The 55,846-nt window shown below is 63.9% G+C and carries 54 protein-coding genes (2 of these 54 running past the window's edge); 21 read left to right on the plus strand and 33 right to left on the minus strand.

Going from position 1 to position 55,846, the window contains the following annotated elements; all coding sequences use genetic code 11:
- The 5 genes from ACK2SD_RS19025 to ACK2SD_RS19045 form a co-directional block, all read left to right on the plus strand.
- On the plus strand, positions 1-12 hold the 3' end of the coding sequence (locus ACK2SD_RS19025) for a TonB-dependent receptor (protein ID WP_412460577.1). Its footprint begins 1,995 nt before the window's first position; the window shows 12 of its 2,007 coding nt (coding positions 1,996-2,007); its start codon lies beyond the left edge, outside the window; its stop codon occupies positions 10-12.
- Between the two features lie 253 nt (positions 13-265).
- On the plus strand, positions 266-1,612 hold the full coding sequence (locus tag ACK2SD_RS19030; protein WP_412460578.1) for a carbohydrate porin: 1,347 nt from the start codon (positions 266-268) through the stop codon (positions 1,610-1,612).
- 30 nt (positions 1,613-1,642) lie between these two features.
- Positions 1,643-4,054, plus strand: coding sequence for a glucose/quinate/shikimate family membrane-bound PQQ-dependent dehydrogenase (locus tag ACK2SD_RS19035; protein WP_039575891.1), 2,412 nt, complete (start codon positions 1,643-1,645; stop codon positions 4,052-4,054).
- Positions 4,055-4,260: 206 nt separating this feature from the next.
- A complete protein-coding gene (gene lon, locus ACK2SD_RS19040) occupies positions 4,261-6,681 on the plus strand; it encodes an endopeptidase La (protein ID WP_412460579.1) in 2,421 nt (806 codons plus the stop codon).
- 79 nt (positions 6,682-6,760) lie between these two features.
- Positions 6,761-7,153, plus strand: coding sequence for a protease inhibitor I42 family protein (locus ACK2SD_RS19045; RefSeq protein ID WP_029614103.1), 393 nt, complete (start codon positions 6,761-6,763; stop codon positions 7,151-7,153).
- 6 nt (positions 7,154-7,159) lie between these two features.
- On the opposite strand, the gene ACK2SD_RS19050 is transcribed toward ACK2SD_RS19045, so the two are convergent.
- Positions 7,160-8,101: an alpha-xenorhabdolysin family binary toxin subunit B gene (locus ACK2SD_RS19050; RefSeq protein WP_412460580.1), complete on the minus strand. Its 942-nt coding sequence runs from the start codon at positions 8,099-8,101 to the stop codon at positions 7,160-7,162.
- Between the two features lie 11 nt (positions 8,102-8,112).
- Positions 8,113-9,300, minus strand: coding sequence for an alpha-xenorhabdolysin family binary toxin subunit A (locus ACK2SD_RS19055; RefSeq protein WP_412460581.1), 1,188 nt, complete (start codon positions 9,298-9,300; stop codon positions 8,113-8,115).
- A 247-nt stretch (positions 9,301-9,547) separates the two neighbouring features.
- On the opposite strand from ACK2SD_RS19055, the gene cmoA reads away from it, so the two are divergent.
- Positions 9,548-10,291, plus strand: a complete 744-nt coding sequence (cmoA, locus tag ACK2SD_RS19060) for a carboxy-S-adenosyl-L-methionine synthase CmoA (protein ID WP_029614107.1) — start codon at positions 9,548-9,550, stop codon at positions 10,289-10,291.
- Positions 10,288-11,244, plus strand: coding sequence for a tRNA 5-methoxyuridine(34)/uridine 5-oxyacetic acid(34) synthase CmoB (gene cmoB, locus ACK2SD_RS19065; protein ID WP_412460582.1), 957 nt, complete (start codon positions 10,288-10,290; stop codon positions 11,242-11,244). The genes cmoA and cmoB overlap by 4 nt, the downstream gene beginning before the upstream one ends.
- Positions 11,245-11,275: 31 nt before the next feature.
- On the opposite strand, the gene pdxJ is transcribed toward cmoB, so the two are convergent.
- From pdxJ to rpoE, 10 genes are all read right to left on the minus strand, one after another.
- Complete coding sequence (gene pdxJ / locus ACK2SD_RS19070) at positions 11,276-12,025, minus strand: pyridoxine 5'-phosphate synthase (protein ID WP_029614108.1); 750 nt, start codon at positions 12,023-12,025, stop codon at positions 11,276-11,278.
- A 43-nt stretch (positions 12,026-12,068) separates the two neighbouring features.
- A complete protein-coding gene (gene recO, locus ACK2SD_RS19075) occupies positions 12,069-12,752 on the minus strand; it encodes a DNA repair protein RecO (protein WP_295481308.1) in 684 nt (227 codons plus the stop codon).
- Positions 12,753-12,881: 129 nt separating this feature from the next.
- On the minus strand, positions 12,882-13,784 hold the full coding sequence (gene era / locus ACK2SD_RS19080; RefSeq protein ID WP_039575872.1) for a GTPase Era: 903 nt from the start codon (positions 13,782-13,784) through the stop codon (positions 12,882-12,884).
- Positions 13,777-14,466: a ribonuclease III gene (rnc, locus tag ACK2SD_RS19085; protein ID WP_039575871.1), complete on the minus strand. Its 690-nt coding sequence runs from the start codon at positions 14,464-14,466 to the stop codon at positions 13,777-13,779. Before rnc ends, era begins: the two co-directional genes overlap by 8 nt.
- A 158-nt stretch (positions 14,467-14,624) precedes the next feature.
- A complete protein-coding gene (gene lepB, locus ACK2SD_RS19090; RefSeq protein ID WP_029613915.1) occupies positions 14,625-15,479 on the minus strand; it encodes a signal peptidase I in 855 nt (284 codons plus the stop codon).
- Positions 15,480-15,484: 5 nt separating this feature from the next.
- Entirely contained in the window at positions 15,485-17,284 is a 1,800-nt protein-coding gene (gene lepA, locus ACK2SD_RS19095) for a translation elongation factor 4 (protein ID WP_029613914.1), read from the minus strand.
- A 192-nt stretch (positions 17,285-17,476) separates the two neighbouring features.
- On the minus strand, positions 17,477-18,895 hold the full coding sequence (locus ACK2SD_RS19100; RefSeq protein WP_412460583.1) for a DegQ family serine endoprotease: 1,419 nt from the start codon (positions 18,893-18,895) through the stop codon (positions 17,477-17,479).
- 186 nt (positions 18,896-19,081) lie between these two features.
- Positions 19,082-20,044 (minus strand): MucB/RseB C-terminal domain-containing protein, encoded by a 963-nt coding sequence (locus tag ACK2SD_RS19105; protein ID WP_412460584.1) that lies wholly within the window; start codon positions 20,042-20,044, stop codon positions 19,082-19,084.
- Between the two features lie 8 nt (positions 20,045-20,052).
- Positions 20,053-20,646: a sigma-E factor negative regulatory protein gene (locus ACK2SD_RS19110; RefSeq protein WP_039575867.1), complete on the minus strand. Its 594-nt coding sequence runs from the start codon at positions 20,644-20,646 to the stop codon at positions 20,053-20,055.
- 31 nt (positions 20,647-20,677) lie between these two features.
- A complete protein-coding gene (rpoE, locus tag ACK2SD_RS19115) occupies positions 20,678-21,259 on the minus strand; it encodes an RNA polymerase sigma factor RpoE (protein ID WP_003252049.1) in 582 nt (193 codons plus the stop codon).
- A 435-nt stretch (positions 21,260-21,694) separates the two neighbouring features.
- Between rpoE and nadB the strand changes: the two genes are divergently transcribed.
- Positions 21,695-23,299: an L-aspartate oxidase gene (gene nadB / locus ACK2SD_RS19120; RefSeq protein ID WP_412460585.1), complete on the plus strand. Its 1,605-nt coding sequence runs from the start codon at positions 21,695-21,697 to the stop codon at positions 23,297-23,299.
- On the opposite strand, the gene ACK2SD_RS19125 is transcribed toward nadB, so the two are convergent.
- Both ACK2SD_RS19125 and ACK2SD_RS19130 read right to left on the minus strand, forming a co-directional pair.
- Positions 23,286-23,744, minus strand: coding sequence for a protein YgfX (locus ACK2SD_RS19125; protein ID WP_412460586.1), 459 nt, complete (start codon positions 23,742-23,744; stop codon positions 23,286-23,288). The genes nadB and ACK2SD_RS19125 overlap by 14 nt on opposite strands.
- Positions 23,728-23,982 carry a succinate dehydrogenase assembly factor 2 gene (locus tag ACK2SD_RS19130; protein WP_412460587.1) on the minus strand — a complete coding sequence of 85 codons (255 nt, stop codon included), beginning with the start codon at positions 23,980-23,982 and terminating at the stop codon, positions 23,728-23,730. The genes ACK2SD_RS19125 and ACK2SD_RS19130 overlap by 17 nt, the downstream gene beginning before the upstream one ends.
- Before the next feature lie 135 nt (positions 23,983-24,117).
- On the opposite strand from ACK2SD_RS19130, the gene ACK2SD_RS19135 reads away from it, so the two are divergent.
- Positions 24,118-25,059, plus strand: a complete 942-nt coding sequence (locus ACK2SD_RS19135) for a YgfZ/GcvT domain-containing protein (RefSeq protein ID WP_412460588.1) — start codon at positions 24,118-24,120, stop codon at positions 25,057-25,059.
- Between the two features lie 54 nt (positions 25,060-25,113).
- On the plus strand, positions 25,114-25,920 hold the full coding sequence (locus ACK2SD_RS19140; RefSeq protein ID WP_412460589.1) for an HDOD domain-containing protein: 807 nt from the start codon (positions 25,114-25,116) through the stop codon (positions 25,918-25,920).
- 17 nt (positions 25,921-25,937) lie between these two features.
- On the opposite strand, the gene ACK2SD_RS19145 is transcribed toward ACK2SD_RS19140, so the two are convergent.
- On the minus strand, positions 25,938-27,317 hold the full coding sequence (locus ACK2SD_RS19145; RefSeq protein WP_116887678.1) for a sensor histidine kinase: 1,380 nt from the start codon (positions 27,315-27,317) through the stop codon (positions 25,938-25,940).
- Positions 27,310-27,981: a response regulator gene (locus ACK2SD_RS19150; RefSeq protein ID WP_039575847.1), complete on the minus strand. Its 672-nt coding sequence runs from the start codon at positions 27,979-27,981 to the stop codon at positions 27,310-27,312. Before ACK2SD_RS19150 ends, ACK2SD_RS19145 begins: the two co-directional genes overlap by 8 nt.
- A gap of 396 nt (positions 27,982-28,377) precedes the next feature.
- Between ACK2SD_RS19150 and ACK2SD_RS19155 the strand changes: the two genes are divergently transcribed.
- From ACK2SD_RS19155 to ACK2SD_RS19170, 4 genes are all read left to right on the plus strand, one after another.
- The gene (locus ACK2SD_RS19155; RefSeq protein ID WP_039575844.1) at positions 28,378-29,358 is read left to right on the plus strand and encodes a Bug family tripartite tricarboxylate transporter substrate binding protein; all 981 of its coding nucleotides are present in this window, start codon (positions 28,378-28,380) and stop codon (positions 29,356-29,358) included.
- 84 nt (positions 29,359-29,442) lie between these two features.
- Positions 29,443-29,901, plus strand: coding sequence for a tripartite tricarboxylate transporter TctB family protein (locus ACK2SD_RS19160; RefSeq protein ID WP_029613905.1), 459 nt, complete (start codon positions 29,443-29,445; stop codon positions 29,899-29,901).
- Positions 29,902-29,904: 3 nt separating this feature from the next.
- A complete protein-coding gene (locus ACK2SD_RS19165; RefSeq protein WP_412460590.1) occupies positions 29,905-31,419 on the plus strand; it encodes a tripartite tricarboxylate transporter permease in 1,515 nt (504 codons plus the stop codon).
- The gene (locus ACK2SD_RS19170) at positions 31,412-32,443 is read left to right on the plus strand and encodes an AbrB family transcriptional regulator (RefSeq protein ID WP_412460591.1); all 1,032 of its coding nucleotides are present in this window, start codon (positions 31,412-31,414) and stop codon (positions 32,441-32,443) included. The genes ACK2SD_RS19165 and ACK2SD_RS19170 overlap by 8 nt, the downstream gene beginning before the upstream one ends.
- Before the next feature lie 12 nt (positions 32,444-32,455).
- Here the strand turns inward: ACK2SD_RS19170 and ung are convergent, their stop codons facing one another.
- Entirely contained in the window at positions 32,456-33,148 is a 693-nt protein-coding gene (gene ung / locus ACK2SD_RS19175; RefSeq protein ID WP_029613490.1) for a uracil-DNA glycosylase, read from the minus strand.
- 128 nt (positions 33,149-33,276) lie between these two features.
- Here ung and ACK2SD_RS19180 point away from each other — a divergent pair, with 128 nt between their 5' ends.
- The 3 genes from ACK2SD_RS19180 (at position 33,277) to ACK2SD_RS19190 (ending at position 35,418) form a co-directional block, all read left to right on the plus strand.
- Complete coding sequence (locus ACK2SD_RS19180; RefSeq protein WP_412460592.1) at positions 33,277-34,398, plus strand: enoyl-CoA hydratase/isomerase family protein; 1,122 nt, start codon at positions 33,277-33,279, stop codon at positions 34,396-34,398.
- 96 nt (positions 34,399-34,494) lie between these two features.
- A complete protein-coding gene (locus ACK2SD_RS19185) occupies positions 34,495-34,716 on the plus strand; it encodes a cysteine-rich CWC family protein (RefSeq protein WP_039575835.1) in 222 nt (73 codons plus the stop codon).
- A gap of 9 nt (positions 34,717-34,725) precedes the next feature.
- Positions 34,726-35,418 carry a pseudouridine synthase gene (locus ACK2SD_RS19190; RefSeq protein ID WP_412460593.1) on the plus strand — a complete coding sequence of 231 codons (693 nt, stop codon included), beginning with the start codon at positions 34,726-34,728 and terminating at the stop codon, positions 35,416-35,418.
- A 36-nt stretch (positions 35,419-35,454) separates the two neighbouring features.
- Here the strand turns inward: ACK2SD_RS19190 and ACK2SD_RS19195 are convergent, their stop codons facing one another.
- Complete coding sequence (locus tag ACK2SD_RS19195) at positions 35,455-38,517, minus strand: efflux RND transporter permease subunit (RefSeq protein ID WP_412460594.1); 3,063 nt, start codon at positions 38,515-38,517, stop codon at positions 35,455-35,457.
- Between the two features lie 6 nt (positions 38,518-38,523).
- The gene (locus tag ACK2SD_RS19200; RefSeq protein WP_317871253.1) at positions 38,524-39,621 is read right to left on the minus strand and encodes an efflux RND transporter periplasmic adaptor subunit; all 1,098 of its coding nucleotides are present in this window, start codon (positions 39,619-39,621) and stop codon (positions 38,524-38,526) included.
- A gap of 158 nt (positions 39,622-39,779) precedes the next feature.
- On the opposite strand from ACK2SD_RS19200, the gene ACK2SD_RS19205 reads away from it, so the two are divergent.
- Positions 39,780-40,415 carry a TetR/AcrR family transcriptional regulator gene (locus tag ACK2SD_RS19205; protein ID WP_116887671.1) on the plus strand — a complete coding sequence of 212 codons (636 nt, stop codon included), beginning with the start codon at positions 39,780-39,782 and terminating at the stop codon, positions 40,413-40,415.
- Between the two features lie 28 nt (positions 40,416-40,443).
- On the opposite strand, the gene ACK2SD_RS19210 is transcribed toward ACK2SD_RS19205, so the two are convergent.
- Positions 40,444-41,232: a class I SAM-dependent methyltransferase gene (locus ACK2SD_RS19210; protein WP_412460595.1), complete on the minus strand. Its 789-nt coding sequence runs from the start codon at positions 41,230-41,232 to the stop codon at positions 40,444-40,446.
- Positions 41,233-41,326: 94 nt separating this feature from the next.
- Between ACK2SD_RS19210 and ACK2SD_RS19215 the strand changes: the two genes are divergently transcribed.
- Complete coding sequence (locus tag ACK2SD_RS19215) at positions 41,327-41,950, plus strand: energy transducer TonB (RefSeq protein ID WP_317871256.1); 624 nt, start codon at positions 41,327-41,329, stop codon at positions 41,948-41,950.
- Between the two features lies 1 nt (position 41,951).
- On the opposite strand, the gene ACK2SD_RS19220 is transcribed toward ACK2SD_RS19215, so the two are convergent.
- The 7 genes from ACK2SD_RS19220 to ppc all read right to left on the minus strand — a co-directional run bounded on the left by ACK2SD_RS19220 (position 41,952) and on the right by ppc (position 49,097).
- Positions 41,952-42,641: an extensin family protein gene (locus ACK2SD_RS19220; RefSeq protein WP_412460596.1), complete on the minus strand. Its 690-nt coding sequence runs from the start codon at positions 42,639-42,641 to the stop codon at positions 41,952-41,954.
- 5 nt (positions 42,642-42,646) lie between these two features.
- Positions 42,647-43,477 (minus strand): isocitrate lyase/PEP mutase family protein, encoded by an 831-nt coding sequence (locus ACK2SD_RS19225; protein WP_412460597.1) that lies wholly within the window; start codon positions 43,475-43,477, stop codon positions 42,647-42,649.
- A gap of 31 nt (positions 43,478-43,508) precedes the next feature.
- Positions 43,509-44,378 carry a DUF72 domain-containing protein gene (locus ACK2SD_RS19230; RefSeq protein ID WP_039575817.1) on the minus strand — a complete coding sequence of 290 codons (870 nt, stop codon included), beginning with the start codon at positions 44,376-44,378 and terminating at the stop codon, positions 43,509-43,511.
- A gap of 3 nt (positions 44,379-44,381) precedes the next feature.
- Entirely contained in the window at positions 44,382-44,672 is a 291-nt protein-coding gene (locus ACK2SD_RS19235; protein WP_029613483.1) for a hypothetical protein, read from the minus strand.
- 129 nt (positions 44,673-44,801) lie between these two features.
- Entirely contained in the window at positions 44,802-45,470 is a 669-nt protein-coding gene (tsaB, locus tag ACK2SD_RS19240) for a tRNA (adenosine(37)-N6)-threonylcarbamoyltransferase complex dimerization subunit type 1 TsaB (protein ID WP_295481292.1), read from the minus strand.
- 89 nt (positions 45,471-45,559) lie between these two features.
- On the minus strand, positions 45,560-46,210 hold the full coding sequence (gene adk, locus ACK2SD_RS19245; protein WP_039575810.1) for an adenylate kinase: 651 nt from the start codon (positions 46,208-46,210) through the stop codon (positions 45,560-45,562).
- Positions 46,211-46,469: 259 nt separating this feature from the next.
- Positions 46,470-49,097: a phosphoenolpyruvate carboxylase gene (gene ppc / locus ACK2SD_RS19250; protein ID WP_412460598.1), complete on the minus strand. Its 2,628-nt coding sequence runs from the start codon at positions 49,095-49,097 to the stop codon at positions 46,470-46,472.
- A 374-nt stretch (positions 49,098-49,471) separates the two neighbouring features.
- Here ppc and ACK2SD_RS19255 point away from each other — a divergent pair, with 374 nt between their 5' ends.
- Positions 49,472-49,885, plus strand: a complete 414-nt coding sequence (locus ACK2SD_RS19255; RefSeq protein WP_317871261.1) for a DUF4398 domain-containing protein — start codon at positions 49,472-49,474, stop codon at positions 49,883-49,885.
- Positions 49,886-49,936: 51 nt separating this feature from the next.
- Positions 49,937-50,719 (plus strand): OmpA family protein, encoded by a 783-nt coding sequence (locus ACK2SD_RS19260; RefSeq protein ID WP_412460599.1) that lies wholly within the window; start codon positions 49,937-49,939, stop codon positions 50,717-50,719.
- 64 nt (positions 50,720-50,783) lie between these two features.
- Here the strand turns inward: ACK2SD_RS19260 and ACK2SD_RS19265 are convergent, their stop codons facing one another.
- The 6 genes from ACK2SD_RS19265 to lysS all read right to left on the minus strand — a co-directional run.
- A complete protein-coding gene (locus ACK2SD_RS19265) occupies positions 50,784-51,110 on the minus strand; it encodes a hypothetical protein (protein ID WP_412460600.1) in 327 nt (108 codons plus the stop codon).
- The gene (locus ACK2SD_RS19270) at positions 51,107-52,030 is read right to left on the minus strand and encodes an alpha/beta hydrolase (protein WP_412460601.1); all 924 of its coding nucleotides are present in this window, start codon (positions 52,028-52,030) and stop codon (positions 51,107-51,109) included. Before ACK2SD_RS19270 ends, ACK2SD_RS19265 begins: the two co-directional genes overlap by 4 nt.
- Positions 52,002-53,279: a flavohemoglobin expression-modulating QEGLA motif protein gene (locus tag ACK2SD_RS19275; protein WP_039575801.1), complete on the minus strand. Its 1,278-nt coding sequence runs from the start codon at positions 53,277-53,279 to the stop codon at positions 52,002-52,004. The genes ACK2SD_RS19270 and ACK2SD_RS19275 overlap by 29 nt, the downstream gene beginning before the upstream one ends.
- A gap of 90 nt (positions 53,280-53,369) precedes the next feature.
- The gene (locus tag ACK2SD_RS19280; protein ID WP_342649545.1) at positions 53,370-53,918 is read right to left on the minus strand and encodes a hypothetical protein; all 549 of its coding nucleotides are present in this window, start codon (positions 53,916-53,918) and stop codon (positions 53,370-53,372) included.
- A gap of 30 nt (positions 53,919-53,948) precedes the next feature.
- Complete coding sequence (locus tag ACK2SD_RS19285) at positions 53,949-54,665, minus strand: TetR/AcrR family transcriptional regulator (RefSeq protein WP_412460602.1); 717 nt, start codon at positions 54,663-54,665, stop codon at positions 53,949-53,951.
- Between the two features lie 60 nt (positions 54,666-54,725).
- Positions 54,726-55,846 carry the 3' portion of a lysine--tRNA ligase gene (gene lysS, locus ACK2SD_RS19290; protein ID WP_039575795.1) on the minus strand. Its footprint extends 382 nt past the window's final position, so only the last 1,121 of its 1,503 coding nucleotides appear in the window; its start codon lies off the right edge, out of view; its stop codon occupies positions 54,726-54,728.

Genomic DNA, 55,846 nt, shown 5'->3' on the forward strand with positions numbered 1-55,846 from the left:
ACACGTTTCTGAGACCCTGGCATTCGGCACGCCAATCCCTGTTCCTGCCCCGTGGCGGGAACAGGTCCCCCTTTCAGTCGACTGTTAACCGCATCACAACAATCCCCTGCGACATTTTGTCTTTTTTTCCGCTCGCTTCCTCTATATCCTCCCCGCCGCACGCTGAAACGCTTCACTCACCATTCCTTGCAGCCATCAACATCGAAGAGAGCAACTCTTTGATGCGCTTGCGTATTTTCGATAATCAATAAGACAGCGCTATCTCATGCTCCAACTGCCGAAATACCGACTCCCCGGCACCGCCCTGGCGGTCCTGCTGACCAGCTTCGCCACGCCTGCCAGCGCCCAGGCGCCGTTCTCCGCCGACTCGCCCTGGATGCTCGGCGACTGGGGCGGCGCGCGCCAACGACTGCAGCAACAAGGCTACGACTTCACCCTCGGCTACACCGGCGAGATGGGCAGCAACCTGCATGGCGGTTTCGACCATGACCGCACCGCGCGCTACAGCGACCAATTCACCCTGGGCACCCACTTCGATCTGCAGAAACTGCTCGGCTGGCAAGCCAGCGAGTTCCAGCTCACCGTCACCGAGCGCAGTGGTCGCAACATCAGCAACGACCGCATCAACGACCCGCGCGTCGGCGGCTTCACCTCCGCCCAGGAAGTCTGGGGCCGTGGCCAGACCTGGCGGCTGACGCAGATGTGGTTCAAGCAGAAGTACTTCGACGGTGCGCTGGACATCAAGGTCGGCCGCTTCGGCGAAGGCGAGGACTTCAACAGCTTCCCCTGCGACTTCCAGAACCTGGCCTTCTGCGGCTCGCAGGTGGGCAACTGGGTCGGTGGCATCTGGTACAACTGGCCGGTCAGTCAATGGGCCTTGCGTGTCAGATACAACCTACACGATGACCTCTACGCCCAAGTCGGCGTGTTCGAGCAGAACCCCTCCAACCTGGATACCGGCAACGGCTTCAAGCTCAGCGGCAGCGGTACGCAAGGCGCGCTGATGCCGATAGAACTGGTGTGGAGCCCGCAGGTCAATGGCTTGAAAGGGGAATATCGCGCCGGCTACTACTACAGTAATGCCAAGGCACAGGATGTTTACCGAGACCGCAACGGCCAGCCCGCTGCCCTCAGTGGCCAGGCCTACCGCAGCAGCGCCAGCAAGCATGGCCTGTGGCTCGGAGCCCAACAGCAGGTGACCTCGCTCGCCTCCGACGCCTCGCGCGGCCTGAGCCTGTTCGCCAACGCGACGATGCACGACAAGAAGACCAATGTCATCGACAACTATGTTCAGGCGGGTGTGGTGTACAAGGGACCGTTCGACGTCCGTGCCAAGGACGACATCGGCTTCGCCCTGGCGCGCGTGCACGTCAACCCCGCCTACCGCAAAAACGCCCGCCTGGCCAACCAGGCCAACGCCGTGAACGACTATGACAATCCCGGCTTCCTGCCTGTCCAGGACACCGAATACAGCGCCGAACTCTACTACGGCATCCATCTGGCCGACTGGCTCACCGTGCGCCCGAACCTGCAGTACATCCGCCATCCGGGCGGGGTGTCGCGGGTCGACGATGCACTGGTCGGCGGCGTGAAGATCCAAAGCAGTTTCTGAACCTCACCTTGAATGAACGGAGAAGCTACGATGAGCACTGACGGTGCTACCTCTGGAACCCGCTGGCTACCGCGCCTGATCGGCGTATTGCTGCTGTTGATGGGCCTCGCCCTGATCGCCGGTGGCGTCAAGCTCAGCCAGTTGGGCGGATCGCTGTATTACCTGATCGGCGGTATCGGCTTCGCCCTCTCGGGCGTGTTGCTGATCGCCCTGCGTCGCATCGGCCTGGGCCTGTACGGCGCCGTGCTGCTGGCCAGTACGGCCTGGGCACTGTGGGAAGTGGGCCTGGACTGGTGGCAACTGGTGCCGCGTCTGGCGCTGTGGTTCGCCTTGGGCGTTATTCTGCTGCTGCCATGGGCACGTCGTCCCCTGCGCGGCCCGGCGTCGACAGTCAACGGCGCCTTGCTCAGCGTGGCGGTGGTCGCCGCCGGCGCCAGCGCCCTGGCCAGCCAATTCACCCATCCCGGGGAAATTGCCGGGGAACTGGGGCGCGACAGCAGCGAAATGGCCAGTGCCGCGCCGTCGATGCCCGATGGCGACTGGCAGGCCTACGGTCGCACCGAGTTCGGCGACCGCTACTCGCCGCTGCGCCAGATCACCGCGCAGAACGTCAATCGCCTGGAGGAAGCCTGGCGCATCCGCACCGGTGATCTGCCCAGCGACAACGACCCGGTCGAGCTGACCAACGAAAACACCCCGCTCAAGGTCAACGGCATGCTCTATGCCTGTACCGCGCACAGCAAGGTGTTGGCCCTGGACCCGGACACCGGTGCCGAAATCTGGCGCTTCGATCCGCAGATCAAGAGCTCGGTGGGCACCTTCAAGGGCTTCGCCCATATGACCTGCCGCGGCGTGTCGTATTACGACGAAAACCGCTACGTCAGCCGTGACGGCAGCCCCGTGCCGGCCATTTCCGCCGCCGGCCAGGCCGTGGCGCAAGCCTGCCCGCGCCGCCTGTACCTGCCCACTGCCGACGCCCGCCTGATCGCCATCAACGCCGACAACGGCAAAGTCTGCGAAGGCTTCGCCAACCAGGGCGCCATCGACCTGACCCAAGGCATCGGTCCGTTCACCGCCGGCGGCTACTATTCCACCTCGCCGGTGGCCGTGACCCGCGACCTGGTGATCATCGGCGGTCATGTCACCGACAACGAGTCGACCAACGAGCCGTCCGGGGTGATTCGCGCCTACGACGTGCACGACGGTCACCTGGTGTGGAACTGGGACAGCAACAACCCCGACGACACCCAACCGCTGGCGCCTGGAAAGACCTACAGCCGCAACTCGGCCAACATGTGGTCGCTGGCCAGCGTCGACGAAGAGCTGGGCATGGTCTACCTGCCGCTGGGCAACCAGATGCCTGACCAGTACGGTGCCGACCGCACGCCAGGCGCCGAGAAATACAGCGCGGGTATCGTCGCCCTCGACCTGGCCACCGGCAAGGCCCGCTGGAACTACCAGTTCACTCACCACGACCTGTGGGACATGGATGTCGGCAGCCAGCCGACCCTGGTCCACCTGAAGACCGACGACGGCGTCAAGCCGGCCGTGATCGTGCCGACCAAACAGGGCAGCCTGTACGTGCTCGACCGCCGCAACGGTACGCCGATCGTGCCGATCCGCGAGATTCCGGTGCCGCAGGGTGCCGTCAAAGGCGACTTCACCGCGCCGACCCAGGCCCGTTCCGACCTCAACCTGCTCGGCCCTGAACTGACCGAGCAGGCCATGTGGGGCGCCACGCCGTTCGACCAGATGCTGTGCCGCATCCAGTTCCGCGAGCTGCGCTACGAGGGTCAGTACACCCCGCCGTCCGAGCAGGGCACGCTGGTGTATCCGGGCAACGTGGGAGTGTTCAACTGGGGCGGCGTGTCGGTCGATCCGGTGCGCCAACTGCTGTTCACCTCGCCGAACTACATGGCGTTCGTGTCGAAGATGATCCCGCGCGACCAGGTCGCCGCCGACAGCAAGCGTGAAAGCGAAACCAGCGGTATCCAGCCGAACACGGGTGCGCCTTACGCGGTGACCATGCATCCGTTCATGTCGCCGCTGGGCGTACCGTGCCAGGCTCCGGCCTGGGGCTATGTGGCCGCCATCGACCTGTTCACCCACAAGGTGGTGTGGAAGCACAAGAACGGCACCACCCGTGACAGCACCCCGGTGCCGATCGGCCTGCCGGTGGGCGTGCCGAGCATGGGCGGTTCGATCGTCACTGCTGGGGGCGTGGGCTTCCTCAGCGGCACGCTGGACCAGTACCTGCGCGCCTATGACGTGAACGACGGCAAGCAGTTGTGGAGCGCCCGCCTGCCGGCCGGCGGCCAGGCGACACCGATGACCTACACCGGCAAGGATGGCGAGCAGTATGTGCTGATCGTCGCCGGCGGCCACGGCTCGCTGGGCACGCGGATGGGCGACTACATCATCGCTTACAAGCTCGCGCGCTAGCGCGCGGGCTTGTAAGCGAGCGGCAAGCTGCAAGCTGGATAGCAAAAGCGGGGCCTGCGCGGTCCCGCTTTTTCTTGCCGCTTGAAGCTTGCAGCTTGAAGCTCGCAGCGAGCTGCGAGCGGCTCGGTGCGCGCCAAGCGCGCACCGCTTGAAACCCAGAGCCATTCGCCCCATCTAAGCACCATAGCCATTCACGCAGGTGCCCCATGAGCGACCAGCAGGATTTTCCTGATCACCCCGACGAGCACGACGAAGTCGAGCATATCGACGCCAAGTCCAGTACCAGCCATGCCCTCGCCCTGCCCGGCCAGCAATTGCCGGACAAAGTCTATGTGATCCCCATTCACAATCGCCCGTTCTTCCCCGCGCAGGTGCTGCCGGTGATCGTCAACGAAGAGCCCTGGGCGGAAACCCTCGACCTCGTCGCCAAGACCGATCATCACACCCTCGCGCTGTTCTTCATGGACACCCCAGCCGAAGACCACCGGCACTTCGACACCAAGGCGCTGCCCGAGTACGGCACCCTGGTGAAGGTCCACCACGCCAGTCGCGAGGGCGGCAAGCTGCAGTTCGTCGCTCAAGGACTGACCCGTGTGCGCATTCGCACCTGGCTCAAGCATCATCGCCCGCCCTATCTCGTGGAAGTCGAGTACCCGCGTCAGCCCACCGAGCCCAACGACGAAGTCAAGGCCTACGGCATGGCGCTGATCAACGCCATCAAGGAACTGCTGCCGCTCAATCCGCTGTACAGCGAAGAGCTGAAGAACTACCTCAACCGCTTCAGCCCCAACGACCCTTCGCCGTTGACCGACTTCGCCGCGGCCCTCACCTCGGCCACCGGCAATCAGTTGCAGGAAGTGCTCGATTGCGTGCCCATGCTCAAACGCATGGAAAAAGTCCTGCCGATGCTGCGCAAGGAAGTGGAGGTCGCGCGCCTGCAGAACGAAATTTCCGCCGAGGTAAACCGGCAGATCGGCGAGCACCAGCGCGAGTTCTTCCTCAAAGAGCAGCTCAAGGTCATCCAGCAGGAACTGGGGCTGACCAAGGACGACCGCAGCGCCGACCTCGAACAGTTCGAGCAGCGCCTGGAAGGCAAGACCCTGCCCGATCAGGCGAAAAAACGCATCGACGAGGAAATGGGCAAGCTGGCCATTCTCGAGACGGGCTCGCCTGAGTATGCCGTCACCCGCAATTACCTGGACTGGGCCACCGCGTTGCCGTGGGGCCTCTATGGCCAAGACAAGCTCGACCTCAAGCACGCGCGCAAAGTGCTCGACCAACACCACGCCGGTCTGGACGACATCAAGGAGCGCATTCTCGAGTTCCTCGCCGTCGGCGCCTGGAAAGGTGAAATCAGCGGTTCCATCGTGCTGCTGGTCGGCCCACCCGGCGTGGGCAAGACCAGCATTGGCAAGTCCATTGCCGAATCTTTGGGCCGGCCGTTCTACCGCTTCAGCGTCGGCGGTATGCGCGACGAGGCCGAGATCAAGGGCCACCGCCGCACCTACATCGGCGCCCAGCCCGGCAAACTGGTGCAGGCGCTGAAGGACGTCGAAGTGATGAACCCGGTCATCATGCTCGACGAGATCGACAAGATGGGCCAGAGCTACCAGGGCGACCCCGCCTCGGCGCTGCTGGAAACCCTCGATCCAGAGCAGAACGTCGACTTCCTCGACCATTACCTGGACCTGCGCCTGGACCTGTCCAAGGTGCTGTTCGTCTGCACCGCCAACACCCTCGACTCGATCCCCGGCCCGCTGCTCGACCGCATGGAAGTGATCCGCCTCTCCGGTTACATCACCGAAGAGAAGGTGGCCATCGCCAAGCGCCACCTGTGGCCCAAGCAACTGAACAAAGCGGGTGTGGCCAAGACCAGCCTGAGCATCTCCGACAGCGCACTGCGCCTGGTGATCGAGGGCTATGCCCGCGAGGCCGGCGTGCGTCAGTTGGAAAAACAGCTAGGTAAACTGGTGCGCAAGTCCGTGGTCAAGTTGCTGGACAATCCCGACGCCAAACTCAAGATCGGTCCCAAGGAACTGGAACCGGCACTGGGCATGCCGGTGTTTCGCAGCGAACAGGTGCTGTCGGGCAAAGGCGTGATCACAGGCTTGGCCTGGACCAGCATGGGCGGGGCTACGCTGCCGATCGAGGCGACGCGCGTGCACACCCTCAATCGCGGCTTCAAGCTCACCGGCAAGCTGGGAGATGTGATGAAAGAGTCCGCCGAAATCGCCTATAGCTATGTCAGCTCCAACCTCAAGCAATACGGTGGCGATTCGGGCTTCTTCAATGAGGCCTTCATTCACCTGCACGTACCCGAGGGGGCTACGCCGAAAGATGGGCCGAGCGCAGGCGTGACCATGGCCAGTGCACTGCTGTCGCTGGCCCGCGATCAGGCGCCGAAAAAGGGCGTGGCCATGACCGGCGAGCTGACCCTCACCGGCCAGGTGCTGCCCATCGGCGGCGTGCGCGAGAAAGTGATCGCTGCACGGCGGCAGAAAATCCACGAGTTGATCCTGCCCGAGGCCAACCGGGGCGACTTCGAGGAACTGCCGGCGTACCTGCGCGAAGGTTTGACGGTGCATTTCGCCAAACGCTTCGCCGACGTGGCGAAAGTGCTGTTCTGATCGGCCGGGGGCCGCGCGCCGGCCCCACAGGTTCACCCGCTTCGGTTATCCTCAGGCCATCGTCGCCTGAGGAGACACCATGACCCTCCCCCGCCTATTGCTTCCCATGAGCCTTGCATTGCTGACCGCCTGCGCCCAGCAGTCCCGGCAGACCGTCGAACTGGACGCCGAGAGCGAATGCCCCAAGCGCTTGGCGCCAGGCCAGAACCTGACCCTCACCCTGACCAGCAATCCGACTACCGGATACCGCTGGCAGGTCAAGGATCCCGCTTCGAGCGTGCTGCGCAGCCTCGGTCCAGAGGTGTACAGCAGCCCTGAAGAAAGCGGTCTGGTCGGTGTTGCCGGGACATCCACCTGGCGTTTCCAGGCCAGCGCGCCGGGAGATGGCAACCTGGTATTGGTCTATCAGCAACCGTGGGCGCCTGAAGTGCAACCGGTGCAGACATTCGAGTGCGCGATCAGGGTCAGATGACCCGCATCAAACCGCCTCAATGCGTCTGCGCACGGTCAGCAGGTAGTCGCGCGCGGCTTGCAAGGCAACTAACAGAGGCCCCGCTTCTACCTTGCTGTTCAGGACGGAATCCACGGCACTCCACCCATCCACGAACAGTGATCCCTGCACCAACCACCGCCGGCGGAGCTCGAGCAGTTCGCCGGCCCTGCCGTATTGGGTGATCACTTCGTTATTCTGCGCCAGCTGCGCTTTGAGACCAGCCAGGTTCTGCTGCTCCTGCTTGAGTTTGTCCGCCATCTGTGCTCTGACCGCAAGTACTTTGGCGTATTCACGGCCCTGCTCCAGTAGATCCAGATGCGTGTTCAGCTTGCCAACGGCAGCCTTGATCAGATCCGGGGATATACCAGGCGTCTGCATTTGACCCAGAATGACATCGATGTCCTTGTCGTCGGGAATCAGGTTCCTCAGCGCTTGACGGACCGTCGGCGTATTGAGCGTGGCAAGGCTATCGTCTATCTCCGCCAACTTGGCTTCGCGCGTATTGACCGTGCTCTGGACCTGCTTGAACGTCTTGTCGTTCTCCTGCAGGTCTTGTATCGCCGTTCGCTGCAGTTCAGTGAGCTCAGGTGCCGAGTACGTGCGCACAGCCTCTACGCTGGCCAGCACCTGCCGGATAGTCGTCTGCACGTCGGCGCGCAGGGTCACGAGTTCGTCCTCATCGAGCTCGGCGGTAGCGACACTGCCAAGCGGGTCCAAGTCGAGATTGAGATCGATCAGGCCCTGCGTGACATTCCCACAAAAACGCGCATTGGCCTTTTTGATGGTTTCGGCGATGTCCTGCAAGCGTTCGCGTACAGCGGGAATGAGCAATTCGATCCCATGGTGGGAAATCTGAAACGCCTGTCGCTCGATGTTGAGCATCGCTTTGGCATCGGGCAACGGTGTTTCGACATTCGCACTCTTCATATTATTCATCCTTAAAGGGCGTCGCCCAGTGCTTCGTTGAAGATCGCCGAGAGCTGCTTGGAGATATTCAAAATATTGGTCCAAGGCGAGAGGACGCGTTCAAACTGCACAATAAACTTTTTCAGTTCCACGTTACTGGAAACGGCGGTGGCTTTTTTAATCGAAGCGGACATGTAGGACTCCAACAGCACCCAGACATCTTCCAAGTTCTTGGTGGCTGCACGAACTTCCACCAACCTGAAGTTAATGTCCGTGACCATCCTCTTCAAGGCCACGAAATTTTCGATTTCGGCCAACAGTTCACGTTGCTGCGTAGCCAACATATCGCGCTCTTCGATCAATGCATTCTTATCCTTACGCACCACTTCCGCTTGCGCACCGTAAATACCTCCGGTCACGATCAAACCGATCGGACCGAACGCAATCCCGAAAAACGCCGTGCCGACCAATTTGTCATATTGAGCCACCTTTTTTTCAATCTCAGTGTCGAGCGCGATCAACTGCTCGCCGATCGTAGCAATCTTCTTGTCGACACTTTCTTTCTTCAAACATGCCAAGAGACCAGAGCCCTTGGGATGCAAGACCTTGTCGATCTGCTCACCGAAATGATCGACCAGCGCCTTGACGTGGCGAATGGTGGCGAGCATTTCCGTAATTTCATCTTGGATGGTCGGCAAGTAGAGATCGATCGCCGACTTCAGTGATGTGATGTCCGCTGTCGAGAGCGCGGCCCTCGGAATCTTGTCGGCCGGAATCGCTGGCAACAGCGTGTCCATTGCCTGCGTGTTCTTCAGTTCGGCAATAAACTTCACACCTTCAGTGATAAAGTTTTCGGAAAAGACCTGTAAATCGCCACCCATTGTTTTACAGGCATCTTCTACGCCGTCCCACGCATCCACATGCTGATGCAGATTCTCATGGAAGGACCAGAAGTCATCTGCACTGATTGCCAAGGCAGTAAAGTTTACGTTCGCCTCCATCTCTCGCCGCTCTCTGGGCAGCAGTCGTACCGCCCTCTGGTAGCGTTTGATGGTGCGCAGGTTGTCTTGACTGAATAGAAAAGCCGGCTCTTTCTTTTTGAAATCGAAAATTTGCTGAGGGATGAACTCGACCCGTTCATCCACTGTGAGCTTATCGAAAGGCAGACTCGCTTTTGAAGCAGAATTCTCCGCCCGCTGCTCAGTTACATCAGTCGCCATGATTATTCCCCTCTACTCACACTCTTCTGCAGTTGAGAGCGCGTTACTGAGGAACCAATCTAACGGTCTACGGCCGCTCACGAAGTCAGGACGGTGCTCAGCCTGTGGAAGGAAAACACACTGCTCTCTGCCAGATCATTGATCATTGGACAAACTGACAAATGCCCCGAGACTGCTCTGCCACGCAGACGGCGTTCCCTGATTTTCGCTAGAATGTGCCTCCTTCAACCCACTGCACGAGCCCGCTGTGAGCCACCCCTCAGACCGCCTATTCGCCCAGCCTCTGGAACAGGTACCCGACTTCGTCTTCAACGAAGACGTCGTGCGCGTGTTCCCGGACATGATCAAGCGCTCGGTGCCCGGCTATCCGACCATCGTCGAGAACATCGGTGTGCTGGGTGCGCGCTTTGCCCAACCGCATAGCGTCTTGTATGACCTGGGCGCTTCGCTGGGCGCCGTGACTCAATCGCTGCGTCGTCATGTGCGCGCTGACGGCTGCCGGGTCATGGCGGTGGACAACTCGGCAGCGATGGTCGAGCGCTGCCGCCAGTACCTCACCGCCCAGGACTCCATGTTCCAGGAACTGCTGCCGGTGCAGGTACTGGAGGCCGACATCCTGGCGCTGTCGCTGGAGCCGGCGTCGTTCGTCGCAATGAACTTCACCCTGCAATTCATCGCCCCAGACGAACGCCTCGACCTGCTGGCCCGCATCCGCCAGGCGCTGCTACCCGGTGGCGCACTGGTGCTCTCGGAAAAGCTGCGCTTCGACGACGCGCAGACCCACGACCTGCTCAACGAACTGCACCTGGACTTCAAGCGTGCCAATGGCTACAGCGAACTGGAAATTGCCCAGAAACGCAGCGCCATCGAGCACGTCATGAAGCCTGACACTCTGGAGACCCACGAGCAGCGCCTGCGCGCCGCCGGTTTCTCCAAGGTGGTGCCCTGGTTCCAATGCCTCAACTTCGCCTCGCTGATAGCCCTGCCATGATCGATCTGTCTCCCCTCGTCCGCCGTCTGGCGGGCACCCCACTGGCTCGCTGGTCCCAAGGCCTGCAAGCGCAATTGGATGCCAAGCTGGAAAAAGGCCACGGCGACCTGGAACGCTGGCGTGGCGCGCTGGACGCGCTGCCCGCCTTGACGCCGAGCACCCTCGACCTGGTCGACGGCCTGCGCCTGGACAGCGACTGCGATGCCGCCAGCCGTGCGCAGATGCATCAGGCGCTGATGGGGCTGTCGCCCTGGCGCAAGGGGCCGTTCGAGCTGTTCGGCGTGCATGTGGACACCGAATGGCGCTCGGACTGGAAGTGGTCGCGGGTCAGCCCGCACCTGAACCTCAGCGGCAAACGCGTGCTGGATGTCGGCTGCGGCAACGGCTACTACCAGTGGCGCATGCTCGGCGCCGGCGCCGACCTGGTGGTCGGGGTAGACCCGAACTGGCTGTTCTTCTGCCAGTTCCAGGCTGTCAGTAAATACCTCCCGCACCTCCCGGCCTGGCACCTGCCGTTCGCCCTGGAAGAACTGCCGGCCAATCTGGAAGGGTTCGACACAGTGTTCTCGATGGGCGTGTTCTACCACCGTCGCTCGCCAATCGAGCACCTGCTGGCGCTGAAGGACTGCCTGGTCAAAGGCGGCGAACTGGTGCTGGAAACGCTGGTGATCGAAGGTGACGCGCAACAAATGCTGGTGCCCGAAGACCGTTACGCGCAGATGCGCAACGTCTGGTTCCTGCCGTCGGTGCCGGCCCTGGAGCGCCTGCTGCGCCGGGCAGGTTTCAGCGATGTGCGCTGCGTGGATGTCAGCGTCACCAGCGTCGAGGAACAGCGCAGCACCGATTGGATGCGCTACCAGTCGCTCAGCGACTTCCTCGACCCTGCCGACCACAGCAAGACCATCGAAGGCCTGCCAGCGCCGCGCCGAGCCACGTTGCTGGCGCGCAAATAGAGAGCCGCAAGTGCCCCAAGGGGCACTGCATTCAGTTGCGGCGCGGCGCCGCAGCGAGCATCAGCGCTTTCATCTCGGCAACGGCGGCCGGGAAACCGACGAACAGTGCGTGCGCCACCAGCGCATGGCCGATGTTCAGCTCATTGATGCCTTCAATGGCCGCCACGGCTTCGACGTTGTGGTAATGCAGGCCATGGCCGGCATTGACGATCAGACCCTGAGCCAAACCGAAAGCGACGCCCTGAACGATACGTTCGAGCTCTTCGGCCACCTCCTTAGGGGTCTGGGCATCGGCGTAGCGCCCGGTGTGCAGTTCGATGGCCGGCGCACCGACCCGGCGCGACGCCTCGATCTGACGCTCATCGGCATCGATGAACAAGGACACTTCGGCGCCGGTGCGCGACAAGCGCTCCACAGCGGCCTTGATCCGCTGCTCTTGGCCGGCCACGTCCAGCCCGCCCTCGGTGGTCAGTTCCTGGCGCGTTTCAGGCACCAGGCAAATGTGCGCCGGGCGAATCTTCTCGGCAAAGGCCATCATCTCTTCAGTGACGCCCATTTCGAAGTTCATGCGTGTCTGCAAGACATCCTTGAGCAGCAGCACGTCGCGCTCCTGGATATGCCGACGGTCTTCGCGCAGGTGCACGGTGATACCGTCGGCCCCCGCCTGCTCGGCGTCCAGCGCTGCCTTGACCGGGTCCGGATAGCGAGTGCCGCGGGCCTGGCGCAAGGTCGCCACATGGTCGATATTGACGCCGAGAAGGATGCGGTTGCTCTGAGTCACGAAAGGCTCTCCTGAAGATTGAGCCCCACAGCATACGTCGTGCTCAGCGCTTGCGAAACAGTTCGCGGCTGACCAGTGGCTTGGCCCCCAGGTGGACCGCCAATGCCTGGCGCATCAGGCGCTTGGCGGCCAGCAAGGCGCCCGGCGCTTCCCACTCGGCCTCGGACAGCGCCAGCAACTGCGCGCCATTGAACAGTCCGGGCTGGAACAGCTCGACACGCTCAAGCCCGGCATCCACCTGCAGCCGGTACAGTCCTTCGGCAACCACTGGGGCCTGGTCGACATCTTCGGTCAGGGAAAACGCGTAGCCCAACTCATCGAGCAGGCGCCACTCGAACGCACGCAGCAGCGGCTCGAGGGGGCGACCCGCCGCCAGCGCTTGCAGGGTAAGACCGTAGTGTTCGAACAAGGCGGGATAAGGGGCTTCGGCAGGAAGCAGGCGCATCAGCAACTCATTGAGGTACAAGCCGCTGAACAACGCGTCGCCGTTGAGCCAACCGGCGAGGCCGACGGTGTCCATGCGCCCCACATTCTTCAGCTCGCCGCGCCCGCGCAGTTCCAGCTCCAGCGGCACGAACGGCCGCATGGAACTGCCGCCCTTGCCCCGCGCCCGGCGCAAGACGGCACGCACACGGCCCTGGGGCGTGAAAAAATCCACCAGCGCACTGGTTTCCTTGTAGGCGCGGCTGTGCAGGACGTAGGCGAGTTGTGGTGTGGGTTGGTCCATGGCGATCTCACGCAGCGAAGATACCGGGAGGCGCGGGTGACCCCATGGAAGCGGCGACAGCGCCGCTTTCCCAGGTCAATCGCAGCGCCTGCCTACGCACTCATAGAAAGCCGCGCCGTCGCGAGCCGTTTAGAGGTCGCCGTAACCCAGCGAGCGCAGCGCCCGCTCGTCATCGGACCAGCCGCCCTTGACCTTGACCCAGAGGTTGAGCATGACCTTGGCGTCGAACAGCACCTCCATGTCCTTGCGCGCATCGGAGCCGATGCGTTTGATGCGCTCGCCCTTGTCGCCAATGATGATCTTCTTCTGGCCGTCACGCTCGACCAGGATCAGGGCGTGAATGTGCAGCACATGCCCCTGCTGCTTGAACTCTTCGATTTCCACGGTGATCTGGTACGGCAGCTCGGCACCGAGCTGACGCATGATCTTTTCACGGACCAGTTCGGCGGCGAGGAAACGGCTGCTGCGGTCGGTGATCTGGTCTTCCGGGAAGAAATGCTCGTTCTCGGGCAGGTGCTTGGCGATCAGTGCCTCGAGAGACTCCAGGTTATGCCCCTGCTGCGCCGAGATCGGCACGATTTCGGCCTTCGGCAGTTGCGCCTGAAGCCATTGCAGGTGTGGGATCAACTCGGCTTTCTCGTCCATGCGGTCGGTCTTGTTGACCGCCAGGATCAGCGGGCCTTCCACGTACTGGACACGCTCGAGCACCAGTTGGTCCTCATCGGTCCAACGGGTACGGTCGACCACGAAGATCACCACATCGACGTCTTTCAAGGCCGCCGATGCGTTACGGTTCATGTAGCGGTTCAGGGCCTTGTCGTTGGCCTTGTGCATGCCGGGGGTGTCGACGTAGATCGCCTGCACATCGCCCTCGGTCTTGATGCCGAGCATGTTGTGGCGCGTGGTCTGCGGCTTGCGCGACGTAATCGCCAGCTTCTGCCCGAGAATATGGTTGAGCAGCGTGGACTTGCCCACGTTGGGACGGCCGACGATGGCCACATAGCCGCAACGGGTCGGGGTGTTCTCAGTCATTGCCATTCTCCACGCCCAGGGCGATCAGTGCGGCGGCGGCAGCGACTTGCTCGGCGATACGCCGGCTAACGCCCTGTCCACGGCTCTTGTTGTTCAGCAGCACCACTTCGCATTCGACGAAGAACGTACGGCAGTGCGGTTCGCCCTGGATGTCCACCACTTCGTAGCGCGGCAACTCGCAGGCACGCGATTGCAGGAACTCCTGCAGGCGGGTCTTGGGATCTTTGTTGGTATCGACCAGGGTCAGGCCATCGAACTCGCCCGCCAGCCAGGCGAGGATGCGCTCGCGGGCGGTCTGCATGTCGGCGTCCAGGTAGATGGCGCCGATCAGGGCTTCGAGGGCGTCGGCCAGGATCGACTCACGCCGGAAGCCGCCGCTCTTGAGCTCGCCCGAACCCAGGCGCAGGTACTCGCCCAGGTCGAAGCCGCGTGCCAGACGGGCCAGTGTTTCACCCTTGACCAGGCGAGCGCGCAGACGCGAAAGCTGGCCTTCTCGCGCTTGGGGGAAACGCTCGAACAGCGCTTCACCAGCCACGAAGTTGAGAATGGCATCGCCAAGAAACTCCAGGCGCTCGTTGTTGCGCCCGGCATAGCTGCGGTGCGTCAGCGCCAGGAGCATCTGCTCCCGGTCCCTGAAGGTGTAGCCGAGCTTGCGCTCGAGGCGCTCGAGGGAAGCGCTCATGCGGCCACCCCATCGTTGTTAAACGCGTTCAAATCAACATCCTGAAAGACTGTTTGGCCGTGTCGCACCACAACGTGGCGCTGGATTGATTCATCCCTGAGAACACAGCCTATGTCAGAAATGCATTCGGCGCCGTCCGTGGACAGCGCCGAGGGGTATCAATGGATCAGACCCACCCGCGACAGGTTCGGCAAGTGGCTGAGCTTGGGCTCTGGCCAGCTCATCCACACCGCGAAGGCCTTGCCGACGATGTTGCGGTCCGGGACCATGCCATGCAGCTCGCGAGGGATGTTCGGGTCGTCCCAGAAGCGGCTGTCATTGGAGTTGTCGCGGTTATCGCCCATCATGAAGTAGTGCCCGGCCGGTACGGTCCATTGCTGGTCCGGCGGCATGCGGTAGCGGCTCATTTCCTTGCGGATCAGATGCTCGGTTTCGCCGAGTTTTTCCTTGTACAGCTCGGCGCTACCCAGCGAGCCAGCTTCGCTGCCGACCAACTGCTCGGCGACCAACTGGTCGTTGACGTACAGGCGCTTGTCGTTGGTGTAGCGGATCCGGTCGCCCGGCAGGCCGACCACACGCTTGATGTAGTTGACGTTCGGATCGCTCGGATAGCGGAACACCATGACGTCCCCGCGCTGCGGATCACCCACCTCGATGACCTTCTTGTCGATCACGGGTAGACGGATACCGTAGGAGAACTTGTTCACCAGGATGAAGTCGCCCACTTCCAGGGTCGGTTTCATCGACCCCGAAGGAATCTGGAAGGGCTCGACCAGAAACGAGCGCAACACCAGCACGATGAACAGCACCGGGAAGAAGGACTTGCCGTATTCGACCAGCAACGGCTCCTTGTTCAGGCGCTCGACGACGGCCACTTCGGGCTGGCTGACGCTGCCCTGGTAGTTGGCGATCGCCGCTCGCCGGCGCGGCGCCAGGAACAGCAGATCGATCAGACCCAACAGACCGCAGACGGCTACGGCGATGACGAGCAACAGCGGGAAATTTAGCGACATAGGACCTAGCTATCCAACCTGAGCACAGCAAGGAAGGCTTCCTGTGGAATCTCCACGTTGCCCACCTGCTTCATGCGTTTCTTACCGGCCTTCTGCTTCTCCAGCAGTTTTTTCTTACGGCTCACATCGCCGCCGTAACACTTGGCCAGTACGTTCTTTCTGAGCGCCTTGACAGTGGTCCGCGCAATGATCTGACCGCCGATGGCTGCCTGGATCGCCACATCGAACATCTGCCGAGGAATCAGTTCCTTCATCTTCTCGGTCAACGCACGGCCTTTATAGGCCGCGTTGTCGCGGTGCACGATCAATGCCAGGGCATCGACCTTGTCGCCGTTGATCAGCACGTCCAGCTTGACCAGGTTGGCCGATTGGTAGCGATCGAAATGATAGTCCAGCGAGGCGTAACCACGGCTGGTGGATTTGAGGCGGTCGAAGAAGTCCAGCACCACCTCGTTCATCGGCATGTCGTAGCGCACCTGCACCTGGCTGCCGAGGAACTGCATGTCGCGCTGCACGCCACGCTTCTCGATGCACAGGGTGATCACGTTGCCCAAGTGTTCCTGGGGAACGAGGATGGTTGCGGTGACGATCGGTTCGCGGAAGTCGGTAACCGCCGAGACGTCCGGAAGCTTGGAGGGGTTGTCGACGACAATGGTTTCACCCGTCTTCAACTCCAGCTCGTAGATCACGCTTGGCGCGGTGGTGATCAGGTCCAGGTCGTATTCGCGCTCCAGGCGCTCCTGAATGATCTCCATGTGCAGCATGCCGAGGAAGCCGCAACGGAAGCCGAAGCCCAGGGCGTCGGAGCTTTCCGGCATGTATTGCAGCGACGAGTCGTTGAGCGTCAGCTTCTGCAGGGCATCGCGGAAGTCCTCGAAGTCGTCGGAGCTGACCGGGAACAGACCTGCGTAGACCTGCGGCTGAATCTTCTTGAAGCCTGGCAGCACCTGAACTTCAGGCGTCGAGGAGAGGGTCAGGGTGTCACCCACCGGGGCCCCGTGAATGTCCTTGATGCTGGCAATGATGAAGCCCACCTCGCCAGCCTTCAGGTCAGCGGTGGCCGTGTGTTTCGGGGTGAAGACACCGACGCTGTCGACCAGGTGCACCTTGCCGGTGGACTTGACCAGGATCTTGTCGCCCTTCTTGACGCGACCCTGGCGCACACGCACCAGCGAGACGACACCCAGGTAGTTGTCGAACCAGGAATCGATGATCAGCGCCTGCAACGGCGCCTCGATGTCGCCCACCGGCGCCGGGATGGTCTGCACCAGGCGCTCGAGCACCTCGTCCACGCCCATGCCGCTCTTGGCGCTGCACGCCACGGCGTCGGTGGCGTCGATGCCGATGATCTTCTCGATCTCGTCCTTGACGCGGTCCGGATCCGCCTGGGGCAGGTCCATCTTGTTCAGCACCGGCATCACTTCCAGGCCCTGCTCGATGGCGGTGTAGCAGTTGGCGACCGACTGTGCCTCGACGCCCTGACCCGCATCGACCACCAGCAGCGCGCCTTCGCACGCCGCCAGCGAACGCGAAACTTCATAGGTGAAGTCGACGTGACCGGGGGTGTCGATGAAGTTCAACTGGTAGGTTTTGCCGTCCTGCGCCTTGTAGTGCAGGGTAACGCTGTGGGCTTTGATGGTGATACCGCGTTCACGCTCAAGGTCCATGGAGTCGAGGACCTGTGCTTCCATTTCGCGCGAGGTCAGGCCGCCGCACATCTGGATGAAACGGTCGGCCAGCGTCGACTTGCCATGGTCGATGTGGGCGATGATGGAGAAATTGCGGATATGACTCAAATCACTCACAGATCAACACTCGATAAGGCTGCGAGCCGGACGCCCGCCGAAAAATAGCCGGGCATTGTAACGCAAGCCGACGGGATATGGGAGGTTCCTGTATCGCCGCTGACCCGCTCGGTGCATTGGGGTTTTCAGGTCAAACCAGGTCCACTCGTGAAAAAGGGCAGCCGCAGCTGCCCTTCTCTCAGACTGAATCGATCACTCGGCCAGTTTGAAGGTGATAAAGCTGGCACGCCCTTGACGCAGTACGCGCATGGACACCGAGCGATTCTTCGGCAGTTCCTTGGCAATTTCAGTGAACTGCTTGGCCGAGCCGATCGCCTGGTTGTTCAGGTGGCTGATGACATCGCCTGGGCGCAGGCCGATCAGCGCCGCCGGACCGTCCTGCACTTCCTTGATGACCACCCCGCCCTTGAGTTCGAGCGACTTCTTCTGCTCATCGCTCAGGTCGGCCACCGATACACCGAGACGGTTGCTGTTGCGCTCGGCGCCGGCCTGGCCACCCGTGCCGATGTCGGCATCGTCCTCGGGCAACGCACCGATGGTCACGTCCAGGGTCTGGCGCTTGCCTTCGCGAATGATATCCAGCTTGGCTTTCTGACCGTCCTTCAGACCTCCGACCAGATGCGGCAAGTCGGCGGACATGACGATCGGCTGGCCGTTCATGCTCAGGATGACGTCACCCACCTGCAGACCGCCCTTGGCCGCCGGACCGTTTTCCAGCACCTGCGCCACCAGCGCACCGGCCGGTTTGTCCAGGCCGAACGACTCAGCCAGGTCCTTGTTGACCTCCTGAATAACCACACCCAGCCAGCCACGGCTGACCTTGCCGTCTTTCTTCAACTGGTTGGAGACATCCAGCGCCACATCGATCGGGATGGCGAACGACAGGCCCATGAAACCACCGGAACGGGTAAAGATCTGCGAGTTGATACCCACCACCTCGCCCTTCATGTTGAACAGGGGGCCGCCGGAGTTGCCTGGGTTGATGGCCACATCGGTCTGGATGAACGGCACGTAGGTGTCGTTGGGCAGGGTACGCCCCTTGGCGCTGACGATACCTTTGGTCACCGAATGGTCGAAGCCGAACGGCGAGCCGATGGCCAGCACCCACTCACCGACCTTGAGCTTTTCCGAGTCGCCCAGCTTCACGGTCGGCAGATTCTTGCCATCGACCTTGAGCAGCGCCACGTCGGTACGCGGATCGGTGCCCACCAGCTTGGCCTGCAGCTCACTGCGATCGGAGAGACGCACGATGATCTCGTCGGCATCGGCGACCACATGGTTGTTGGTCAACACATAACCATCCGGGGAAATGATGAAGCCCGAGCCCAGCGACTGCGCCTCGCGCTGACGATCACCGCGCGGCGAGCGCGGCTGCTGGGGCATGTTGCGCTCGAAGAACTCGCGGAACATCGGCGGCAGACCTTCCAGATCCGGCATCTGACCGGCAGCCACACGACGATCGGGCAGCTTTTGCTTGGTACTGATGTTGACCACCGCTGGCGAGGCTTGCTCGACCAATGTGGTGAAGTCCGGCAGGGCCTCCTCCGCCTGGGCGGTGAGCACCTGGCCGAGCATCAGCACGGCGGCGAACATCGATAGGTAGGATTTCATGCGTGGTATTGACATACGGCTCCCGTCACAACGAGCGTAATTAGCAGAACGGCCTCTGCAGATACAGGAAAGGCCAGACCCCGGAGAGTCTGACCTATAGAAAATTTACCGGTCGATTGCAAATGACAATGCCTTAATTTGATGTCAGACGCACGCTGGACTAGCCGTACGAAACGTCCTCGCCAATCATTGCCGTGCCTGGATGTCCTGTGGCCGCATCGACAATGCCACACGCTCGGCAGTACCGAGGGGAATTTCACCGACCACCGTTACCATGACCTTGCCCGAAGGCGTGTTGAGGTGTCGCGAAACGGCTGCCGTTGGGCCGAGCTGCACACGCGTGTCGGTGCCCTTGTCGTCGATAGGTTCGAGAAACACCGAGAAGCGGGTGAGCCCGTCATCGTACATGAGGCTGCTGATCGAGCGCTTATCCGCAGAGTCGGTGCGCACTGCGCTGTTGATCAGCTCGAAGCCCGGGGGCAGCCAGTCGGAGCGCCAGCCAGCGACCGACTCGGACTTGGCTCCCGGCTCCGGCGCCACCGGTTTGCAGTCGGCACTGGGTTGCAGGTCGCGGTCACTGGGCAGGTTCGCGGTGTCCAGTCGAGTCATCTGGAATCGTTCCAGCAATTGACCCTTGTCGTTGAGCATCAACGAGCGCAGGGGCAAGCCGGTTTCACGGTCCAGATGCAATTCGAAGGCATAGCGATGTTGATCGCGAGGCGTCAAGGTGACGATCACGGCATCTCGACCGGCCACGCGGGACGTGCCCGCCATGCTCAGGTCGTACCAGCTCATCAGCTTGAGCGGATCGAGGACACGCGCAGTCGCGTCGGGTGGTGCCCCGACACCGTCGGCGAGTGCACCGCTGACGCACTGCACCTTGCCGTCGACGCGCACAATTTCCTGGGAAGCGCCATCGAGCTGCAGTAGCCGCTCGCTGACCTTGCCCGACTGGACGCGATGCCAGATATCGTGGGAAGAAAAACTGCCGTTACGCTCGTAGACGAAGGCGCCCTGGTAGCTCTGCTTCTGCTCGGCCTGTGCCAGCTTGGACAGCCATTCACCCGCCTCTGGCGAGGAATTGGCCGCCAACACCGGCACCGACATGCATCCGCCGAACAGCAGCGCCAGGAGAGGTAGCGCGCGCATGATCCTCCTTACTTGGCAGGTTCCAGGCTAGCGGCGCGAGCGTAAGGAAGAGCGTTTTCAGCGCCCTTCAGCGCAGACTCCTGAGCGTGCTGGCGCAGGTAACCTGGCAGACGCTGATCCCAACCGGCTTGATTCTGCAACACGCCGTTGGCCATCGGGCCGGTCGGCTGGTCGCTGCTCTCGGTGTAGCCCGCCAGTACGGCCGGACCTTGCACCTGTGGCACGCTGACACCCTGCTGTACAGGCTGCTGCGAGGCAAGCTGGGCACCGGTGATCTCGTCTTGGTTGTAGAGGCGCACACCGGCCAGCACGGCAACGGTCACCGAGGCAGCTACGGCCAGACGACCGACACTGCGCCATGCTCCACGCTTGGCCTGCACCGGCGCAGCTTCGTCAGCCAGCGCGGCCGACACGGCCGAAGCGATGTCGAGGTTGGGCAGCAGCAGCTCCTTGTGCATGGCTGCGCGAGCCACTTGGTAACGCGACCAGGTGGCACGGGTTTCGGCATCGTCGGCGGCGTTCAGCACGCGACGTAATTCCAGTTGGTCCGCTTCGTTATCCATTACCGCGGACAGCGATTCCTGCAAAGCTTCACGACTCATGGCGGTTCCTCTCTTGGCTGTCGCCGCTGTCTCAGGTTTCCTGCAACAGGGGCTGCAGGGCTTTGTCAATGGCCTCCCGAGCGCGGAAAATTCGAGAGCGCACGGTACCCACCGGACATTGCATGACACTGGCAATGTCTTCATAACTCAGGCCATCGAACTCACGCAGGGTCAATGCCGTACGCAAGTCTTCCGGTAGTTGCTGGATGGTGCGATGGACAGTGCCCTCGATTTCATCCCGCAACAACGAGCGCTCTGGTGACTCGAGATCCTTGAGGCCATGATCGCCGTCGTAGAACTCCGCATCCTCGGAGCTGACATCACTGTCTGGCGGCCGTCTTCCACGGGACACCAGGTAGTTCTTCGCCGTGTTGATGGCGATGCGGTACAGCCACGTGTAGAACGCACTGTCACCGCGGAAATTGCCTAGCGCTCTGTAGGCCTTGATGAAGGCTTCCTGCGCCACGTCTTGCGCTTCATGGGTGTCGTGAACAAAACGCACGATCAACCCGAGAATCTTGTGCTGATACTTCAGCACCAACAGATCGAACGCTCGCCTGTCACCACGCTGCACGCGCTCGACAAGCTGCTGATCCTCTTCCTGGGTTAGCATGAACACTCCTCAGTGAACTCAAAGGAGCGTTGCGAAAGCCATCGTTCAGGCTTGCAACCATAGACTCGGCCTTTGCGCAAAAGTTCTCCCCTCCAAGCAAGTTTCCTGCGGCCTCTGGTCGGCTCGCACGAAAAAGGCACAGCGCGGTCGCAGCCGGCTGCGTCGATAATCGGTGTTTCAGATACACAGGTGCCAGCCTGGATAGCGCCGCCGTCCTGCATCGCTTTGGCATTGGTGAAAGACGGGCAGCCTGCTTAAGATTTCCCGTGGTGCCGGAAAGTTCCCACAGCCGGGCTGGACATGCAGTCCCGCCATTGGAAATCTGGCGCTGGAGACTGCTATAAAGACAGCCCGACCGGATTCACGATAGTTTCACAATGCCATACGCGCATGACTATTGTGCCGCCCCCCATCCCCAGTTACTAGTGTCCCGACATGAGCCAACAATTCCAACATGATGTCCTGGTGATCGGCAGCGGCGCCGCCGGTCTCAGCCTGGCACTGAACCTCCCGGCTCATCTGCGCATCGCCGTGCTGAGCAAGGGCGAGCTGGCCAACGGCTCGACCTACTGGGCACAAGGCGGGGTCGCCGCCGTGCTCGATGACAGCGATACCGTGCAGTCTCACGTTGAAGACACCCTCGACGCCGGCGGCGGCCTGTGCCACGAAGCCGCGGTGCGCTTCACTGTGGAGCACAGCCGCGAGGCCATCGAGTGGCTCATCGAGCAGGGCGTGCCCTTTACCCGTGACGAGCAGCATGGCGTGGATGATGGCGGTTTCGAGTTCCATCTCACCCGCGAAGGCGGACACAGCCACCGCCGCATCATCCATGCCGCCGACGCCACTGGGGCAGCGATCTTCACGACGCTGCTGGCGCAGGCGCGGCAACGTCCGAACATCGAGTTGCTCGAACAACGCGTGGCCGTCGACCTGATCACCGAGCGGCGCCTGGGCCTGAGCGGCGACCGTTGCCTGGGTGCCTATGTGCTGAACCGCCACAGTGGCGAAGTGGACACCTTCGGCGCACGCTTCACCGTGCTGGCCACCGGCGGCGCCGCCAAGGTCTACCTCTACACCAGCAACCCCGATGGCGCCTGTGGCGATGGCATCGCCATGGCCTGGCGCGCCGGTTGCCGGGTGGCCAATCTGGAGTTCAACCAGTTTCACCCCACCTGCCTCTATCACCCCCAAGCCAAGAGTTTCCTCATTACCGAAGCCCTGCGCGGTGAGGGCGCGCTGTTGCGCCTGCCCAACGGGGAGCGTTTCATGCCGCGCTTCGACCGCCGCGAAGAACTGGCGCCACGGGACATCGTCGCGCGCGCCATCGACCATGAAATGAAACGCCTGGGCGTGGATTGCGTGTATCTGGACATCACCCACAAACCTGCCGACTTCATCAAGAGTCACTTCCCCACCGTCTACGAGCGCTGCCTGACCTTCGGCATCGACATCACCCGCCAGCCCATACCCGTGGTACCCGCGGCGCACTACACCTGTGGCGGCGTGGTGGTCGACGAGCGCGGTCGCGCCGACGTCCCGGGCCTGTATGCCATCGGCGAAACCAGCTTCACCGGTCTGCACGGCGCCAACCGCATGGCCAGCAACTCGCTGCTCGAATGCTTCGTCTATGGCCGCGCAGCGGCTGCGCACATCCAGGCGCACCTGGAGCAGGTGCCGTCCCCGACCGCCCTGCCCTGCTGGGATGCCAGCCAGGTCACCGACTCGGACGAGGACGTGATCATCGCGCACAACTGGGACGAGCTGCGACGCTTCATGTGGGACTACGTGGGGATCGTGCGTACCAGCAAGCGCCTGCAACGCGCCGAACATCGCGTGCGGCTGCTGCTCGATGAGATCGATGAGTTCTACAGCAATTACAAGGTCAGCCGTGACCTGATCGAGTTGCGCAACCTGGCGCAGGTGGCCGAACTGATGATCCGCTGCGCCATGCAGCGCAAGGAAAGTCGCGGCTTGCACTACACCCTCGACTACCCCGCACTGCTGGAAACCGCCAAGGACACCGTGCTCAGCCCGCGCTGAGCCGAGCCCAGCGCCGCCGACTGAATTTCAGGCGCACCCGCAGCCGGCGATGCTCCTCGCCGGGCAGCGCATCGAAAGGAATGCATTGGCTTTCGCTCAGGCGGCGGCCCTGACGAACGAAGCGCAGGACGATCACCGCAGGCAGCGCCAGGCTATCGCGGCGCAACTCGACCCGCTGCCAGCCATGGGCACGGCTGAACAACTGCCAGCCGCTCGCGTCGCGACGCAGGCCGCTCATGGCATCGGGATGGGTCAACAGGATACGCCGAGGGATCGTCCAGTAGGCGTGAGCCATGCAGAGGGAGTGCAGGCTGATGGACAACCACCAGGGCAGTGCACTCCACCACAAGGTGAGGAACACGAGCCCCTGGGCTGCAAGATAGGCCGTCAGCAGCAGGCGCGAGCCTTGCCAACGGCACTCGAACCGCTCACTTGGGCTGGACACGGTCCAGAATGATGCGAACCATGCGCTGCAGCTCCGCATCTTCCGACTCGGTGCGCTCCATGAACCAACCGAATATGTCCTGATCTTCGCAGGTCAACAGGCGGCGATACAGTTCGCGATCCGCTTCGCTCAGGCTCGGGTAGACCTCTTGAGTGAAGGGAACGAGCAGTACATCCAGCTCCAGCATGCCACGCCGGCTATGCCAGAAAAGCCGATTGAGTTCAGTTTGTTCGACCATGGGGCCCTCCTCGAATGGTCGCGCAGTATAGCGCGCCGCAACCGCAGCGGCACGGGGCATTGATCTGCTCACCTACCTATTTTGTTACTGCCGTTCTATGATGGCCGCCAGTCTTTCTAGCGACCGCGATGACCCATGGCCGACTCCGCTTTTTTCTGCCCCCTGTCCCACGAGGGCATTCTCGCCGTACGCGGCTCCGACGCCGGTAAGTTCCTGCAAGGCCAACTGACCTGCAACCTCGACTATCTCAGCCTTGAGCATGCCAGCCTGGGGGCTCGGTGCATGGTCAAAGGCCGCATGCAATCGAGTTTCCGCATCCTGCCCGAAGGCGACGGTTTCCTGCTGGCCATGACCCGCGAACTGCTCGAACCGCAATTGGCAGACCTGAAGAAATACGCAGTCTTCTCCAAGGCCAAGCTGACCGACGAAAGCGACGCCTGGGCCCGCTTCGGCCTGCAGCACGCGGGCACTGCGCTGCAGGCACTGGGGCTGGAGGAGCCTCAGGGCGCCGGCACCACCCTGCGCAACGAGGGATTGATGGTCATTGCCGTCTCGCCAGGACGCGCAGAACTCTGGGTGCCCGCCGAGCGCGCCGCCCAGGTGAGCGCGACGCTCGCCGAGGCCGTGCCCGAAGCGCCGTTGGCGGCCTGGTTGCTCGGCCAGATCCGTGCGGGCATCGGCCAGGTGATGGAGCAGACCCGTGAGCTGTTCATCCCGCAGATGATCAACCTGCAGGCCGTCGATGGCGTGAGCTTCAAAAAAGGCTGCTACACCGGCCAGGAAATCGTCGCGCGCATGCAGTACCTGGGCAAGCTCAAACGTCGCCAGTATCGGCTAGCCCTGGACGAGGAACAGGCCCCTGTTCCTGGCAGCGAAATCTTCTCCCCTACCCATGGTTCATCGGTCGGCGAAGTGGTGATCGCCGCACCTGCCGAACATGGCGTGGAACTGCTGGCGGTGCTTACTGCCGAAGCAGTGGCGGACGACAACCTGCACCTGGGCAGTCTCGAAGGCCCGCGCCTGAGGGTGCTGGACCTGCCTTACGAACTGGACCGCGACCGGGAAATTCAGCGCTGACCAGCCGGCCCCGCCGCCGTGCGGGGCAGCCCCACCACTGCGGTAGAGATGTTCATGAACAAGCTGGCCAAGATGGTTCAAGCGCAATTACTGGCGGCCATCGAGAACGACGACCTGGTGCTGCCCACACTGCCTGAAGTGGCCCTGAGCATCCGTGAGGCGGCTGAAGACAGCGAGATCAGCGTGGCCGCCCTGAGCCGCGTGATCGGACGCGACGCTGCGCTGTCGGCGCGCCTGATCAAGGTAGTCAACAGCCCGCTGTTGCGGGCGCTGGTCGAGGTCACCGACCTGCATACCGCAATCACCCGCCTGGGCGTCAACTACAGCTGCAACCTGGCCATCGGCCTGGTGATCGAGCAGATCTTCCACGCGCGCGCCCCTGCCGTGGAGCAAACCCTGCGCACTATCTGGGAGACCAGCCTGGAAGTGGCCGGGGTGAGTTACGAGATCTGCCGCCGTCACACCCATCTCAAGCCGGATCAGGCCGCACTCGGCGGCCTGGTGCACCAGATCGGCGCCCTGCCCGTGCTGATCTATGCCCAAGAGCACAACGAACTGCTGTCCGACCCGGTGTGCCTGCAGTTCGTCATCGAGCAGATCCAGCCCGTGCTGGGCGACAAGATTCTCAGCGCCTGGGACTTTCCCGAGCAACTGGTGCGCCTGCCCAGCCAGGTCCAGGACCTGACGCGTCAGAGCGACAAGATCGACTACATCGGTATCGTGCAGATCGCCCGCGCCCTGTGCCTGCGCGATCAGGACCAGGCACCGCAAGCGCTGGCCGCCTACCGTCACCTGCGCTTGCCTGAAGGCAAGGACCTGGACCTGAGCGAGCTGCTCGACGCCCGTGACATGCTGCGCTAAGCGCCCAGCCGCCCTTTTCAGTCGGCGATGAAGCTCACCCGCACTTTAAGACCGCCGTTGTCGCCATCATGCAGACTGATCTGCGCCAGGTGCGCCCGGCAAATCTCGCCGACAATGGCCAGCCCCAACCCACTGCCCTGCGCGCTGCGCCGATAGAAGCGCTCGAACACCCGCTCGCGGTCATCCTCAGGGATACCCGGACCATCGTCCTCCACCTCCAGCACCGCAGGCGCCAGTACCCGCAAGATCACATTGCCGCCGGAGGGTGTGTGGGCCAGGGCATTGTCCACCAGATTGCTCAGCAGTTCGTTGAGCAAGGTGGGCTCGCCCTTGAGCCACACCGGCGCTTCAGCTTCCAACGCCAGAGCGACCCCGTGTGCATGGGCCAGCGGCGCCATGGCCATGCCCAGTTCACGCGCCAACTGACTGAGATCCAGGCGCTGAGCGCCCCCCTCGGCGATGGCCCGAGCACCGTTTTCCACCCGCGCAAGCGACAGCAACTGATTGGCCAGGTGGGTCAGGCGATCGGTGCCCTGCGCCGCCGCCTCCAGCGTCTGGTGCCACTGCTGCGGCTCTCGCGAACGCAACCCCAGTTCGACACGCGCCTTGAGCGCCGCCAAGGGCGTGCGTAACTCGTGGGCAGCGTCGGCGATGAATTGCGCCTGGCGCTGGAACTGACCGCGCAAGCGCTCGGTGAAATGATTCAAGGCGCCCACCAGCGGCATCAGCTCATGCTGCACCTGCACCACCGGCAGGGCACGCAAATCGTCGGGCTGACGTTCCTCCACCGCCGTGCGCAGCCGCTCCAGCGGGCGCAAGGCGGCACTGACCGCGAACCACACCAGCACCAGCGCACCCAGCGCCAGCATGCCCAGACGCAGCAGGGTATCGGCCATCAGGCTGCGCGCCATGCTGACCCGCGCCTCCTCGGTCTCGGCCACGCGAATCTCGGCCATGCCGTTCATGTTCGGCTCGCTGACAGCCTTGAGCAGGCTGACCACGCGCACGTCCTGGCCCAGATAAGTGGCGTTGTAGAAGCGGGCCAGCGCCGGGTAATCGTCGGTGCGCGGCGTACCCGGCGGCGGCGGCGGCAGCTTTTCATAGCCGGAGATCAGCTTCTGGTCGATGTCCAGGACCTGGTAGTAAATGCGCCCGGCACTGTCGTAGGCGAAGGTGTCCAGTGCCACGTAGGGTACGTCGGCGCTGAGCGTGCCGTCGCGCTGCGAAAGCCCGGCAGCGATGGTCCGCGCCGACGCCAGCAAGGTCCGGTCGTAGGCCGTGTCGGCCGCTTCGCGGCCATTCCAGTAGGCGCTCAGACCACTGGCCAGCATCAACACCACCAGCAGCAGCGCAAGATTGCCCAGCAAGCGCCCACGCAAGCTGCCGGCGTCACGCATCGCGGTGCTCGAGCAGGTAGCCCAGCCCACGGAACGTCACGATGGCTACCGAATGGCCGTCGAGTTTCTTGCGCAATCGGTGGATATAGATCTCGATGGCGTCGGGACTGGCCTCCTCGTCCAGACCGAACACTTGGGCGGCCAGTTGCTCCTTGCTCATCACCCGTCCGGGACGAGCGATCAACGCTTCGAGCACGCTCTGCTCGCGAGAGGTCAGGGTCAGCGCGTCGTCACCCAGGGTAAAGCGTCGAGTGTCGAGGTCGTAGACCAGCGGCCCACAACGCTGCTGACGCTCGCCGCCAAGCACGCTGCGCCGCAGCAAGGCTTTGACCCGCGCTTCGAGCTCGGTCAGTTCGAACGGTTTGGCCAGGTAATCGTCGGCCCCCAGGTTCAAGCCATGGACCCGATCCTTGACATCGCTGCGTGCGGTCAGCATCAACACCGGCAGGGTCTTGCCACGGGCGCGCAGGCGCGCCAGCACCTCGAAGCCGTCCAGGCGCGGCAGGCCGACATCGAGTACGGCCACGGCGTAATCCTCGCTGGCCAGGGCCAGGTCGGCCGCCACGCCGTCATGCAGCACGTCCACGGTCAGGCCGTGACTCTTGAGCGCCTGGGCCACGCTGTCGGCCAGCGGCAGGTGATCTTCGACCAGCAGCACACGCATCGGTTTATTCCTGCTCGGATTGGACAGTGGCCCGGAGTGTACCGCTGTCGCCGGGCCTGTGAAGCCCCTGGGTTACAAACCTTTCACGCTGAAAGGTTGGCGAAAGGTTCGTTACCTAGCATCGCCCCAAGGTCGCTCCACGCGCCCAATAAAGCACCAGCAAGGTGCAACGAATAAGAACAATAAACGGAGTCAGACAACGATGCCGTCTCTGCATCCCAACCGGTTCCTGTCCGGTCGCACCCCGAGGCTCGCCCAGCGCGCCCGCTCGAACACAGCCCTCAGCACTCCCCTGCAAGTACCGCGACCTGACCGTTGGCGATGAAGTGCGCCTGCCGATCAGCACACGCCTGACCCTGTGACACCCCATAACAACAACGTTCACGGAGACCTATCATGACCCCTTCACTGCGCCGACTCGTCCTGGCCACCGGTTGCCTGCTGCTGGCGGGCAACGCCCTGGCCGCCGAACCCAAACGCCCGGAATGCATCGCCCCGGCCTCGCCCGGTGGCGGCTTCGACCTGACCTGCAAACTGGCGCAGAGCGCTCTGGTGCAGGAGAAGATCCTCAGTAAGCCCATGCGCGTGACCTACATGCCCGGCGGCGTCGGCGCAGTGGCCTACAACGCCGTGGTCGCCCAGCGCCCGGCGGATGCCGGCACCCTGGTGGCCTGGTCCAGTGGCTCGTTGTTGAACCTGGCCCAGGGCAAGTTCGGCCGCTTCGACGAGAACGCCGTGAAATGGCTGGCCGCCGTCGGCACCAGCTACGGCGCCATCGCGGTCAAGAGCGACTCGCCCTACAAGACCTTGGATGACCTGGTCAAAGCACTGAAGAAGGACCCAGGCAGCGTGGTGATCGGCTCCGGTGGCACGGTCGGTAGCCAGGACTGGATGCAGACCGCGCTGATCGCCAAGGCTGCCGGCATCAACCCGCGCGACCTGCGTTACGTAGCCCTGGAAGGCGGCGGCGAGATCGCCACCGCCCTGCTCGGCGGCCATATCCAGGTCGGTTCCACCGATATTTCCGACTCCATGCCGCACATCCAGAGCGGCAACATGCGCATCCTCGCGGTGTTCTCGGAAAACCGCCTGGACGAGCCGGAGATGAAGGACATTCCGACCGCCCGTGAACAGGGCTACGACATCGTCTGGCCGGTGGTGCGCGGCTTCTACCTCGGGCCGAAGGTGACCGATGAAGAATACGACTGGTGGAAAGCGTCGTTCGACAAGCTGCTGGCCTCGGAAGACTTCGCCAAGCTGCGTGACCAGCGCGAACTGTTCCCCTTCGCCATGACCGGCGAAGAGCTGGACGCCTACGTCAAGAAGCAAGTGGCCGACTACAAGACCCTGGCCAAGGAATTCGGCCTGATCCAGTAAGCCACCACGACCTTTCAGCGCTTCCTGTGGCCGCGGCGATCCTTCGCTGCGGCCACAGGCTCCGCGTTCACTGAGGACTCAGCAATGATCCTGCAACGCCTCTTCGCCCTGGCCATGCTCGCGGTCTGCGCGGCCCTGGCCGTGATGGCCTGGCCCTATCAGGCCGCTTTCTCCTACGAACCTGTCGGCCCACGGGCCTACCCGCTGCTGATGCTCGGTCTGATGGGGCTTGGCCTGTTGTACCTGGCCATCCGCCCCACGCCCATCGTGCGCAAGGACGATGAACCGGCCCTGGATCGCGAAACCCTGACCAAGATCGTCGCCTGCATCGGCCTGCTGATCCTGTTCGCCGCAACCTTCGAATCGCTCGGCTTCATCCTCAGCGCCGTGCTCGTCGGCGTGCCCATGGCGCGCCTGTACGGCGGCAGTTGGCTGCACAGCGCCGTGGTGGTGGTCGCCATGAGCCTGCTGCTGTACTGGCTGTTCGACCGGATGATGGACGTGCCCCTGCCCCTGGGTCTGCTGAGCGTACTGGAGAACTGACACATGGATACTTTGAGCTACCTGGGCCAGGGCTTCGGCGTCGCGCTGAGCCCGTACAATCTGGTCACGGCCTTGTGCGGCACGCTGATCGGTACCGTGGTCGGCCTGCTGCCGGGCCTGGGCCCGATCAACGGCGTGGCCCTGCTGATCCCCATCGCCTTCGCCCTCGGTCTGCCGCCGGAATCGGCTCTGATCCTGCTGGCGGCGGTATACCTGGGCTGCGAATACGGTGGACGGATCAGCTCGATCCTGCTGAACATCCCCGGCGAAGCCTCGACCGTGATGACCACCCTCGACGGCTACCCCATGGCACGCCAGGGCCTGGCCGGTGTGGCCTTGTCGCTGTCGGCCTGGAGTTCGTTCATCGGCGCCTTCATCGCCACCTGCGGCATGGTGCTGTTCGCACCGCTGCTGGCGAAATGGGCGATCGCCTTCGGACCGGCGGAGTACTTCGTGCTGATGGTGTTCGCCATCGTCTGCCTGGGCGGGATGGCCGGTGACAAGCCGTTGAAGACCTTCATCGCCGCGTTGATCGGCCTGTTCCTGTCAGCGGTCGGCATCGATGCCAACAGTGGTGTGTACCGCTTCACCGGCGACAGCGTGCACCTGGCCGATGGCATCCAGTTCGTGGTGCTGGTGCTGGGCCTGTTCTCCATCAGCGAAATTCTTCTGCTGCTGGAAAAGACCCACCATGGCCACGAAGCGGTCAAGGCCACCGGACGCATGCTGTTCAACATGAAGGAAGCGGCCTCCGTGTTCGTGGTGAACATTCGCTGTGGTCTGCTGGGCTTCATCATGGGCGTGTTGCCCGGCGCGGGCGCGACCCTGGCCAGTGCCGTGGCCTACATGACCGAGAAACGCATCGCTGGCACCAGCGGCAAATTCGGCAAAGGCGACGCCCGTGGCCTGGCCGCACCCGAAACCGCCATCGGCGCCTCGTGCTGCGGCGCGCTGGTGCCCATGCTGACCCTCGGCGTGCCAGGCTCGGGCACTACTGCCGTGATGATCGGTGCGCTGACCCTGTACAACATCACGCCAGGTCCGATGCTGTTCGAGCAGCAGCCGGACATCGTCTGGGGCCTGATTGCCTCGCTGTTCATCGCCAACATCATGCTGGTGATCCTGAACATCCCGATGATCCGCATCTTCACCCGTATCCTCGCCGTGCCGAACTGGGCGCTGGTGCCGTTGATCGCGATCATCACCGCGATTGGCGTGTACGCCGTGCATGCCACCACCTTCGACCTGTTCCTGATGGTCGGCATCGGCATCATGGGCTACATCCTGCGCAAGCTCGATTTCCCACTGTCGCCGATCCTGTTGGGCTTCATCCTCGGCGGCTTGATGGAGCAGAACCTGCGCCGGGCGCTGTCGATCTCCAACGGTGAACTGGGCATTCTCTGGTCGAGCCCGATCAGCCTGGGCGTGTGGGCATTGACCCTGTGCATGATGAGCCTGCCGCTGCTGCGTATCTGGCGCCGCCGCAGCCTGCAACGCCGAGCCATGGCCGATGCCTGATCGGTCGTTGCCGCTGTTCTGGGCAACCGGGCTGGTCGGCCTGACGGGCGGTTTCATCGCCAGTCAGGTCGGCTGGCCTTTGCCGTGGATGGTCGGCTCGCTACTGGCGATCATCGCCGTGCGCTGCCTGACACCCTGGCAACTGTCGGAAATTCCCAACGGCCGCAAATGCGGACAATGGGTCATTGGTATCGGCATCGGCCTGCACTTCACCCCTGAGGTGATCGAGCAGGTCGCTGGCCATTTTGGCCTGATCTTTTTCGGCGCCCTGCTGACCACCCTGTCCAGCGTGTTCGGCGTCTGGCTGCTGCGCCGAGCCGGCGAAGACCGCGCCACGGCATTCTTCGCCAGCATGCCCGGCGGCTCGGGCGAGATGGTCAACCTCGGTGCGCGCAATGGCGCGCTGCTCAGCCAGGTGGCCGCCGCCCAGAGCCTGCGGGTGCTGGCCGTGGTGCTGTGCGTGCCGGCACTGTTCAAGCTGCTGCTGGGTAACGGTGTGGCGCTCGATCACGCCGGCAGCGTCAGTTGGGGCTGGTTGGCGCTGATCGCGCCGCTGAGCATCGGCGTGGCGTTGCTCTGGCAACGTCTGCGCCAGCCCAACCCCTGGTTGTTCGGCCCGTTGCTGGTGGCCGCCAGCATCAGCCTGGCGGGCGATCTGCGCATCGGTCTGCCCAATGGGGCCAGTCAGATCGGCCAGTGGCTGATCGGCAGCGGCCTGGCCTGCCATTTCAACCGGGCCTTCTTCCGTCGCGCCCCGGCCTTTCTTGTCCGCACCCTCGTGGCCACGGCCTTGTGCATGCTGATCGCCGGTGGCGCGGCCTGGGTGCTGAGCCTGTTCAGCCACTTGGACCTGCGTTCGCTGACCTTGGGCATGATGCCCGGCGGCATCGCCGAGATGAGCCTGACCGCAGAGACCTTGCAGTTGTCGGTGCCGCTGGTGACTGCACTGCAGGTGATGCGTTTGCTGTTCGTCCTGTTCCTGGCGGAGCCGATGTTCCGTTACTGGGTGCGCAGACGCGGGTGAGCCCCGCGCGCCTCACAGCGGCGGCAAGGCCCAGTCAATGGGCGTCAGCCCGCGCTGCTCGAGGAAGCTGTTGGCGCGGCTGAAATGCCCGCAGCCGAAGAAGCCGCGGTACGCCGACAGCGGCGAAGGGTGCACCGACTTGAGCACCAGGTGACGGGTGCCGTCGATCAGCTTCTGCTTGCTCTGCGCGTGCGAGCCCCAGAGCAGGAACACCACGCTTTCGCACTGCTCACTAACCACCTCGATGATGCGGTCGGTAAAGTGCTCCCAGCCCTTCTTGGCGTGCGAGGCAGCGTTGGCGCGCTCGACGGTCATGGTGGTGTTGAGCAGCAGCACGCCCTGTTCGGCCCAGCTCTGCAGGTAGCCATGCGTGGGGATCGGCAGATTCAGGTCGCGTTGCAGTTCCTTGTAGATGTTCACCAGCGACGGCGGCGTCGGCACCCCGGGCTGGACCGAGAAGCACAGGCCATGGGCCTGGCCGGGACCGTGATAAGGGTCCTGGCCGAGGATCACCACCTTGACCTGCTCCAGCGGCGTGCTGTTTAGGGCATTGAAGATCAGCGGACCGGGCGGATAGATCTGCTTGCCGGCAGCGTATTCGCCGCGCAGAAATTCGCGCAACTGATGCATGTAGGGCTTGTCGAACTCGGCGCGCAGCGCAGCCTTCCAGCTGGGTTCGAGCTTGATGCGATCGTCGTCGGTCATGGTGCCATCCTGAATCGGTGAGGCGCGACACTAGGAAAGCCGTGCCGGCTTGTCAATCGCGCCGACCGATGACCGGCAGGATCGGCAAGGCGAGCCATACTTGAGCGACGATTCGCGCGAGGTGGTTCATGTCGATTCACTGCGAGCTACTCACCGGCGCCGATGGCGCCCGTCTCGGCATCGCCACACTGGATGCCGCCAAGACCCTCAACGCCCTCACCCTGCCCATGATCGAGGCGCTCGACACGCGCCTGCGCGAGTGGGCGAACGATCCGGGGGTGGTCTGCGTGCTACTGCGCGGCAACGGTGCCAAGGCCTTCTGTGCCGGCGGCGACGTCCGCGCCCTGGCCCAGGCCTGCCGCGAATCGCCCGGCGGCGTGCCGTCGCTGGCCGCGACCTTCTTTGAACGCGAGTACCGTCTCGATCATCTGCTGCACACCTACCCCAAGCCGCTGCTGTGCTGGGGACACGGCCATGTGCTGGGGGGCGGCATGGGCCTGTTGCAGGGCGCCAACTTGCGCATCGTCACGCCCAGTACGCGCCTGGCGATGCCGGAGGTGAGCATTGGCCTGTACCCGGATGTCGGGGCCAGTGGGTTCCTCAGTCGACTGCCGGGCAAGCTGGGACTGTTTCTGGGCCTGACCGGCTCGCCGATCAACGCCCGCGACGCCCTCGACCTGGGCCTGGCCGACCGCTTTCTCGGCGAAGGGCAGCAGGACGCGCTGATCGACGAGCTGCTGCAACTGAACTGGCAGGAACAGACCGAACTGCAGCTGTGCAGCCTGCTGCGGGCCGAGCAGCACCGGGCCCGCGCCGAGCTGCCCGAGCCGCAATGGTTGCCGCGTCGGGCGCAGATCGACGCCTTGCTCGATGTCTGCGATCCGGTGGCGGCCTGGCGTGCAGTGTGCGGCTTGCAAGGCCACGCCGATCCGCTGCTGGCTGCCGCGGGCGAACGCGTGCAGCAGGGCTGCCCGTTGACCGGCCATCTGCTCTGGGAGCAACTGCGGCGCGCCCGCACCTTGTCGCTGGCCCAGGTGTTCCAGATGGAGTACGCCATGAGCCTGAACTGCTGCCGGCACCCGGAATTCAGCGAAGGCGTGCGCGCGCGCTTGATCGACAAGGACCAGCAGCCGCGCTGGCATTGGCCGGACGTCGGCCAGGTGCCGGGGGCGGTCGTCCAGGCGCACTTCAGTCCCGTGTGGGAGGGCGCACATCCGCTGGCCGACCTGGAGCAACCGTCCGGCCTGTGAGCCAATCCCTGAAGCATGACGCCACTGCGAGGCACGGCCTGTAGCCGCTATACTGCGCGCCTGCCTGCCCCCAGACATGACTTTGCGGACCCGCTCATGCACGACCCTCAACGCTGCCCCGCCTGTGGCGCCGCCAACCAGTGCGCACTGGCCGACCCCCGCAGCGCCACCCAGGCCTGCTGGTGCTACAGCGTCAGCATCGATCCTGCGCTGCTCCAAGCCTTGCCCGCCGAGCTGCGCAACCGATCCTGCCTGTGCCCGCGCTGCGCCGCGGTGGATGAGCAACTCAAGGCCGCGGCCACGCGGCAACACGACTGAGCGCCCGCCATGCGCGTGGACCGGTTTCTGGCCAACTTTCCCCAGTACAACCGCCAACAGGTGCGTATCCTGCTGGCGCAACGCAGCGTGCGCGTGGACGGTCTGACGGTCACCGATCCGCGCCATGAAGTGCGCGAGTTCAGCCAGGTCGAAGTGGCCGAGCAGGTCTTGCAGGCGGGACGCGCAGCGCGTTACCTGATGCTCAACAAGCCCGCCGGGTGCGTCAGCGCCACACGCGATCCGCAACACCCCACCGTACTGGAGTTACTGCCCCCGCAACTGCGTGACGACCTGCACATCGCCGGGCGCCTGGACTACAACACCACCGGCCTGATGCTGTTGACCAACGACGGGCAGTGGTCGCGACGCCTGACCCAACCGCAGACCAAGCTGCCCAAGGTCTACCACGTGCAGACCGAAGACGAGATCGGCGCGCACTACATCGAGACTTTCCGCGCCGGCCTGTACTTCGCGTTCGAAGACCTCACCACCCTGCCCGCCCAGCTCGAGATCCTCGGCCCGCGCAACGCACGACTGGCGATCGTCGAAGGGCGCTATCACCAGGTCAAGCGCATGTTCGGGCACTTCGACAACAAGGTGATCGCCCTGCACCGAGAGCGCATGGGCCCGATCACGCTGGACCCGGACCTGGCGCCTGGTGCTTTCAGACTGCTGACCGCCGATGAGATCGCGGCGGTGTGAGCCGACTGCATCGATCCCATTCAAGGGGCATCATGCTCAGTCGCCTTTCTTGACCCTGAACCACGCGGCATACAACGCCGGCAGGAACAGCAACGTCAGCGCCGTGGCGACGATCAGCCCGCCCATGATCGCCACGGCCATCGGCCCGTAGAACACGCTGCGCGACAGCGGGATCATCGCCAGCACTGCGGCCAGCGCCGTCAGCACGATGGGCCGGAACCGACGTACGGTGGCTTCGATGATCGCCTGCCAGCGGTCCAGGCCGGCGGCGATGTCCTGCTCGATCTGGTCCACCAGGATCACCGAGTTGCGCATGATCATGCCGGCCAGCGCGATGGTGCCGAGCATCGCCACGAAGCCGAACGGCTGGCGGAACACCAGCAGGAACAGGGTCACGCCGATCAGCCCCAAGGGCGCGGTGAGGAACACCATCAGCGTACGCGAGAAACTGCGCAGCTGGACCATCAGCAGGGTCAGCACCACCACGATGAACAACGGCATGCCGGCATTCACCGAACGCTGGCCACGCTCGGCGTCCTCGACCGTGCCGCCGACCTCCAGCAGGTAGCCGTCCGGCAGGTGCTCACGTACTGACTGCAAGGTCGGCAGAATCTGCCGGACCAGGCTGTCGGGCTGCTCCTTACCATAGATATCACCGCGCACGGTGACCGTCGGCAGGCGATTGCGGTGCCAGATCACGCCCTCTTCGAAGCCATACTCCAAAGTGGCGATCTGTGACAGCGCCACGCTGCGGCCGTTGTCGGTAGGCACCGCGAGGCTGGACAGGCTGCCCAGGTCGCGACGCGTCTCGGCGGTGCCGCGCACCAAGATCTCGATCAGTTCGTTGTCTTCGCGGTACTGGCTCACCGTGCTGCCGCTCAAGGCGCTCTGCAGGAAGCTGGACAACTGCGCGGTGCTCACGCCCAGGGCGCGGGCGCGGTCCTGGTCGATCGCCAGGAACACCGCTTTGCTCGGCTCCTCCCAGTCCAGATGCACGTTGACCAGGTGCGGGTTGTCGCGCACCTTGACCGCCACTTCGCGGGCCAGGGCGCGCACCTGGTCGATGTGCTCGCCGGTCACCCGGAACTGCACCGGGTAGCCCACCGGCGGGCCGTTCTCCAACCGTGTGACGCGCCAGCGCAACTGCGGGAACTCGTCGTCGAGTGTGGCGATGGCCCAGCGGCGCAGAACCTCGCGGTCCTCCAGCGACTTGGCCAGCACCACGAACTGGGCAAAGCTGGTGGCCGGCAATTGCTGGTCCAGCGGCAGGTAGTAGCGCGGCGAGCCGGTACCGACGTAGGCCACGTAGTTGTCGATGCCCGGCTGCTGCTTGAGCAGTGCCTCCAGGCGCTCGACCTGTTCGGTGGTGTTGGCCAGCGAAGCGCCTTCGGCCAGCTTCAGGTCGATCATCAGCTCCGGGCGCGCGGAGGCCGGGAAGAACTGCTGCGGCACGAAGCGGAACAACAGCAGGCTGCCGACGAACGCCGCCAGGGTCAGCAGGATCACCGTCTTGCGCCGGCGTACGCACCACTGCACCACCGCCCGTACGCGCCGATAGAACGGTGTGGCGTAGGGATCGGGACCGTGCTGAGCGCCCTGCGCGGCATGCCGCTTGGCCAGGTCCGGCAGCAGCCGGTCACCCAGGTAGGGCACGAACAGCACGGCGACGATCCATGAAGTCAGCAGTGCGATGGTCACGACCTGAAAGATCGAACGGGTGTACTCCCCGGTGCTCGAGGCTGCGGTGGCGATGGGCAAGAACCCCGCTGCGGTGATCAGGGTGCCGGTGAGCATCGGGAAGGCCGTGCTGGACCACGCGTAGCTGGCCGCCTTGAGCCGGTCGAAGCCCTGCTCCATCTTGATCGCCATCATTTCCACCGCGATGATCGCGTCGTCCACCAGCAAGCCCAAGGCCAGCACCAGCGCGCCCAGGGATATCTTGTGCAAGCCGATGCCGAGGTAGTGCATGGTGGCGAAGGTCATCGCCAGCACCAGCGGAATGGCCAGTGCCACCACCAGGCCGGTGCGCAGGCCCAGGGAGAAGAAGCTGACCAGCAGGACGATGACCAATGCCTCGACCAGCACTTGGACGAATTCGCCGACCCCGGCCTTGACCGCTGCGGGCTGGTCCGAGACCTTGCGCAACTCCATGCCCAGCGGCAGGTTCTGCGCCAGCCGGGTGAACTCGGCCTGCAACGCCTTGCCCAGCACCAAAATGTCGCCGCCGTCCTTCATCGACACCGCCAGGCCGATGGCATTCTCGCCCATGAAGCGCATGCGCGGTGCGGGCGGGTCGTTGAACCCCCGGTGCACGTCGGCCACGTCGCCGATGCGCAGCGTGCGCTCGCCCACCCGCAGGGGGAACTGGCGGATCTGCTCGACACTGTCGAAGCGCCCGCTGACCCGCAGTTGCAGGCGCTCGCTGGGCGTTTCGAAGAAGCCTGCGGTGCTCACCGCGTTCTGCTCCTGAAGTGCCTGTTGCACGGCAGCCAGCGACAGGCCCAGAGTGGCCAGCTTGGTGTTGGACAGTTCGATCCAGATCTTTTCGTCCTGCAAGCCGAGCAATTCGACCTTGCCCACGTCCCTGACCCGCTGCAACTGGATCTGGATGCGATCGGCATAGTCCTTGAGCACGGCGTAGTCGAAGCCCTCGCCACTGAGCGCATAGATGTTGCCGAAGGTGGTACCGAACTCGTCGTTGAAGAACGGTCCCTGAACCTCGGGCGGCAAGGTGTGGCGGATGTCCGCGATCTTCTTGCGGACCTGATACCACAGCGCCGGGATGTCGGCCGAATGCAGCGAGTCACGGGCCATGAAGGTGACCTGGGATTCGCCGGGGCGCGAGGACGAGATGATTTTGTCGTACTCGCCGGTCTCCATCAGCTTCTTCTCGATGCGCTCGGTGACCTGTCGGGCCACTTCTTCGGCGGTAGCGCCCGGCCAGAGGGTACGAATGACCATGGCCTTGAAGGTGAAGGGCGGATCCTCGCTCTGTCCCAGCTTGGTGTAGGACACAGCACCGATGGCTGCGAGCAGAATCATCAGGAACAGGACGATCTGGCGATTGCGCAACGCCCAGGCGGAGAGATTGAACCCCATCGCGACTTACTCCTTGGCCGCCAGGTCTACCCCTCGGTTGCTGCGATCCACCGGCCTCACCTCCTGGCCCTCGCGCAACACATGACCGCCAGCGGCAACCACCCAGTCACCCGCGTCGAGCCCGGCCAGCACCGGCACGCTCTCGGCGCCATAAGGCCCGATGCGCACCGGAGCGCGTTGCACCCGATGGTCGCGACCGACCCGCCAGACATAAGCCTGTCCCTGCTCGGCAGTGACGGCCGAGAGCGGCACCGACAGCGGCGAGCGTTCGGCGCCGGCGATGTACACCTTGGCGCTCTGCCCCAACTGCGCGGGGATCGAGGTGGAGGCGAACGCCACCCGCGCGGCGAAAGTACGCGAGCGTGGATCGGCCGCTGGCGACAGCTCGCGAATGCGGCCAACGAAGCGTTGGCCGGGCTGCGACCACAGCTCGACGCTGACCGGCTGGCCGACGGCGAAACGGGCGAACTGCTGCTCCGGCAAGCCGATGGCCACTTCCCGCTCGCCATCGGCAGCCAGGGTGAAGACCGTCTGCCCCGGCGCCACCACCTGGCCGACCTCGACCAGACGCTGGGCGATCACCCCGTCCTGCGGCGCACGCAGCACTGCGTAGGCGGCCTGGTTACCGGCCACATCGACCTCGGCCTTGGCCTGCTTCAGGCGAGCGAGCCCGGCCCGGTAGAGGTTCTCGGCGTTGTCGTACTGGGAGCGGCTGACCATCTGCCGGTCGATCAGGCGCTGATAGCGATCGCGCTCGGCACGGACCAGCGCCAGGTTGGCCTCGGCCGCTGCCAACTGGGCACGGCTCGCATCCAGTTGCAGGCGCACGTCTTGCGGGTCCAACTCAGCCAGTGGCTGGTCGGCCTTGACCCGCTGCCCCTCCTCCACCAGGCGCTTGCTCACCTTGCCGGCAATGCGAAACGCCAGCGCCGGTTCGAAGCGGGCGCGCACTTCTCCGGGGTAGCTGTCGGCAGCGGCGACGGCAGGCTGGGGCTGAATCACCAGGGCCGGACGCGGAGCGACGGGCGTCGCGACCTCCGCGCCACAGGCAGTGAGCAGCAGGACACAAGCGAGCGACAACAGAGGCGAGGCGTGACGCAACATGATGACGGACCTTCCTGGCAGGGGACGCTTCTAATAATTGAACTGGCGGGTATATTAAGTCAGGGAACCGAACCGGGGAAGCCGTTGCCCTAGAGAAAAATCGTATTGACCGCATGACCCGGTAAGATGAGCGCCACCTCGGACAAACAAGGACTGCAATGCCCATCGACGCACCCACAGGCCCTGGCCGGCCCAAGGATCTCGCCAAGCGCGACGCCATCCTCGAAGCCGCCAAGTCGCTGTTCCTCAGCCTTGGCTACGCCAACACCAGCATGGATGCGGTCGCTGCGGCGGCAGGTGTTTCAAAACTCACGGTCTACAGCCACTTCAACGACAAACAGACGCTGTTCGGCACGGCGGTCATGGCGACTTGCCAGACGCAACTGCCTGACCTGATCTTCGAGCTGCCTGAGGGCGCCTCCCTCGAAGACGTCCTGCTGAGCATAGCCCGTGGTTTCCAGGCGCTGATCAGTAATGACGAGTCGGTCAAGCTGACACGGCTGATCATGGCCTTGGGTAATCAAGACCCTCGGCTGGGGCAGTTTTTCTACGAGGCAGGGCCCAGGCGGGTACTGGCTGGCATGGAAGGGTTGCTGCGGGAGGTCGATGCACGGTCGATGCTGGCCATCGACCGTCCCGACAGGGCGGCGGAGCACTTCTTCTGCCTGGTCAAGGGGGCGCCGGATTACCGCTTGCTGCTCGGTTGCGCGCCGCCATTGGCCGGCGAAGAGGCCGAGGTGCATCTGCGCGAGGTGGTGGCGCTGTTCATGCGTGCGTATCGGCGCGAGTCCTGAACGGGTCGCGCCCTGCTTCACGGTCGAATCAAGCCTGGGGCTTGAGCGCCTTCTTGGGGTAGATGTCATAGCGGCTGGACTTGCCTTCCAGGCTGTGACTCGGCTTGGGTCCGTCGATGATCGGCGCCTTGCGCGGACGCTTGACCACCACGCGATGGCTCGCCAGTGCAAGGGCCGCTTCGAGCAGCGCCGGAGCGTCCAGGTCGTCGCCGACCAAGGGACGGAACACGCGCATTTCCTTCTTCACCAAGGCGCTCTTGTCGCGATGAGGGAACATCGGGTCGAGGTAGATCACCTGCGGCGCCTCACCCTGCCATCCGCCCATGTGCGCGATGGCGTTACCCGTCAGCAGGTGCATGCGTTCGATGATCGACGCCACTTCAGCGTCCGAACGCCCTCGCGCCAGACCATCTTCGAGCAATGCTGCGATCAGCGGCTGGCGCTCGATCAGGGTCATCTGGCAGCCCAGGCTGGCCAGCACGAAGGCATCCTTGCCCAAACCGGCCGTGGCATCCAGCACCCGCGGCCGCACACCCTGAGCGATGCCCACCGCCTTGGCGATCATCTGCCCGCTGCCACCGCCGAACAGCCGGCGGTGGGCTGCCTGACCTTCGACAAAGTCCACGCGCACCGCGCCCGGTGCCTGCGGCCCTAATTGCTGCAACTGCAGCCCCTCGGCACCGACCTGCAGGGCGAACGCCGCCGCGTCATCCACCAACGGCAGGCCCAGGCGCTGCGACCACGCCTGCGCCTGACTGTGAAACGGCGCCGACATTGCCTCGACCCTGATACCTGCGCCCTGCGCTTGCTCTGCCATGCCACCTGCACTCGAAAAAATTAATGAAACCCCGGCCACGGCCGATAGAAGCTCTATCCGCTATTCTGCCAGAGCACAACGCGCGCGACTTGCCATGTCAGAAACTCTTCCCATCGGTTTGACCTACTTGTCGCCTGTCGGCAACTACGGTCGGCAGAATTCCCAAGCCCTGGGCGGCGTCAGCCACCTGTGGCAGGACTTCTTCGCCCGCGCCATGGCCGAGCGCTCCGAGGAAGAGCAGGACAGCTTCAGCCAGGCGCTGACCCGCCAGTACGATCACGATAGCGGCGAACCCCTGGGCGGTGCCAAGGCGCTGGCCTTGATCGAAATCCAGCGTGCGCTGCCCGTGCAGGACCACGAAGTGCGTCCGCCCGAGCCGCTGTTCCTGCCCAAGGCGGAGCTGGAGGCCAACCTGCTGCCGCCTGCGCCGGAGCCGTTCAGCGCCAGCGAACTGATCGAGCAGCAGCGCCAGCTCGACCTCGACGGCAGTTGGCTGCGGCCACGGGTGATGAGCCAGGGCCATCCCCTTCCCGCCCCAGGCCCTGCGCCCTCACCGCGCCCGCTGCACCTGCCGATCGCCGAGCTGGAGCCGCAGTTGCTCGAGCCCGCAGCAGAACCCTTCGACGCGTCCACCCTGGCCCAACAGCAGAACGCGCTGGAATTCGATACCCACTGGGCGCGACCGGTGGTGCTGAACAACGTGCGCGCCTACGCCTGAATCAGCGACAGACCTGCCAGCGTCCCATGTCCACATGGAAGTGATTGGCGTGGGCGGCGTTGTAGTCCGGCCCTAGTACGCCACTGAAACTGGCGCACGCCGCATCGCGCACCTCGCGCAGAAACTGCGCCTTGGCTCCGCCCGCTTGCCAGTCGCGCGCCAGCACGATGCGCTGGCCATCTTTCAAACGAAAGCCGCTGATGTCCAGGGCGTTTGCCGTGGCGTGCTGACTGAGCCTGCCTTGTGCCCGGTGGTACACATTGCGGCAAGCGAAACTGCCCAGGTGGTCCACCTGCGTGACCGGCTGCCCGAACACCCGCTGCGCGGCCGGCTGCAGACCGTGGATCTCGAACAGCGCATAGGCCACTGCCAGCGGGCAACTGGCGATGAAACTGCTGCTCAAGCGTGCCTCACCGCTTTCCACACGCCAGACATTGCGCAAAGGACAACCGGCTGAGGCCGGGCTGTCGGCCTGCGCCCGATAACGCAGCGCAGAGGTTTCCAGCGCTTGACGGCAAAGCGCCGGGTCATCGCGCAGGCGCGAGAGTTTCCAGGCGGTCAGCAGGTTCGGCGGCTGCCGCACATCCAGCGGCGCCCAGGGATTCCACGGCGCAGGTGGTCGCCAGCCCAGATACCAAGCCTGCGCGCCGACCAGCAACAGGGCGCCGAGCAGCAGCGCGATCAGACGCACGCGAGTCAGCGGCGCAGCAAGTCGTTGAGCGCGTCGAACGGCATCGCCTGTTCGGCGTAGCTGAACGTGCCCTGATCACGAATCTCCAGCGCTGCCCGCTGGAAGGCGCCCAGCGCCGCACGCGCCAGCGACGAACCGACGCTGATGCGACGCACGCCGAGGTCCTGTAACTGATTGACGCACAGCGGTACTCCCGCCAGCCCCATGAGTACGTTCACCGGCGTCGGCGCCACTGCCTGCACCACCGCACGGATTTCCTCGACGCTGCGCAGTCCCGGTGCGTACACCACATCGGCCCCGGCCTCGGCGTACGCCTGCAGACGGCCAATGGTGTCATCGAGGTCCATGCGCCCGTGCAGCAGGTTCTCGGCGCGGGCACATAGCGTGAAAGCAAACGGCAAGCTGCGCGCGGCCTGGACCGCCGCGCGCACCCGTTCCAACGACAGAGCGAACTCGTAGATCGGCGCATCGGCCCGGCCGCTGGCGTCTTCGATCGAAGCGCCCACCAGGCCCACTTCAGCGGCGCGCAGAATGGCGTTGGCGCAGTCCTGCGGCGCGTCGCCGAAGCCGTTCTCCAGGTCGGCGGAGACGGGCAGCGCGGTGGCGTCGACGATACCCCTGGCGTTGTCGAGCACTTCGTCCAAGCCTAGGGCACCTTCGGCATCCGGCCGTCCCAGGCTGAAGGCCAGCCCCGCACTGGTGGTGGCCAGGGCCTCGAAGCCGAGCGACGCCAGCATCCGTGCCGAGCCCGCATCCCAGGGATTGGCGATGACGAAAGCGCCATCGCGCGCGTGGAGCGCCTTGAAGGCTTCGGCTCGCAGGGTTTGCACATCCATGATCACGTCTCCGGGAGGGTCAAAGGGGGTGTCAGAGCAGTCCCAGTTGTTCGACCTCAGGCGCACGAGGCAATTCCGGTAACGCGGCCAGGCCCGGCAAGCGCGTCATCAAACGCTGGTGAAAACGCTGCGCCAGGGCGGCGGCCAGGCGGTTGTCGGCAGTGTGCAGGAACATGTACGGGCAGCGCCCTTGCTCGATCCATTCGGCGATCTTGTCCACCCAAGGCGTGAGGAATGGATCGTTGGCGTCCAGTTCGGGATGGCCAATGAAGCGCACCTGCGGATGCTGACTGAACGCTGCGGGCCGAGGCGGCACCTTGGGTTTCTTCGACTGCGCGTGCAGCACCTCGGGCGAGCGCGACGTGCAACTGAACAATGCCCGCGAATCCAGGCAGATACGCTCCACCCCGCGCGCGTGCAACAGCCGGTTAAGCAACCGTTCTTCGTCGCCTCGGGCGAAAAACGCATCGTTGCGCACCTCCACCGCCACGGGCACGCCGATGTCGTCGAGGAACTGGCTCAGTTCGGCCAGACGTCCCGGCCCGAAGGATGCCGGCAGTTGCAGCCAGTAAGGCGATACCCGTTCGCCCAGCGGCGCCAACAGGCGAGTGAAGTCGGCGGCCGAGTCCAGTTGCTGACGCAGATCGTCGCAGTGGCTGACCTCGCGGGGAAACTTGGCGGTGAAGCGGAAGCCTGCAGGCATCGACTGCGCCCAACGCTCGACCGTGGCGGGTGCAGGGCGGGCATAGAAGGTGGTGTTACCCTCGACAGCGTTGAACACCTGGCAGTACAGCCCGAGAAACTGCGGGGATCGCGAATCGACGGGGTAGAGGTACTCGCGCCAGGCGTTTTCGCTCCAGGACGGGCATCCGAGGTGGTAAGGCAGTGGCGATGGGCTCATCGCTCAAATGTACAGGTCGAGCCCCAGCACTTCCATCTCCCAGTCGCTGAAGCCGGCGGTGCTCAGGTAGCTGGCCAAGGCGGTCGCCGTGCGACGATCACGCGCCCGAGGGAAGATCATGTCCTGCTGGCGGGCCGGCAGGCCAGCGCTGCGGCGCTGGGCGCGGGCGACCTGCACCGCTTCATCGTCGTCCTCGACGAGCTGCGCGTCTTCGATCGACTCGTCGCGCACCGGCCCCTTGCGCGGGGGGCGCTTGACCGGGTACGGCTGTGAGGAGAATCCGTCGATGCGCATGAGGGCATACTCAGAAACAGTAATGGCAATCTAGCAGCATCCGGCATCCATCACCAACGCGGCCGTGATAACTGGACCACAGTTTTTGCCAAATGTTTATCTCGAACCGCAATAGCCGACGAACTGCACTCAGCGCGCCTTTGGTGTGGCCACGTTGTCGCGCAGATACACCGGCTGCGCCTGGTCGGCGGCCACCGCTTCGCCGCGCGCCCAGGCATGCGCGGCGAGGCTGAGGATGTCCTGGGCATGGGGCAAGGCCTGGGCGTCGTGGCTGGCCACCTGAACCGCCAGTCGCTCGCCGTAGCCCCAGCCGGTGCCGGCGCCAAACCACTGACCGCCCTGAGGCAACACCACCTGTTCAGGGGCAATCACGCGTTCCGGTGCCAGCAGACGCATTTCGTCGCCCTGGGCCTGATAGCAGCCCCAGTACACCTCGTCCATACGCGCATCGATGGCCGCCGCCACCTGCTGCACGCCGTGCTGACGCAACGCGCCCTGGGCCAGCGCCGCCAGGTTGGACACCGGCAGCACCGGACGCTGCAGGGCGAATGCCAGGCCTTGGACCACGCCAATGGCGATGCGCACGCCGGTGAAGGCGCCCGGCCCGCGGCCGAAGGCGATGGCGTCCACCGCGTTCAGGGCCACCCCGGCGTCAGCCAACAATTGCTTGATCATCGGCAGCAGCTTCTGCGCATGCTGGCGCGGAATCACCTCGTAGTGGCTGGTCACCTGGCCGTCATGCAGCAGGGCGACGGAACAGGCTTCGGTGGCGGTATCCAGGGCCAGCAGGGTGGTCATCGAACGTGTATCCAAAGGCGAAAGGGAAAAGGCCGGCAGTATAAACGACTACGGCCCGCAAGCGGGCCGTGGTGCACTGCAAGGGACGATCAGCTCAGGGCTTGCAGTACCTTGGCGGTGATCGACTCGACCGAGCCGACACCTGCGATATGGGCGTACTTGGGCTTGCCGTCATTCGCGGCAGACAGCTTCTGATAGAAGTCCACCAGCGGTTTGGTCTGGGTGTGATAGACCGACAGGCGATGACGCACGGTCTCTTCCTTGTCGTCGTCGCGCTGGATCAGCTCCTCGCCAGTGACGTCGTCCTTGCCCTCGACCTTCGGCGGGTTGTACTGGATGTGGTAGGTGCGACCCGAAGCCAGGTGAACGCGGCGACCGGCCATGCGCCCGACGATCTCTTCGTCGTCCACGGCGATTTCCACCACGGCATCGATGTCCACGCCTGCCGCGACCATGGCTTCAGCCTGCGGGATGGTCCGTGGGAAGCCATCGAACAGGCAGCCATTTTTGCAATCTGGCTGAGCGATGCGCTCCTTGACCAGACCGATGATGAGTTCGTCGGAGACCAGTTGACCGGCATCCATGACTTTCTTCAACTCCAGGCCCAGCGGGGTACCGGCCTTGACCGCGGCACGCAGCATGTCGCCCGTGGAGATTTGCGGAATACCGAACTTTTCGGTGATGAACTTTGCCTGAGTACCTTTACCGGCCCCGGGAGCTCCCAGCAGAATTACGCGCATCTTGTGCTCCTCATATTTTTTTATAGCAAAACAGTGGATTCGGCGGTTCAGGGCCAAGTCCGGAAAATCGGATAGACCGGAAAATCGGTCAAAAGGCTGCTCAAGATACACAGCGCCCGTCAGCCAGACAAGCGTGCGAAAGTGGCACGGACCGGCGTGCCACGCCCCTTTTCAGTGCGGGTTGCGCCCCTCGCAACCGCACCCCGCACCGCCCTGCGAGACACCGTCGCTTGCGCGCATTCGACGGTGTCTCGGCACCTCAGCCGGTGTTGCGCAAACCCGCCGCAATGCCGGCCACGGTGACCAGCAGGGCCTGCTCCAATGGGCTATCCAGAGCGGCTTCGCGCACCCGCGAGCGGGCCAGCAGTTCGGCCTGCAGGCGATGCAGCGGGTCCAGGTAGGTGTTGCGCAGGCTGATGAATTCCAGGGTCTCGGGACTGTGGGCCAGTAGCACCGGCTGGCCGGTCAGGCTCAGCACCACCTGGCACGACTGCGACAATAGGTCGCGCAGATGCGCCCCCAACGCCAGCAGTTGCGGTTGCACCAGACGTTCGTCGTAGGCTTTGGCGATTTCCGCATCGGCCTTGGCCAAGACCATCTCCAGCATGTCGATACGCGTACGGAAGAACGGCCACTGCGCACGCATCTGCGTCAGCAGATCACCCTGCCCCCGGGCCAGTGCGTTGCTCAATGCGGTTTCCCAGCCCAGCCAGGCCGGCAGCATCAGCCGTGTCTGGGTCCAGCCGAAGATCCACGGGATCGCCCGCAGACTCTCGATGCCCCCGGCGCGGCGCTTGGCAGGCCGGCTACCCAACGGCAGACGTCCCAGTTCCTGCTCGGGCGTGGACTGCCGGAAATACTCGACGAAATCCGGGTTCTCGCGCACCACCGCGCGGTAGGCCTGGACGCCGTCGGCGGCCATCTGGTCCATCACCTCGCGCCAGGCGGGCTCGGGCGGCGGAGGCGGGAGCAAGGTCGCCTCCAGCACCGCCGCCAGATACAGGTTGAGGTTCTGTTCGGCGATGCCCGGCAGGCCGAACTTGAAGCGGATCATTTCGCCCTGCTCGGTGGTCCGGAAGCGTCCGGCCACCGAGCCCGGGGGCTGCGACAGGATCGCCGCGTGGGCAGGACCACCGCCACGCCCGACGGTGCCGCCGCGGCCATGGAACAGCAGCAATTCGACCTCATGTTCACGACAGATCCGCACCAGGTTTTCCTGTGCGCGGTACTGCGCCCAGGCCGCCGCCGTGGTGCCGGCGTCCTTGGCCGAGTCGGAATAGCCGATCATCACTTCCTGTGGACCGTGCAGCGTGTCGCGATAACCGGGCAAACCGAGCAGGCGCTCCATCACCGGGCCGGCGTTGTCCAGATCGGCCAGGGTCTCGAACAGCGGCACCACGCGCATCGGCCGGGTCAGCCCGGCTTCCTTCAACAGCAATTGCACCGCCAGCACATCGGAGGCCGCGCCGGCCATGGAAATCACGTAGGAGCCCAGCGAGGCGGCGGGCGCCGCCGCGATCTCGCGACAGGTCGCCAGCACCTCGGCGGTGTCCGCCTCGGGCTGGAAATAGCCAGGCAGCAGGGGTCGACGATTGGCCAGTTCGGCTTGCAGGAAGGCGATGCGCTGCTCTTCGTCCCAGTCGGCGTAGCGTCCCAGCCCCAGGTAGTCGGTGATTTCCGACAGTGCATCGCGGTGCCGGGCTGCGTCCTGGCGCACGTCCAGGCGCACCAGGAACAGGCCAAAGGTCACCGCCCGGCGCAGACAGTCGAGCAGCGGGCCGTCGGCGATCACGCCCATGCCGCAGTCATGCAGCGACTGATGGCATCGCTCGAGGGGCTCGATCAGCTCGCGATTGTTGACCAGCACCTGCGCCGAAGCAGGCTGTGGCCCGGCCAAGGAGGCATGGGCCCAGGCGCGGGTGGCGCGCAGGCGATCGCGCAGTTGCTTGAGCACCGCGCGATAGGGCTCGGCGCTGTCACCGACCACTTCACGCAGCGCGGCGCTGGCCTGCTGCATGGACAAATCCGCCGCCAGCGCATCGATGTCGCGCAGGAACAGGTCAGCCGCCATCCAGCGCGCCAACAGCAGTACCTCACGGGTTACAGGCGCGGTGACGTTGGGGTTGCCGTCGCGGTCACCGCCCATCCATGAGGCGAAGCGGATCGGCGCGGCGCTTAGCGGCAGTCGCTGGCCGGTGGCGTCGAACAAGGCCTGGTCGACCTTGCGCAGGTGATTGGGAATGGCCTGCCACAGCGAGTGCTCGATCACTGCAAAGCCCCACTTGGCTTCATCCACCGGGGTGGGCCGGGTACGACGGATTTCCTCGGTATGCCAGGCCTCGGCGATAAGACGGCGCAGCCGCTCACGAATCTGCTGGCGCTCGGCGGGCGTGAGGTCGCGGTGGTCCTGGGCGGCGAGTTGGGCGGCGATCGCATCGTACTTCTGGATCAAGGTGCGCCGCGCCACTTCGGTGGGGTGCGCCGTCAGCACCAACTGGATGTCCAGTTCGGCCAACTGCCGAGCCAGGCTCTGATCGTCATGCCCGGCCTGGCGCAGCCGTGCCAGCAGTTCCGGCAAGGCGCGGTCCTCGAACGGCGCCTGCTGCTCGGCACCGCGCCGATGAATCAACTGGTACTGCTCGGCGATGTTGGCCAGGTTGAGAAACTGGTTGAACGCACGGGCCACCGGCAACAGGTCGTCATCGGCCAGATCGGCAAGGGTGGAACTCAATTGCTCGCCCGCACCGCGGCGATCGGCCTTGGCACTGTGGCGAATGTCCTCGATCTTCTGCAAAAAACCTTCGCCATGCTGCTGGCGAATGGTTTCCCCGAGCAGCTCACCCAGCAGGTGGACATCTTCACGCAAGCGCACATCGATATCGGTCATTGGCTCTCCTCAGATCGCGCGGTCACCCCGCGCCAGCATCCCGGTCGATCCGCCAAGAGTGCCCACGACAGCCCGTCAAGACAAGCGACGCCATGCCAATGCAACTATTGCAACCTGCTGCGGTTCTCAACACAGACCGCGCCGTGGCACGTGCGATGGGCGTGAGTCAGCGGCCTGTGCGCACTGACCGATCAGTCAGAAAAAGTTGCGTTGCCTAGCTAAGTTTTTTCTGAACTATTCTTGAATCGCTCAAGTCGGAGCCAATAGCCATCACGCAAAAACCCTGCGCCCATGGTGTTTGGTGCACCGGCACAAGCCTATGTGATGTCAGGGAGCGATGGACTGTCACGGACATCGTTATCAGGAGTGTTCCAATGGAGTTGACCACCATGAAGACCCGCACCGCAAACTTCCCGTCCAACTCACTGCGCGGGCTGAAACTGGCCGCGCTGGCCCTGGGCAGCAGCCTGGTCCTGGCCGGCTGTGCTGGCAATCCGCCGACCGAACAGTACGCCGTGACCCAGTCCGCCGTGAATTCTGCGGTCAGCGCTGGCGGCACCGAGTACGCCGCAGTCGAGATGAAAGCTGCACAGGACAAGTTCAAGCAGGCCGAAATCGCCATGCATGACAAGAAGTACGACGAAGCCAAGCGCCTGGCCGAACAGGCCGAGTGGGATGCCCGCGTCGCCGAGCGCAAGGCCCAGGCAGCCAAGGCCCAGAAGGCCGTGCAGGATGCCCGCCAAGGCGTCAATGACGTGCGTGAGGAAGGCCTGCGCAGCGCCCAGTAAGGCCTGCCTGACCGCCCACCTGCCTTCGTTATCGATCAAAGGATGAACACTATGCGCAACTACGTAATGATCCCCGCCCTTCTGGCCCTGAGCGTTGGCCTGGCTGCGTGCTCGCACGACCCGAACGCCAACCTGGAATCGGCCCGCACCAACTTCTCGTCGCTGCAGAGCGATCCGCAGGCGAGCAAAGTCGCGGCGCTGGAAACCAAGGACGCTCAGGACTGGCTGAACAAGGCCGACAAGGCCTACATGGACCGCGAAGACGAGAAGAAGGTCGACCAACTGGCCTATCTGACCAACCAGCGCGTCGAAGTGGCCAAGCAGACCATCGCCCTGCGCACCGCCGAAGGCGATCTGAAGAACGCCGCCGCCCAGCGCGCCCAGGCCAAACTGGACGCCCGCGACGCGCAGATCAAAGCCCTGCAGGACAAGCTCAACGCCAAGCAGACCGACCGCGGCACCCTGGTGACCTTCGGCGACGTGCTGTTCGACTTCAACAAGGCTGAGCTCAAGAGCAGCGCCCTGCCGAACATCACCACCCTGGCCACTTTCCTCCAGGAAAATCCAGAGCGTAAGGTGATTGTCGAAGGCTACACCGACAGCGTCGGTTCGCAGAGCTACAACCAGAGCCTGTCCGAGCGTCGCGCCAACAGCGTGCGCATGGCGCTGGTACGTGCCGGCATCGACCCAGCGCGCATCGTCGCCCAGGGTTACGGCAAGGAGTATCCGGTTGCGGACAACTCCAGCAACTCTGGCCGTGCCCAGAACCGTCGCGTGGAAGTCACCATTTCCAACGACAACCAACCGGTAGCACCGCGTTCGACCATCCGTTGATAGCGTCTGCTCGGTAATATGAAAAAACCCGCCTCGATGGCGGGTTTTTTCATGCCTGCAGGTTTTATTGCACCTGTTGCGGCGTGTCCTGACCCATGCAGCGGATCGCCCGCTTGCGGTTGTCCACCAGCACGCCCGTCAGGCCCTTCTGCTGGGTATCGAACAGCACCAGCACGCCGTCGACGCACTGCGCCAATTGCGGCGAGGGCTCCAGCGATACCTTGTAGTCTTCGCCCGGGATGGTCTTGAGCATGGTGTAGTCCTGCAGCAGCAGCGCGTCTTCAGGCTTGGCGAAGTGCAGGTAACCGTAGTACCACAAGGCCCCCACGGTGACGATGATGGTGCCTATGCCGGTCAGGATCAGCGGGATGGCGTTGCGTTCTTCACTCATTGCGGGTGGTTCTCGTCAGGGTAGTTCGGCACTTCCGCCAATCGGCGCAGGCCGTTGAAATGGCTGGGATCGTCGAGAAAACGCAGCATCACCTGACGCCAGGTCGGGTCGGCGAAGGTCTGCACATGATCGCCCCGGGTCAGTTGCAGCACGCGCGGCGGCGGTGCGTGCTGGTACAGGCGGATACCGTTGGCCATCGGCACCAGGTTGTCGTCGATGCTGTGGAAGAACAGCTTCGGTGGGCTGTCCAGACGCTCGATGGAACGGATCGCGCTGTCGCCGTCGGGTACCAGCCAGGACAGCGGCACCTGCAGCGGCCAGGTCATCCATGAGGTGCTCAAGGCAAAGCGCCCGACATCGCGGTAGCTGGCCGGTACGCCGTCGAACACAAGGGCGCTGAAGCGCTGGCGTTGCTGGGGGTGTTCGGCCAGATAGTGGATGGCCATGGCCCCTCCCAGGCTCTGGCCCAGCAATACCAGCGGCTTGCCTTGGACCTCGGGCGCCTGCCCCAGCCAATCCAGGGCGGCTTCGATGTCCTGGTACACCGCCGGCAGCGTAGGCTTGCCGGCAGACAGGCCATAACCCCGGTAGTCGAGCATCAGCACCTGATAGCCCTGCTCAGGCAGCCAGTAGCTACCGCCCAGGTGCCAGGCCAGGTTGCCGCCGTTGCCATGCAGGTGCAGCACCGTGCCCTTCACCGCGACGCCGCCTTTGGCCGGTAACCACCAGCCATGCAAGCGCGTGCCATCGCGCGCCGTCAGCGTCACGTCGCGGTACTGCAACTGCGCACGCTCTGGCGTGAACGGCTGACCGGGCTCGGGGTAGAACAGCAGACTGCTGCAACCGGCCAGGCACACCAGCCCGAGCCCCAGCAACAGCGTACGGCAGCGCTCAGAGAATGTTGGCGTAGTCGGCTTCAATGCGATCGAGGCTCAGGTGGTTGAGGAAGTTGGAGAAACACATCCAGGCCGACAGCGCGTTGAGGTCGCGGAACTGCTCGGGAAGGTACTTCGGTGGCGCCACCAGGCCCTCTTCGACCAATTGACGCAACGTGCGCATGTCTTCCAGCGTGGTCTTGCCGCAGAACAGCAGCGGGATCTGCTCCAGCTTGCCCTTCCTCACGGCCAACTGAATGTAGTTGTAGACCATGATGAAGCCCTTGAGATAGGACAAGTCTTTGGTGAATGGCAGGCCATTGGGCACGGAACCACGGAACACGCGACTGGCATTGCCGTAGCTGTCGGCCATTTCGAAGCCCTGATCGCGGAAAAAGGCGTAGACCTGCATGAAGTCGGCGCCCTGCTCCACCATGTGGATGGCGCGGGTACGGTTGGTCAGTTTGCGCAAGCGGCTAGGGTAGGAGGCGAAGGCGATCACCTCCATGAGAATGGCCAGGCCCTCCTGGGTCACGGTGGACGATGGCGGGCCTTTGGAGAGGAAGGTGCAAATGGGCTGGTTGAGGCCGTTGAGGGTGGTTCCGACATGCACCAGCCCTTCATGCACCTCCAGCGCCCGCACGTCCCGGCTGTTGAACAGGGCGTCGCTGCGCACCTTGATGTAGTCGGCACCCGCCGCGGCATCGGCGACGATACCGTCGGACTCGAACACGCGGATGGTTTCTTCCGCCTCGCCGAACACCTTGTTCAGGCGACGCTGGAGAATTTCCACCGCTTCCTTGGCCGTGAGGTTCTTCGGCTCGTCCTTGAGATCGCCCCGCCCGTCGATGTTGTTCAGGTAATCCGAAAGCATCAGCCCCAGGTCGGCCAGGGTCGGGTCACCCGCGTGGAAGGCATCGGACGCGGCGCCGTACAGCTCCTGGGAGATCAGGCCGAAGTCCTCGGTGCCGCGCGCTTCGAGCATGCGCACCACCATGCGGTACTCCTTGCACATGCGTCGCATGATCTGCCCGACTGGGTTGAACTGGCCGAGCTGGCGGGTGATGTCGCGCTCGATGCTCTGGAATTCGGCTTTCACCGCGCTGGAGTCGAACGACAGCGGCCGGCTTTGATAGTAGGCGCGATCCACCGCCGGCGGTTCCTTGCCCTTGGTCTTGTAGAAGCCCTGACGAATGCCGTCGTCCCACTTCACCGCATCCAGCACCCGTATCGGGGTCTGGGCGGCGACGATACGGTCGGACAGCGCGCGGATGGTCTGTTGGTAATCGTCCACCGGGAACTCCTTTCTGAAAAACGCTGGCCGTGCCGGGCTATAGCTTTGAGGCCAATAGCGAACGCTTCAGCCGCAAAGCGTCCGGCAGGTTTATTTGCTGGCCCGCTGGAACCGCGCCGCTTCCACGAACAGGTCGGAGTTGGCCGGGTCGTCCAGGTACGCCAGAACGCGTTCGGCCGAGCTGTCGATCAACACGCCCGCGCCGTTGTCTTGCGGCACCTCGGTGCGGCGACCACTGAGTTCCTGCTTGTCCACGGCCTGCTGCATCTGTTCCACGTCCAGGTTGTAGACCACCAACTGTTTGCCATCGATCAGCTCGAAGCCGCCGATCACATAGTGGCCACCCAAGGACTTGGGCACCGCCGCCGACAGATACCAGCGGTTGCCATGGCGCGACACGGTGAAGTCGTAGGACTGTGGCGCCTTGCCCTGGGTGCGGGCCACCGCCTTGTAGGTGTCACCAACCGTGCGGCTGATGGTCAACTGCAGCGGCTGGCCCCAGGCATCCTTGCTGCTCCAGTGACCCACCAGGCCCTTGGGCGCCGCCTGATGCGCCGCCAGCGGTTCGTCGAACGTCACCAGGCATCCGCCCAGCAGCAGGAACGACAGGGTCAGCAACAGCACACGCCAGGCTTTCATCGGGTTCTCCTTGAAGAAATCGGCTACGCCTTACACCGCAGCCAGCACCAAGTGCAGATAGCGGGTCAGGATAGCGAGCATCTGCTCGTCGGCCTGGGCATCGGGCGCATCGAGCAGGCCCTGATATTCCATCTGCTCGATGATGGCCGTCAACACCAGGGCGTCCTGTTGCGGCTGACGCGAGCCGACCACCTCGAGCATCTGCCGCGCACCATGCAGCAGGATCTGCTCATGGGCACGCACCAGTTCGGCCAGACGCGGACACAGCAGCGCCTCCTGGCGGAACGCCTGTTCGGCCAGCAGGAAGTCGCGGCGGTTGAGCAATTGGCGGGTGACATAGTCAGCGGTCATGCGCGCCACTTCGTCGGCCAGACGCGCCCGTGACAAGGCGCTGCAATCGCCCTGGGCGAGCAAATGACGCAACACCCCTTCGGTGTTGGCCCACAGCTTGGCCATGTAGGCGGCGCTGCGCTCGACGTACTGGGCGAAGCTGTCGGTGAGCAGGTCCTCGATGTCCTTGAAGTAATAGGTGGTGGCCGACAGGGGCACACCAGCCTCGGCGGCCACGGCGCGATGCCGCACGCCGCGCACGCCGTCACGCACGACGATGCGCATGGCGGCGTCGAGGATCTGCTGGCGGCGCTGCTCGCTGCCCTGGCGACTGGCCTTGCGGCCTTGATACTGGACGCTCTCGGCGACGGCATTGGCCACGCCGGCAGCCCCTTGCTGGGCAGTTGCGGGTGTCACGGGAAGTACCTCACGAAATGCAAGAAAAAGCCGCCTGGGGAGGCGGCTTGGTCAGTGGGCTCAGGCCTGCGGGCGCATGTGCGGGAAGAGGATCACATCGCGAATCGATGGCGAGTTGGTCAGCAGCATCACCAGGCGGTCGATACCGATCCCCTCACCGGCGGTCGGCGGCATGCCGTACTCCAGGGCGCGCACGAAGTCGGCGTCGTAGTGCATGGCTTCGTCGTCACCTGCATCCTTCTCGGCCACCTGGGCCAGGAAGCGCTCGGCCTGGTCCTCGGCGTCGTTGAGCTCGGAGTAGGCGTTGGCGATTTCGCGGCCGCCGATGAACAGCTCGAAACGGTCGGTGACGGCCGGGTTGTCATCGTTGCGGCGAGCCAGCGGCGAGACCTCGAACGGGTACTCGGTGATGAAGTGCGGCTGTTCCAGCTTGTGCTCGACCAGCTCTTCGAAAATCATCACCTGCAGCTTGCCCAGGCCCTCGTGGCCGAGCACCTTGGCGCCAGCCTTCTTGGCGATGTCACGGGCCTTGTCGACATCCTGCAGGTCGGCCGCGGTCAGCTCCGGGTTGTACTTGAGGATCGAGTCGAACACGCTCAGGCGAGCGAACGGCTCACCGAAGTGGAACACCTTGTCGCCATAGGGCACGTCGGTGCTGCCCAGGACCAACTGTGCCAGCTCGCGGAACAGCTCTTCGGTCAGGTCCATGTTGTCGCGGTAATCGGCATAGGCCTGGTAGAACTCGAGCATGGTGAACTCGGGGTTGTGCCGGGTCGAGACGCCTTCGTTGCGGAAGTTGCGGTTGATCTCGAAGACTTTCTCGAAGCCGCCGACCACCAGACGCTTGAGGTACAGCTCAGGCGCGATACGCAGGAACATGGCCATGTCCAGCGCATTGTGGTGAGTTTCGAAAGGCTTGGCGGCGGCGCCACCGGGAATGGTCTGCAGCATCGGCGTTTCGACTTCGAGGAAGTCGCGCTCGGCGAGGAACTTGCGGATGTGCGAAATCACCTGGGAGCGCACACGGAAGGTGTGGCGCGTGTCCTCGTTGACCATCAGGTCGACGTAGCGCTGACGATAGCGCTGTTCGGTGTCGGTCAGGCCATGGTGCTTGTCCGGCAGTGGACGCAGCGACTTGGTCAGCAGGCGCACGTCGGTCATCTCAACGTACAGGTCGCCCT

The sequence above is a fragment of the Pseudomonas sp. SC11 genome (genome assembly GCF_047039205.1).
Lineage (GTDB): Bacteria > Pseudomonadota > Gammaproteobacteria > Pseudomonadales > Pseudomonadaceae > Aquipseudomonas > Aquipseudomonas boreofloridensis.

Excerpts from the sequence above, each read along its gene's own strand:
- ACK2SD_RS19030 (WP_412460578.1), top strand. The coding sequence starts at position 266 with ATGCTCCAACTGCCGAAATACCGACTCCCCGGCACCGCCCTGGCGGTC.
- ACK2SD_RS19035 (WP_039575891.1), top strand. The coding sequence starts at position 1,643 with ATGAGCACTGACGGTGCTACCTCTGGAACCCGCTGGCTACCGCGCCTG.
- lon (WP_412460579.1), top strand. The coding sequence starts at position 4,261 with ATGAGCGACCAGCAGGATTTTCCTGATCACCCCGACGAGCACGACGAA.
- ACK2SD_RS19045 (WP_029614103.1), top strand. The coding sequence starts at position 6,761 with ATGACCCTCCCCCGCCTATTGCTTCCCATGAGCCTTGCATTGCTGACC.
- ACK2SD_RS19050 (WP_412460580.1), bottom strand. The coding sequence starts at position 8,101 with ATGAAGAGTGCGAATGTCGAAACACCGTTGCCCGATGCCAAAGCGATG.
- ACK2SD_RS19055 (WP_412460581.1), bottom strand. The coding sequence starts at position 9,300 with ATGGCGACTGATGTAACTGAGCAGCGGGCGGAGAATTCTGCTTCAAAA.
- cmoB (WP_412460582.1), top strand. The coding sequence starts at position 10,288 with ATGATCGATCTGTCTCCCCTCGTCCGCCGTCTGGCGGGCACCCCACTG.
- recO (WP_295481308.1), bottom strand. The coding sequence starts at position 12,752 with ATGGACCAACCCACACCACAACTCGCCTACGTCCTGCACAGCCGCGCC.
- era (WP_039575872.1), bottom strand. The coding sequence starts at position 13,784 with ATGACTGAGAACACCCCGACCCGTTGCGGCTATGTGGCCATCGTCGGC.
- rnc (WP_039575871.1), bottom strand. The coding sequence starts at position 14,466 with ATGAGCGCTTCCCTCGAGCGCCTCGAGCGCAAGCTCGGCTACACCTTC.
- lepB (WP_029613915.1), bottom strand. The coding sequence starts at position 15,479 with ATGTCGCTAAATTTCCCGCTGTTGCTCGTCATCGCCGTAGCCGTCTGC.
- ACK2SD_RS19100 (WP_412460583.1), bottom strand. The coding sequence starts at position 18,895 with ATGAAATCCTACCTATCGATGTTCGCCGCCGTGCTGATGCTCGGCCAG.
- ACK2SD_RS19105 (WP_412460584.1), bottom strand. The coding sequence starts at position 20,044 with ATGCGCGCGCTACCTCTCCTGGCGCTGCTGTTCGGCGGATGCATGTCG.
- ACK2SD_RS19110 (WP_039575867.1), bottom strand. The coding sequence starts at position 20,646 with ATGAGTCGTGAAGCTTTGCAGGAATCGCTGTCCGCGGTAATGGATAAC.
- rpoE (WP_003252049.1), bottom strand. The coding sequence starts at position 21,259 with ATGCTAACCCAGGAAGAGGATCAGCAGCTTGTCGAGCGCGTGCAGCGT.
- nadB (WP_412460585.1), top strand. The coding sequence starts at position 21,695 with ATGAGCCAACAATTCCAACATGATGTCCTGGTGATCGGCAGCGGCGCC.
- ACK2SD_RS19130 (WP_412460587.1), bottom strand. The coding sequence starts at position 23,982 with ATGGTCGAACAAACTGAACTCAATCGGCTTTTCTGGCATAGCCGGCGT.
- ACK2SD_RS19135 (WP_412460588.1), top strand. The coding sequence starts at position 24,118 with ATGGCCGACTCCGCTTTTTTCTGCCCCCTGTCCCACGAGGGCATTCTC.
- ACK2SD_RS19140 (WP_412460589.1), top strand. The coding sequence starts at position 25,114 with ATGAACAAGCTGGCCAAGATGGTTCAAGCGCAATTACTGGCGGCCATC.
- ACK2SD_RS19145 (WP_116887678.1), bottom strand. The coding sequence starts at position 27,317 with ATGCGTGACGCCGGCAGCTTGCGTGGGCGCTTGCTGGGCAATCTTGCG.
- ACK2SD_RS19150 (WP_039575847.1), bottom strand. The coding sequence starts at position 27,981 with ATGCGTGTGCTGCTGGTCGAAGATCACCTGCCGCTGGCCGACAGCGTG.
- ACK2SD_RS19155 (WP_039575844.1), top strand. The coding sequence starts at position 28,378 with ATGACCCCTTCACTGCGCCGACTCGTCCTGGCCACCGGTTGCCTGCTG.
- ACK2SD_RS19160 (WP_029613905.1), top strand. The coding sequence starts at position 29,443 with ATGATCCTGCAACGCCTCTTCGCCCTGGCCATGCTCGCGGTCTGCGCG.
- ACK2SD_RS19165 (WP_412460590.1), top strand. The coding sequence starts at position 29,905 with ATGGATACTTTGAGCTACCTGGGCCAGGGCTTCGGCGTCGCGCTGAGC.
- ACK2SD_RS19170 (WP_412460591.1), top strand. The coding sequence starts at position 31,412 with ATGCCTGATCGGTCGTTGCCGCTGTTCTGGGCAACCGGGCTGGTCGGC.
- ung (WP_029613490.1), bottom strand. The coding sequence starts at position 33,148 with ATGACCGACGACGATCGCATCAAGCTCGAACCCAGCTGGAAGGCTGCG.
- ACK2SD_RS19180 (WP_412460592.1), top strand. The coding sequence starts at position 33,277 with ATGTCGATTCACTGCGAGCTACTCACCGGCGCCGATGGCGCCCGTCTC.
- ACK2SD_RS19185 (WP_039575835.1), top strand. The coding sequence starts at position 34,495 with ATGCACGACCCTCAACGCTGCCCCGCCTGTGGCGCCGCCAACCAGTGC.
- ACK2SD_RS19190 (WP_412460593.1), top strand. The coding sequence starts at position 34,726 with ATGCGCGTGGACCGGTTTCTGGCCAACTTTCCCCAGTACAACCGCCAA.
- ACK2SD_RS19195 (WP_412460594.1), bottom strand. The coding sequence starts at position 38,517 with ATGGGGTTCAATCTCTCCGCCTGGGCGTTGCGCAATCGCCAGATCGTC.
- ACK2SD_RS19200 (WP_317871253.1), bottom strand. The coding sequence starts at position 39,621 with ATGTTGCGTCACGCCTCGCCTCTGTTGTCGCTCGCTTGTGTCCTGCTG.
- ACK2SD_RS19205 (WP_116887671.1), top strand. The coding sequence starts at position 39,780 with ATGCCCATCGACGCACCCACAGGCCCTGGCCGGCCCAAGGATCTCGCC.
- ACK2SD_RS19210 (WP_412460595.1), bottom strand. The coding sequence starts at position 41,232 with ATGGCAGAGCAAGCGCAGGGCGCAGGTATCAGGGTCGAGGCAATGTCG.
- ACK2SD_RS19215 (WP_317871256.1), top strand. The coding sequence starts at position 41,327 with ATGTCAGAAACTCTTCCCATCGGTTTGACCTACTTGTCGCCTGTCGGC.
- ACK2SD_RS19225 (WP_412460597.1), bottom strand. The coding sequence starts at position 43,477 with ATGGATGTGCAAACCCTGCGAGCCGAAGCCTTCAAGGCGCTCCACGCG.
- ACK2SD_RS19230 (WP_039575817.1), bottom strand. The coding sequence starts at position 44,378 with ATGAGCCCATCGCCACTGCCTTACCACCTCGGATGCCCGTCCTGGAGC.
- ACK2SD_RS19235 (WP_029613483.1), bottom strand. The coding sequence starts at position 44,672 with ATGCGCATCGACGGATTCTCCTCACAGCCGTACCCGGTCAAGCGCCCC.
- tsaB (WP_295481292.1), bottom strand. The coding sequence starts at position 45,470 with ATGACCACCCTGCTGGCCCTGGATACCGCCACCGAAGCCTGTTCCGTC.
- adk (WP_039575810.1), bottom strand. The coding sequence starts at position 46,210 with ATGCGCGTAATTCTGCTGGGAGCTCCCGGGGCCGGTAAAGGTACTCAG.
- ppc (WP_412460598.1), bottom strand. The coding sequence starts at position 49,097 with ATGACCGATATCGATGTGCGCTTGCGTGAAGATGTCCACCTGCTGGGT.
- ACK2SD_RS19255 (WP_317871261.1), top strand. The coding sequence starts at position 49,472 with ATGGAGTTGACCACCATGAAGACCCGCACCGCAAACTTCCCGTCCAAC.
- ACK2SD_RS19260 (WP_412460599.1), top strand. The coding sequence starts at position 49,937 with ATGCGCAACTACGTAATGATCCCCGCCCTTCTGGCCCTGAGCGTTGGC.
- ACK2SD_RS19265 (WP_412460600.1), bottom strand. The coding sequence starts at position 51,110 with ATGAGTGAAGAACGCAACGCCATCCCGCTGATCCTGACCGGCATAGGC.
- ACK2SD_RS19280 (WP_342649545.1), bottom strand. The coding sequence starts at position 53,918 with ATGAAAGCCTGGCGTGTGCTGTTGCTGACCCTGTCGTTCCTGCTGCTG.